Source organism: Streptomyces sp. NPDC050619, assembly GCF_040654815.1.
Lineage (GTDB): Bacteria > Actinomycetota > Actinomycetes > Streptomycetales > Streptomycetaceae > Streptomyces.
Genome location: NZ_JBFAIR010000009.1, coordinates 149,904 through 207,206, shown reverse-complemented (window position 1 = coordinate 207,206; position 57,303 = coordinate 149,904). Strand labels below are relative to the sequence as shown.

Genomic DNA, 57,303 nt, shown 5'->3' with positions numbered 1-57,303 from the left:
ACCTCTACGCGCCCCAGGTCCAGTGCGCGACACTCCCCTTCGACGACCGCCTCCTGCTGTCCTGCCCCGCCGACCCCGACCGCCGCCGGACCATGATGATCCGCTCCTCGCACGACGAAGGACGCACCTGGGAGAGCGTCGACCGCGGCACGGTCGTCACCAAGGACTGGTCCGGTTACTCCGACCTGGCACCGATCGACGCCGACACGGTGGGCCTGCTGTACGAGGGCGGCGCCGCCGACGCCCGCGACGAGATCCGCTTCGCCCGCTTCACCGAGGACTGGCTGCGAGCGCGCCGCGCCCCGGACCCGACCACCGTCGACCTCGCCCCGGGCGCCGGCGGCGCGGCCGTGCTGGGTGGCGCCCGGGCGACCGCCGGCGTGTTGGGCGGGGCGCTTCGGTTCGACGGCGCCGACGACGCCGTACGCCTGCCGTACCGCAAGCAACTCGCTCTGGGCACCAAGGAGTTCACGGCGTCCCTGCGATTCCGCTACACCGCCAGGAGCGGGGAGCAGCCGCTGCTGTGGATGGGCGGGGTCGGCAACAGCCAGCCGCAGGTCTGGTTGCGCGGCGAGCCGGCGGGCAACCGGATGCGCGGCCAGATCACCGTGCGGGAGGGCGCGAAGACCGTGCGCACCGCGTCCGTCACCACCACCGGCGCCTACAACGACGGCCGGTGGCACCGTCTGGCCCTGCGCCGCGGCGGCGGGCGACTGACACTGTTCATCGACGGCAGGGCGATCGGCACCGCGGACGTGCGGGGCTCGGTCAGCCGCAACTCGCCGTTCGGCGTGCACATCGGGCAGCGCATGGACAGCCGGGCCTTCTTCACCGGCGCGATCGACGATGTCCATGTCTGGGACCGGGCCCTCACCGACGCGGAACTCACCGCCGGGACGGCACCCCTGGGGAACACGGTTCTGTGGCTGCCCATGGACCAGGTGAGCGACAGCCGCTAACGTCGCGGAGCGTGCCCGAGGACATACGAGCACGACAGCGGATGGGAGTCGGGGCCGGCGTGGTGCTGGCCCTGGTTCTCGCGGCCGTGCTGCTCACCGCACTCCCGGAGGGTGACGACGGTCCGCAGGATGGCGGCGACTGTATACCGCATGCCGTCGACTCGTGGTCGGCGGACGACCGTCTCACCTCCGAGTTCGCCCGCTACGGCGACGACGCGACCCGCACCGATGACTGGACCGGCGGCGACGGCACCCACTCGGTGCGGCTGCCGGACGGTCGGGTGCTGTGGTTGTTCTCGGACACCTACCTCGGCCAGGTGCATGGCCCGCCGAACCCGGTCGGCGAGTCCTACGCCTGGCGGGACGGGACGGCGCCGCTCGTGCGCAACTCGGCCGTCGTGATGCGCGAGGGCCGCCTGGAGTCCACGCTCCCTTCCCCGCTCTTTCCCGACCCCGCCCCGGGCCAGTGGCGCTGGCCGGTCGCCGCCCGGGTCGAGCCCCGCTCCCCCGGCTCCTCCGAACAGGTGCTGCGGGTGCTGCTGTGGGTGCGGACCACGGGGGCGGCCCCCTGGGTCTACGGAGTGCCCACCGCCACCGAGGTCGCCACGCTCTCCCTGCCCGACCTGCGCGTCGAGTCGGTCGTACCGGTGATCGACCAGCAGCTGGTCCAGGATCCCTCCCGGCGCGTGCTGTTCGGCACGACGCTGGTCTCCCGGGGCGGCTGGACGTACGTCTTCGGCGGCGACGACGGCCAGGCCGCGTCCCGGCCCACCTCGTCGGCGTACGCGGCGCGGGTGCCGGAGGGCAGGCTCGGCGAGCCGGCCGCCTGGCAGTACTGGAACGGTTCGCGCTGGGCGGCCGGTGCCCGTCCGGCCGCGGTGCTCGGGGACGGGCGGCGCACCGGGGTGGGCAGCGCGTTCTCGGTGGTGCGCACGGGCGGGACGTACGTCCTGTTCACGATGGCCGCGGGGACGCGGGGGCTGACCACGGTGACCTCGTACTGGGCCTGCTCGCCCACCGGCCCCTGGCACGGCCCGATGAAGGACTTCGGCGCCGCGCTGCCGCGGGGCCAGGTCGCCGCCTACAACCCGCAGGTGCACACCGAACTGGGCGACGGCGGGCGGCTGGTGCTGAGTTACGACGTCAACTGGCTGGAGCCGACCGGCGCCGCCGCCCAGCTCAATCGGAACGTGTCCCTGTACCGACCGCGGTTCGTGACGCTGCGGCTGGCGCCGACAGGGTGACCTCCTGGTCCGAATCGCGGGGGTCGTGCGGATCGCGCGGGTCGTGCGAGCGGCGCTTGGCGATCACCGCGCACACCATCAGCTGCATCTGGTGGAAGAGCATCAGCGGCAGCACCGCCAGCGAGGCGTGCGCGCCGAACAGGACGCTCGCCATGGGCAGTCCGGCGGCGAGGGACTTCTTCGAGCCGGCGAACTGGATCGCGATCCGGTCCTCGCGGTCGAACCGCAGCGCCTTGCCGCCGTACCAGGTCACGGCGAGCATCACGGCGAGGATCACGGCCTCGACGAGCAGCAGGCCGCCCAGCCTGATGGGGCTCACCTGGCCCCAGATGCCCTGGACCATGCCCTCGCTGAACGCGGTGTAGACGACGAGGAGGATCGAGCCGCGGTCGACCAGGCCGAGCACCTTCTTGTGCCGGGCGACGAACCCGCCGATCCAGCGGCGCAGCAACTGCCCCGCGAGGAAGGGCACCAGCAGCTGGAGCACGATCTTCATGAGCGAGTCGGCCGAGAATCCCCCGCCACTGTTGCCGAGCAGGGCGGCGGCCAGCAGCGGGGTGATGACGATGCCGATCATGGAGGAGAAGGAGCCGGCGCAGATCGCGGCGGGCACGTTGCCGCGGGCCATCGAGGTGAAGGCGATCGACGACTGGATGGTCGACGGGACGAGGGTGAGGAAGAGCAGGCCCTGGTAGAGCGGGTGGGTCAGGAAGACCGGGACGAGTCCGCGGGCGGCCAGGCCCAGCAGCGGGAACAGGACGAACGTACAGGCCAGCACGGTGACGTGGAGCCGCCAGTGCTTGAGTCCGTCCACCGCCTCACGCGTGGACAGACGGGCGCCGTAGAGGAAGAAGAGGAAGGCGATCGCGCCCGTGGAGGCGCCGGAGGCCACGTCGGCCACACTCCCGCGGGCGGGGAGGAGCGCCGCGAGGCCCACCGTCCCGAGCAGCAGCAGGATGTACGGGTCGATCGGCATCCAGCTCGGCCATCGCAGGCGTTTCACGGTGCTCCACTTGCTTGTCACTGTCGGCTTGTCACTGTCGGCGATACGGGGGTCACGGGTCCCCCTCTCATCGTGCTCCCTCACGCGGCGATCGGGAATCCCGTATACCGCTCTCACTGTCATCGCGTTCCGCGATAGCCTGGGGGCGTGTACGACCCCTCCCAGCTGCGTACGTTCCTGGCGGTGGCGCAGACGCTGAGCTTCACCCAGGCCGCCCGGCGCCTCGGGCTGCGCCAGTCCACCGTCAGCCAGCACGTACGGCGCCTGGAGGACGCCACGGGGCGGCAGCTGTTCAGCCGGGACACGCACTCCGTGGAGCTGACGGAGGACGGCGAGGCGATGCTCGGCTTCGCGCGCCGGATCCTGGCGGTGCACGAGCAGGCGACAGCGTTCTTCACGGGGACGCGGGTGCGCGGCCGGCTGCGTTTCGGCGCGTCGGAGGACTTCGTGCTGACCCGGCTGCCCGAGATCCTGGAGGGCTTCCGCTACGACCATCCCGAGGTCGACCTGGAGCTGACGGTCGAGCTGTCCGGCACGCTGCACGAGCAGTTGGCGGCCGGGAAGCTGGACCTGGTGCTGGCGAAACGGCGCCCGGAGGATCCGCACGGCCGGCTGGTCTGGCGCGACGAACTGGCGTGGATCGGCGCGGAGCGGCTGCGGCTGGACGCGGACCGTCCGGTGCCGCTGATCGTGTACCCGCCGCCGGGGATCACCCGGGCGCTCGCCCTGGAGGCCCTGGAGCGGCAGGGGCGGCCGTGGCGCATCGCCTGCACCAGCGGCAGCCTCAACGGGCTGATCGCGGCGGCCCGCGCGGGCCTCGGGGTGATGTGCCACTCCCGGGGGCTGATCCCGCCCGGCCTGGTGCGCGTGCCCGAGCGGGCCGGGCTGCCGGAACTCGGCCGGGTCGACTTCGTGCTGGTCCACGGCCGCCGCCGCGGCGCGGCCCAGGGCGCGGCCGACGCGCTGGCGGCGGCGATCCTGGCGGGCGGGGATCGGTTGCACCGGCGCTAGGTGTGCTGACCGGACAGGTTGGTGACGCGGCCGGCTGGTGTTCGCGATCGGCGTGCGGTGTGAAGGCCCATCAGAAGCGCCCGGACGGTCAGCGCGACGGCTGCCGGTACGTGAGCTGTTTGACCCGGCGCAGGAACGGCGTCGCCTCCACGTGCTGGACGCCGGGCAGTTGCCCGAGCGGACCGCTCAGGTAGGCGTACAGACCCGCCGTGTCCTTGACGACGGCGGTCACGACGATGTTGGACGGCCCGGCCGTGGCGCTGGCGAAGGCGATCTCGTCGTGGGTGGCGAGGGCCTGGCCGACGGAGTGCAGGTCACCGGGGGCGGTGGTGATCCACAGGGCGGCGGCGTGCGCGTAGCCGAGCGTCTCCGAGTCGTACTCGACGTCGATGTACACGGCCCCGGAGGCGAGCAGGGCGGCGAGGCGGCGCTTGACGGCGGACTCGGAGCGGCCGGTGGCCCGCTGGAGTTCGGGCAGGCCGGCCCGCCCGTCGCGCTCGAGAACGGCGACCAGCGTCTCGTCCTCCGGGTCGATGCGGACCCGTCCCGGTCCGGGCTCCGGGTGCGGGCGCAGGGCGGCGGTCTGCTCGTGCGTGAGCGCCGCGAACTTCGTCAGCCAGCCCGTCGGCCCGCCGAAGTAGCGGTGGAGCAGCTGGTGGGCGCGGATCTCCATGACCGTGGGGGTGCGGGGCAGTTTGCCGAGCAGCAGTTCGTCGTGGTCCCCGGGGTTGCGCGGCCGGGTCATGCAGACGATCTCGGTGCCGCCGGAGGCGAGTGCGATCCATCCCGTGTCCGGCCGCTTGGCGAGCGCTTCCGAGATGGCCGGTGCGCTGTCGGGCGCGCAGCGCACCCGCAGCATCCACTGGTCCTGCCCGAGGCGATGGGCGTCCCGGACGGCGACGACCCTGAGCCCGCCGCGTGAGCACAGCCGGCGGAACCGGCGCGCGATGGTCTGGTCGGACGCGCCGAGGACCGCTCCGAGCCGGCTGAAGGAGGCGCGGCCGTTGACCTCCAGGGCCGACAACAGCTGAAGGTCGAGCTGGTCCAGTGTGTGGGATTCCCGCGTCAGCATGCCCGCTCCTGTCGAGTTCCGGCAGTAGGACGCCGGTCACCGTGGTGATCGACCGTGCGGCAGCCATCGTACGGAGGCACACGGATCCATCGAACGGGAGTTGAGGACATGCGCACATGGGGACCGCTGACGGCGGTGTGCCTGGGCACGTTCATGTTGTTGCTGGACGTGACGATCGCGATCGTCGCGCTGCCGGACATGGCGCGGGCGCTGGACGCCTCGCTGAGCGATCTCCAGTGGGTGATGGACGGGTACGCGCTGGCGCTGGCCGCGCTGCTGCTCGGAGTGGGGGCCGCGGCCGACGTCCTGGGGCGGCGGCGGGTGCATGTGGCGGGCGTGGTGCTGTTCGCGGTGGCGTCGCTGCTGTGCGGGCTCGCCTCCGGGCCCGGGATGCTGGTCGCCGCGCGCGGGCTCCAGGGCGTGGGCGCGGCGGCGATGTTCGCCACGACGCTGCCGCTGCTGGGCTCGGTCTACCAGGGGCGGCAGCGGTCGGTGGCGCTCGGCGTGTGGGGCGCGGTCAGCGGTGCGGCGGCCGCGGTGGGGCCGGTGGTCGGCGGACTGCTCACCGCCGGGCCGGGCTGGCGGTGGATCTTCTTCGTGAACCTGCCGGTCAGTGTGGTCTCGGTGTGGCTGACGCTGCGCGTGGTGCCGGAGTCGCGAGGGAAGCTCGGGCGCCGGGTCGACTGGGCGGGCACGGTGACGTTCGCGGCGTTCGCCGGTGCGGTGACGTACGGGGCCGTACGGGCCGGGTCGCACGGCTGGACGCAGACCGGCACGCTCGTCTGCTTCGCGCTGGCGGTCGTGGCGCTGGTCTGCTTCGTCGTGGTCGAGCGGAGCGTCGCCGACCCGCTGATCGACCCTCGGCTGTTCCTGAAGCCCGCGTTCTCCGGCGTCATGGCGGGTGCGCTCGCCTTCAACGCGGCGGCGTTCGGCGTCATGGCGTACACCTCGATCTGGCTTCAGACGCTGCTCGGGATGAGCCCGGTGCGGGGCGGCATGGTCTTCCTGTGGCTCTCGCTCGCCTCGTTCGCGGTGGCGGCGGCCGGGGGCCGGCTGCTGCACGGTGTGCCGCCGCGGATCACCATCGGGGGCGGGCTGCTGCTGATCGGTTCCGGGCAGTTCTGCATGGCCGTTCTGGACGCGGGATCGACCGCGAGCGCGCTGGTTCCGGGACTGATCCTGGTGGGTGCCGGTACGGGGCTGGTGGCGCCCGGCATCGCGGGCGCGGCGCTGGCGGCGGTGCCGCCGGAGCGGGCGGGCATGGCCGGGGGCGCGGTCAACACCTTCCGCCAGCTCGGCTACGCGCTCGGGATCGCGGTCTTCGGTACGGTGCTGACCTCCCATATGCAGGACTCGCTGCCGCACGACGCGGCCCACGCCCTGGCGGGCGGCGGCGCCGGTGCGCTGGGCGGCGTCTTCTCCGAGCACACCCTGCGATCCGCCTTCGCCTCCGGGCTCAACACGGCCGCGGTGACCGCCGGTCTGATCGCCATGATCGCCGGAGCGCTGGTGCTGACCCTGGTCAGGACACCGGGCGCGGCGCGGGAGGCGGTAACGGAACCGGCCACGGCGACGCTGACAAAGGAGAAGGCGGCAACCCGGGGATGACGGCGAACGGCCGGGCGTGTCGGGGGTAATCGGGTCGTACAGATTCGGTGGAGATTACGGCACCAAAACCTACTTCTCCGTAAGTAAACTGTCCGACCCTTCCCCATGTGGGCGCATTTCACGTCACCGAGCGGTGTGTGCCTGGGCACTGCTCGTGTTCGACCCCCCTCCCGCCCAGATCCTGGGTGGGGTAGCTTTCACCGCGCTGTGGGGAGCGTCACAAGAAGCGGGGAGCGGGGTTTGCGCGAGTTCACCAACCCTCCGTTGGCGTTGGCACCGCCGGTGGGCGGTCTGGCCGACGTCGTCTTCGAACATGCCCAGGCGGACCCGCTGTACATCGCGCTCGGCCGCAAGGACGAGGGCGGCCAGTGGCGGGACGTCACCTCCGCCGAGTTCCGCGACGAGGTCCTCGCGCTCGCCAAGGGCCTGCTCGCCCGGGGCGTCCGCTTCGGCGACCGGGTCGCGATCATCTCCCCCACCCGGTACGAGTGGACGCTGTTCGACTTCGCACTGTGGACGATCGGCGCCCAGGTGGTGCCGGTCTACCCCACCTCGTCCGCCGAGCAGTGCTTCTGGATGCTCTACGACGCCGAGGTCTCGGCCGCGATCGTGGAGCACGAGGACCACGCGATGACGATCGCCACCGTCATCGACCGGCTGCCGCAGCTGCGCCAGCTGTGGCAGCTGGACGCCGGCGCCGTACAGGAGTTGTACGACGCCGGGGCCCACCTCGACGACGAGGTGGTCCACCGGCACCGGCAGGCCGTCACCCCCGACTCGATCGCGACGATCATCTACACCTCGGGCACCACGGGCCGCCCCAAGGGCTGTGTCATCACGCACGGCAACTTCATGCACGAGGCGGACACGGTCGTCGCGCGCTGGGAGCCGGTGTTCCACTCGAAGAAGGGCGACGAGGTGGCGACGCTGCTGTTCCTGCCGCTCGCGCACGTCTTCGGACGGATGGTCCAGGTCGCCGCGATCCGCGGCAGGGTCAAGTTCGGCCACCAGCCGCAGCTGAACGCCGCCGCCCTGCTCCCCGATCTGGCCGCCTTCCGGCCCACGTTCTTCCTCGGGGTGCCGTACATCTTCGAGAAGGTGTTCAACGCCTCCCGCCGCAAGGCGGAGAAGGAGGGCAAGGCCGGACCCTTCGAGAAGGCCGTCGACGTCGCCGTGAGGTACGCGGACGCCATGGAGGCGAAGGCCTGGGGCAGCGGGCCCGGCCCGTCGACGGGTCTGCGGATGCAACACCAGCTCTTCGACAAGCTCGTCTACTCCAAGATTCGGGCCGCGATGGGTGGCCGCATCAAGCAAGCGATGACGGGCGGCTCGGCGATGGACCGGCGCCTCGGGCTGTTCTACGCGGGCGCGGGCGTGCACATCTACGAGGGCTACGGCCTCACCGAGACCACGGCGGCCGCGACCGCCAACCCGCCCGAGCGCACGCGCTACGGCACCGTCGGGCAGCCCATCCCCGGCATGACCGTGCACATCGCGGACGACGGCGAGATCTGGCTGCGCGGCGAGAACGTCTTCCAGGGCTATCTCAACAACCCCAAGGCCACCGACCAGACCCTGCACGACGGCTGGCTGGCCACCGGCGACCTGGGTTCGCTGGACGAGGACGGCTACCTCACCATCACCGGCCGCAAGAAGGAGATCCTGGTCACCTCCGGCGGCAAGAGCGTCTCCCCCGGGGTGCTGGAGGAGCGGGTGCGGGACCATCCGCTGGTCGCCCAGTGCATCGTCGTCGGCAACGACCGCCCGTACATCGCCGCCCTGGTCACCCTCGACCACGAGGCCGTCGAGCACTGGCTGACGATGCGCTCCAAGCCACAGCTGTCGCCGGCCGAGCTGGTACGCGACGCGGACCTGGAGACGGAGGTGCGGCGCGCGGTGGTCGCCGCCAACACCCTTGTCTCGCAGGCCGAGTCGATCCGCACCTTCCGCATCCTGGCCCAGCCGTTCACCGAGGAGCACGGCCTGCTGACCCCGTCGCTGAAGCTGAAGCGCAAGGCGATCGAGAACGCGTATGCCAATGAGGTCGAGGCGCTGTACCGGGCCTAGGCCACCGGCTTCACGCGGCGGGGGATGATCCTCACCCGAGCTGGTAGCCGCGGAGCTTGGTGAGCAGGAGGTAGGTGTCCCGCAGAGAGCCGGAGGTGTCGCCGAGGGAGCGGTAGATGCCCCACTTCGGGCGCACACGGTCGGCGAGGAAGGTGTCGACGCCGGTCTTCGACGCGTCGATGACGGTCGAACCGCCGCTCTTGAGGATCCAGCGGACCGAACCCGCCGAGCCGTTGCCGACCTTGATCTGGAAGTCCACGTCGGTCCACTTGTCGTGCAGGGGATCCAGATCGGTGCGGCCGACGAGGATGTCGTCGATGGCGAGCTTCAGCTCGATGGTCTGCTTGCCGTTCACCCGGCGCAGGGACTGCACGACGATCGGCGAGGTGCCGCTGCCCGGCTGCTTCATCTGCATGATGTGCGTGAAGGTGGTGGTCGCCTTCAGCGAGCTCGGGATGTACATGGAGTACGTGACCCGCCAGGTCTGGCCCTCGGTCCACTTCAAGTAGCTGCTGCCGCCGGTGCGCAGGCCGGTGACCTCCTGCCGCTGGCGGTCGGTCGACGTGTCACGGTCGACCGTATGCATGTTGAAGCGCCAGTTGTCGCCGGTGGCGTAGATGTGGGGCTGCCCCGCGGAGTGCGAGTCCGCGCGGTCCTCCTCGATCGTCTCGAAGGCGCCGAGGCCGTCACCGCTCGCGGACGGTGCCCACTTCTGCTGCCAGGAGGCGGCGTGCGCCGTGGTCGCGGCCGGCAGACCGACCGCGGCTCCCGCCGCGCCGCCGAGGGCGGCACCCAGCAGTGCTCTTCTGGATGTGCTCATGACACTAATCACCTCGCAGTTGTTCGTTCATGATCAGGAAGGCACCCAGGCCGTGGAAGTCGTTGGTCGCCCGGGGAGTTGATGGCCGCGGCTGCCGTTTCGAAAGGAACTCTTTCATCCGATGTCTGACGAACAGGAGCCTCCGCCTCGCAGAAGGCACGCGGCAGCAGAGTCGCCTCACGAGGCAGCGACGTCAATGGTCCGGACCGAATAGGTCGGATGCATTTCCGGCCAATCCACGGGATTCCACGGGATTCCACGGTCAGGAATGCATCAGGGTCCGTGATCGTTGACGACAGGAGGTATCAGAGGTAACACCTGACGACAACCGTAAGGATCAAGAGCTCGTGAGCAGCAAGGTCCCCCCGATCATCCTCAACAACGGCGTCGAGATGCCCCAGCTGGGCTTCGGCGTCTGGCAAGTGCCGGACGACGAGGCGGAGCAGGCGGTCGCCACCGCGTTGGAGGCCGGGTACCGCAGCATCGACACAGCGGCGATCTACGGCAATGAAGCAGGCACCGGCAAGGCGATCGCCGCCTCCGGCGTCCCCCGCGAGGACATCTTCCTCACCACCAAGCTCTGGAACAGCGACCAGGGATACGACTCCACGCTGCGCGCCTTCGACACGTCGCTGGAGACGCTGGGCGTGGACTACCTCGATCTGTACCTGATCCACTGGCCGTTGCCGTCCGCGGACAAGTACGTCGACACGTACAAGGCGTTCGAGAAGCTCCACGCGGACGGCCGTATCCGCGCCATCGGCGTCTCCAACTTCCTTCCGGAGCACCTGCGGCGCCTGATCGGTGAGACCTCCGTGATCCCGGCGGTCAACCAGATCGAGCTCCACCCGCACCTTCAGCAGCGCGCGGTCCGCGAGTTCCACGCGGAGCAGGGCATCGCCACCGAGGCCTGGTCGCCGCTCGGTTCGGGCAAGGGCCTGCTGGAGGTCCCGGCGATCGTGGCCATCGCACAGAAGCACGGCCGCACCCCGGCCCAGATCGTGCTGCGCTGGCACCTCCAGCTCGGCAACGTCGTCATCCCCAAGTCCGTGACTGCGTCCCGGATCAGGGAGAACATCGAGGTGTTCGACTTCAGCCTGGACGACGAGGACCTGGCGGCGATCAGCGCGCTGAACGAGGACCGTCGCCTGGGTCCGGACCCGGCGGTGTTCGACCTGGCCTGACGTCCTGGCGTACGAGGGCTCGGCAATGCGCCCCGGACACCGCCGCGAGGCGGGGTCCGGGGCGCGCTGCCGCTTTCAGTTGGGCTGCCCGATCGGCCGTATGACGACGGTGTTGACGTCGATGCCCGCGGGCTGCCCGACGGCCCACACGATCGAGTCGGCGATCTGGTCGGCGGTGAGCAGGTGACCGGGCGGCAGGCTGCCGTAGGAGTCCCAGAACGGGGTCTCCACCCGGCCGGGCGCGATCAGCGTCACGCCCACCCCGAACTCGGTCACCTGACGCCGGGTGTTCTCGGCGAGCCCGGTCACCGCCCACTTGGTCGCCCCGTAGATGTTGCCCGGCGTGGGCACGAATCCGGCGACACTGCCGACCAGCACGATCCGCCCGCGGGTCTCCTTCAGGGCGTCGATCGAGGCACGGATGAGCAGCGCGGGACCGAGCACGTTGGTCAGCACCATCTCGGTCCACCCGGCGGGATCGCCCTCGGCGACCGAATCGTGGGTGGCGAAACCGGCGTTGGCGACGACTGTGTCCAGTCGACCGAATTCCTTGAGGGTACGGTCGACCGCCGACCGTACATGGTCGTACTCGGCCGCGTTGCCAACGATCGTCAACAGGCCGTCGGGGTGGCCGAGTTCCTCGGCGAAGCCGCGCAGTCTTTCCTCGCCGCGGCCGGTGACGGCCACCCGCTGGCCGGCGTCGAGCAGCCGCCGGGCGACCGCGGCGCCGATGCCGCTGCCTGCGCCGGTGACGAGCGCGACCGGTGAGTCGGTCATGAGTACCCCCTGTTGTTCTGCGGTGGACGCCCGGAGTCCATCAGTTGGAGCACTCTCGAAGTCAAGGGCGAGAACAACAGGAGGAGGTGGCTTCAGTAGGCGTGCACCGCGGTGTACACCGTATGCGCCTCCAGGAGGAAGACATCCGGCCGGTGGTGCACGCTTGCCCGGTCGTCCGGGTCCAGGAGCCGGTCCAAGGTGTCACGGTCGGTGGCGTCGAGCTGTTCGCCGAAGGCTTCGCGGCGGCGGGAGAGGGAGGCGACGACGTAGGCGCGGGCCCGGTCCGTGGTCGGTGCGGGCAGGTCGAGCAGGAAACTGCGGGTGCCGGTGTGCCGCAGGCCGGCCGCGGCCATCAGCGCCGGCCAGTCCTCGGCCTCGGCGACGGAGCCGGGCAGGTCCGCGCGCATCGTGGCGAACCACTCCTCCTCCAGCGCGTCGAGCCGCGCCTGGAGCCCGGGCCGTCCGATGCCGATGTCGCGGGGCAGGAACCGGGCGGGCAGTCCGCCCTCCATCAGCGCGAGCGTGCCGCCGGGCGCGAGCCGGGCGGCGAAGGCGGCGAGAGCGGCACGCTGGTCGCCGAGGTGGTGCAAGCTCCGGCTGGCCCACAGCAGGTCGGCCGGGTACTCCAAGTCACCGAGGACGTCGGGCAGTTCACCGGCGAGTGTGCCGAAGCGGTCGGCGACGCCGAGCCGGGCGGCGCGGGCGCGGGCCCGTTCCAGCAGCGGCTCGGTGCCGTCGACGGCGACGACCCGGGCGCCGGGAAAGGCATCGGCGAGCAGACACGAGACGACCCCGGGTCCGCTGCCCGCGTCGACGATCAGCCCGGGCTCGGTCTGCTTGTGCCCGAGCCAGGCGAGGGCCCGTTCGTACAGGGGCGTGAACAGCTCCGCATGGCTCTCCAGCAGCGGGGCCATCTCGTTCCAGTCGATGTCGGTGTGGTGGTGGTGATGCGCCATGGGGGTCAGCCTCTCGTCCGGGTGCGGCCAGCGTGCTCCGACGCACCGTACGAGGGCCACCGGTGTTGCCGTGACGGCAAAAACGTCGGCGGAATCAGCATCGGGAATGAGATGCCGCGCGTCGCCGAGGTGGAGTTCGCGATCCGCCGGGGTCTGGCCCGCGAAGGCTGACCCCGGCGGATCATTTCAGGGTGTTACAGCGCCGGGTAGGCGTTCTTCATGAGCTCCTGGAACTGCGCCGAGAACCAGTGCCCCGACAGCGGGGAGTTCGGCAGGGCGCCGGACATGTTGTTGCCGTTGCGCGGGTTGCCCGTGTAGGTCGGGTCGCACATCCGGTCGAAGCCCTTGCCCTCGTCGTTCTCGATGAACTCGCTCGAACCGTCGGACTCGCCCGGAGGCTTCATCCACACGTACGCGTCGATCCCGGCGGCCGGGCTGGCCTGCGGGCGCTCGCCGAGGCCGGCGCCGGACTGGTTGCACCAGTTGCCGATGTGGATACGGCGGTCGTAGCGGCCGCCGTCGACGTAGGTGTCCACGCTGGTCGTGGCTCCCGGTCCGGTGGGCCGGGCGGCGCCGCCCCAGCCGTTGCGGGAGGTGTCGATCAGCATGCCGATGTCGGAGTTGAAGCCGCTGGTGACCAGCTGGTTGCGGAAGGCCTGGGCGAACGACAGCTCATCGACGTACCGGTTCCAGTCCACCCACTTCGACTCGCGGACCGACTTGCCGCCCGCGTTGTCGTTGATGGTGAAGTTGTTCTCCTTCAGGGCGCTGTAGTTGGCCGTGTTGGTGATGAAGCCGTGGACGTCGTTCACCGTGGCGCCCTCGGTGGTCGCCGCCTCCTTGAAGAGGGCGGCCGACGGGGCGAAGTTGTCGTCCCAGCCGATCCAGCCGTGGTGCCCGGCGTCGATGTAGTTGTAGACGTTCGCCGCGTCGCCCAGCTTGTTCAGGGCGTAACCGACGCCCTTCTGGTAGTTGCCGTTCGCCTTCATCACGTCGCACTCCGGCGTGGCCGTCGGGCGGCTGCCGGTGTTGGTGACGAGGTTGGGCAGCGAGTCGATCTCGATGGTGTTGACGATCCGCAGCGCGGCGTACTTCGGGTCGGCGAGGATCGCCGCGATCGGGTCGATGTACTGCGTCTTGTACTTGTCGATCTCCGTCGGGCCGAGTTCGCCGTTGGAGGCCAGGGCGGCGCAGTCGCGTCCGGGCAGGTTGTAGATGACCAGCTGGACGACGAGTTCGCCGGAGCCCTTCTGCGTCAGCGCCTCGTCGAGGTGGTCGCGCAGGCCCATGCCGCCGTTCACGCCGTTGATGGCGGCGATCCGGTCCAGCCAGACACCGGTCGGCTGGTTGGAGATACGGCTGCCGCCCGGCTCGGCGGCGGCCTTCGCGGACCACTCCGGGTTCACGTACACCTTGGCGCCGCTGTAGGGGTTGTCGACCTTGGGGCCGGTCGGACCCGGCGGATCCGTGGGACCGCCGCCGCCATCGACGTTGCAGGTCACGCCGTCGAGGGTGAAGGTGGCCGGGATCGCGTTGGTGCCGCTGTAGGTGCCCTGGAAGCCGAAGCTGGTCGAACCGCCGGTGGCCAGCGTCCCGTTGTAGCTCTCGTTGGCCGCGGTGACGGCGGCACCGCTCTGGCTGATCTTGGCGTTCCAGCCGCTGGTGACCTTCTGGTTCCCTGCGTACGACCACTTCAGCGACCAATTCGACTTGGCCGCACTGTTGTTGGTGACCGTGACGGCGGCGGTGAAGCCGGTGTCCCACTGGTTCTGCACCTTGTAGTCGACGGTGCAGGGGACGGCGGCGGCGCCGACGTCCCCGGGGACGACGGCGAATGCCGTCCCGGAGGCCCCGGCGACCAGCGCCAGGGCCGCGAGCATCGCGGTTCTCGTACGACTCATGAGTGCGGGTTCCTTCTCCGTTGCGGGTGACTCGGTTGCGGATGAGGCTCGGTTGCGGATGAGGCTCGGTTGCGGATGAGGCTCGGTTGCGGATGTAGCTCGGTTCGGGTGTGACTCGGTTGCGGGAATGGCTCGGTTGCGGGAGTGGTCAGCCGTTCAGGGCGCGCAGATGGTCGCGCAGCCCGATGCCGAAGGGCGTGGGCGTGCCGTCGTAACTGGAGATCAGGGCGGGACCGGTGTTGCAGTTCCAGGTGTTCCAGGTCCAGCCCAGGTACGACAGGCCGCGGTCGTCGAACCACTTCATGACCTGGTCGATGAAGCCGTGCGAGCAGGTGTTCTCGCCGATCTCCCCGGCCACGAGCGGTACTTGAGCGGCCACCGGGGCGAGCGTCGAGTTGAAGCAGCTCTCGGTCGAGCAGGAGTTGAAGTTGTACACGTGCCAGGCGGCGGCGAGATTGCCCGCCGGGTCGGTGGGCTTGTACGTCAGCCACTGGCTCAGGTCGTTCGAGTACGCGATACCACCGGCCAGGATCAGGTTCTTGGCGCCGGTATCGCGTACGGCGTCGACGAGATCCTGCATACCGGCGACCTCATACCCGATGCCGGGGCAGGTGCCGCCGTCCCGCCAGCACTGCCAGGCCTGGGTGACGGTGGAGGTCGCGCGGTCCGGATAGGGCTCGTTGAACAGGTCGAAGACGACGGTCGGGTCGTCCTTGAAGGTGTTCGCCACCGAGGCCCAGAAGGACGGGCTGTACCGCATGTCGGGCATCGGCTTCTGGCAGCTGGCGTACACGTCCGCACAGCCGGCGGAGTTGCCGGTGTACTGGCCGTGGGACCAGTGCAGTTCGAGCATCGGCGTCATGCCGTTCGCCTTCACCTTCGCCACCAGGTCCTTGACGGCGTTGATGTAGTGGGCGCCGGCGTACTGCGGTTCGATGTTGGACAGGCCCAGCCGGCACTCCTCGTTGAGCGGTATGCGGACGGTGTTGGCGTTCCAGCCGGCGATCGCGTTGACGGAGGCGTCGTCGACCGGGCCGTCGAAGATGCCACGGCCCTGAACACACATGAACTCGCCGCCGGACCGGTTCACCCCGAGCAGGCGGCGGGTGCCGCCCTCCGCGTCCACGAGCTTGTTGCCAGATACGCGCAGGGCGGGTGCGGTGAGTTCAGCGGCGTCCGGCGGATCCGTCGGATCCGGGGTGGGCGACGGTTCGCCCTCGACATGGACCCGACAAGGGCGACCGTGCCGGCGACGGCTGAGAGTACTGAACGCGGGGGGTGGCGCATGAGCGACTCCTTGCAGGTCGGGCACGTCTTGACAGACGCGTCGACTGATGGAACCGCTCCCACTGGTGTCAACGAAGCTAGCGCCAAGTGACGGTAAAGAACAGGGGAGTCACTGACTTTCCTTCAACATCATGTGTCGAATCTTTTCGACTCTTCAAGCACCTTGACCCCTTCGACCCCCATCCCCACTATGGGAGCGCTCCCACTGGTTCAAGCCTTGACTTCTCCGAGCCGCAAGGAGGAACCAGCACATGCCTCCAAGAACAAGACGCCGGTCCGCTCGGCGTCTGTGGACCGCTGTCGTGGCGGCCCTCGCCCTTCCGTTCACGATGCTGAGTACGGCATCAACTCCCGCACACGCGGCGCCACTTCAGTGCAGCGTCGACTACAAGACGAACGACTGGGGCGCCGGCTTCACCGCGGACCTGACCATCACCAACCGCGGCACGGACCCCATCGCCGGCTGGACCGCGACGTACGGCTACGCCGGCAACCAGAAGCTCAGCGGCACCGGCTGGAACGGCACCTGGTCCCAGTCCGGCCAGGCGATCACGGTGAAGAACGCGTCGTACAACGCCACGATCGCTCCCGGCGCCGCCGTCTCCACGGGCGCGCAGTTCACCTACAGCGGCACCAACGCCGCCCCGGCCAACTTCACGGTCAACGGCACCAGTTGTACGGGGGCACACCAGCCGCCGATCACCGTGCTGACCAGCCCCGCCGCGGGCGCGGTCTACACACAGGGTGACCCGGTCCCGCTGGCGGCGACCGCCGCGGCGGCCGACAGCGCGACGATCAGCAAGGTGGAGTTCTACGACGACACCACGCTGCTGGGTACGGACACGACCGCTCCCTTCTCTCTTTCGGTCTCAGGTTTGACCGTGGGCAGTCATTCACTCCTCGCGAAGGCGTACGACAGCCTGGGCGCGGCGGCGGAGTCAACGCCGGTCGGCATCACGGTCGCCTCGGGTCCCGCCGTGGTGGCCTCGACCAACCAGCTGGCCGTCCAGCAGGGCAAGACGGGCACGTACGACGTGAAGCTGTCGACCCAGCCGTCCGCCAACGTGACCGTGACGACCGCCCGCACCGGCGGGAACACGGGCCTGACGGTGACCGGCGGGGCCTCGCTCACCTTCACCCCGTCGAACTGGAACACCGCCCAGAAGGTGACCGTCACGGCGGGCTCCTCCGGTACGGGGGCGGCGACCTTCGAGTCGACGGCCGCAGGGCACGGAAAGGCCGCGGTCACGGTCACCCAGATCGCGGCGACGAAGGCGTACGACGCCCGGTTCCTGGACCTGTACGGCAAGATCACCAACCCGGCCAACGGCTACTTCTCGCCCGAGGGCATCCCCTACCACTCGGTCGAGACGCTGATCGTCGAGGCGCCGGACCACGGCCACGAGACCACCTCGGAGGCGTACAGCTACCTCCTGTGGCTCCAGGCCATGTACGGCAAGGTCACCGGCGACTGGACCAAGTTCAACGGCGCCTGGGAGATCATGGAGAAGTACATGATCCCGACCCACGCCGACCAGCCGACGAACTCCTTCTACAACGCCTCGAAGCCGGCGACGTACGCACCCGAGCTGGACACTCCCCAGGAGTACCCGGCGAAACTGGATGCCAATGTCTCGGTCGGATCGGATCCGATCGCCGGTGAACTGAAGACCGCATACGGTACGGACGATGTCTACGGTATGCACTGGTTGCAGGACGTCGACAACGTCTACGGGTACGGCAACGCGCCGGGCAAGTGCGAGGCGGGTCCGGCGGACACCGGACCGTCGTACATCAACACCTTCCAGCGCGGTGCGCAGGAGTCGGTGTGGGAGACGGTGCCGCAGCCGACCTGCGACGCCTTCAAGTACGGCGGCCCGAACGGCTACCTGGACCTGTTCACGGGTGACGCCTCCTATGCCAAGCAGTGGAAGTTCACCAACGCCCCGGACGCCGACGCACGCGCCGTGCAGGCCGCGTACTGGGCCGACAAGTGGGCCGAGGAGCAGGGCAAGGGCGGTGACGTCTCGGCGACCGTGGGCAAGGCCGCGAAGATGGGCGACTACCTGCGCTACTCGATGCACGACAAGTACTTCAAGAAGGTCGGCAACTGTGTCGGGCCCAGCACCTGCCCGGCCGGCACCGGCAAGGACGCCTCGATGTACCTGATGTCCTGGTACTACGCGTGGGGCGGTGCCACCGACACCTCGGCGGGCTGGTCCTGGCGCATCGGCTCCAGTCACGCGCACGGCGGCTACCAGAACCCCCTGGCCGCGTACGCGCTGAGCAGTTACGCCGACCTCAAGCCCAAGTCGGCGACGGGCCAGGCGGACTGGGCCAAGTCGCTGGACCGGCAGCTGGAGTTCTACCGCTGGCTCCAGTCCGACGAGGGTGCCATCGCGGGTGGCGCGACCAACAGCTGGGCGGGCCGGTACGCGACGCCGCCGGCCGGGAAGTCCACCTTCTACGGCATGTACTACGACCAGCAGCCCGTCTACCACGACCCGCCGTCCAACCAGTGGTTCGGCTTCCAGGCGTGGTCGATGGAGCGGGTGGCCGAGTACTACCAGCAGTCGGGTGACGCGGAGGCCAAGGCGGTCCTCGACAAGTGGGTGGACTGGGCGCTGTCCAAGACCACGATCAACCCGGACGGCACCTACCTGATCCCGTCCACACTCCAGTGGTCGGGCCAGCCGGACACCTGGAACGCGTCAAGTCCCGGTGCCAACAGCGGACTTCACGTCACCGTCGCCGACTACACCAACGACGTCGGGGTGGCCGCCGCGTACGCCAAGACCCTGACGTACTACGCGGACCGCTCCGGTGACACCCAGGCCGCGTCGACGGCGAAGGCGCTCCTCGACGGCATGTGGAACAACTACCAGGACAGCCTGGGCATCGCCGTCCCGGAGACCCGCGCCGACTACAACCGCTTCGACGACGGTGTCCACGTCCCGAGCGGCTGGACCGGCACCATGCCGAACGGCGACGCGATCAACGCCTCGTCGACCTTCGACTCCATCCGCTCCTTCTACGAGGACGACCCGGCCTGGTCGAAGATCGAGGCCTATCTGGCGGGCGGAGCCGCGCCCTCCTTCACGTACCACCGGTTCTGGGCCCAGGCGGACATCGCCTTGGCCATGGGCTCGTACTCGGAGCTTCTCGAATAGTCCCCGCGAAGCGCTCCGCGGGAAGGCCGTGTTCGACTGCGGGTCCGTTGTGGCTGGTCGCGCAGTTCCCCGCGCCCCTGAGGGCTCTGTGGTCACCGTTCTTCTCCGGAACCGCTTGAAAGCTCCGTGTACGCGGTCTCGTCACCTGACGACGAGGCCACCTGGCCGGGCGGCCCCCACCCGCACTGGGGGCCGCCCGGTTCTCGCGCGCTTCCCTGAACGGCCCTCCTGAAAGGAAGGTCCCCCACCGTGCGAAGAACCCGCATCCTCACGGCCGTGCTGGCACTGGCGGCCGGCCTGCTCGCGGGCACCCCGCCCGCACTCGCCGCCGATCCGGTGAAGCCGGTGCTCGCCGCCGACACGTACACCTGGAAGAACGCCCGGATCGACGGCGGCGGTTTCGTCCCCGGCATCGTCTTCAACCGCAGCGAGAAGAACCTGGCCTACGCCCGCACCGACATCGGCGGCGCCTACCGCTGGCAGGAGTCGACGAAGACCTGGACGCCGCTGCTGGACTCGGTCGGCTGGGACGACTGGGGGCACACGGGCGTGGTCAGCCTGGCCTCCGACTCCGTCGACCCGAACAAGGTGTACGCGGCCGTCGGCACCTACACGAACAGCTGGGATCCAGGGAACGGGGCCGTGCTCAGGTCCTCGAACCGGGGCGCCAGCTGGCAGAAGGCGGCGCTCCCCTTCAAGCTGGGCGGCAACATGCCCGGCCGGGGCATGGGCGAGCGGCTCGTGGTCGACCCGAACAAGAACAGCGTGCTGTATCTCGGCGCGCCCAGCGGCAAGGGCCTGTGGCGGTCGACGGACTCCGGCGCCAGCTGGTCGCAGGTGGGCAACTTCCCCAACGTCGGCAACTACGCGCAGGATCCGAGCGACACGAGCGGCTACGCCAGCGACAACCAGGGCATCGTCTGGGTCACCTTCGACGAGTCGACGGGCACGTCCGGGAACGCGACGAAGACGATCTACGTCGGGGTCGCCGACAAGGACAACGCGGTGTACCGGTCGACGGACGCGGGCGCGACCTGGACCCGGCTCGCCGGGCAGCCGACGGGATACCTCGCCCACAAGGGCGTACTGGATACAGAAAACGGCTATCTGTATCTCGCATACAGCGACAAGGGCGGCCCGTACGACGGCGGCAAGGGCCAGCTGTGGCGGTACGCGACCGCGACCGGCACCTGGACGAACATCAGCCCGGTCGCCGAGGCCGACACCTATTACGGCTTCAGCGGGCTGACGGTGGACCGGCAGAAGCCCGGCACCCTCATGGCCACCGCATACAGTTCCTGGTGGCCGGACACCCAGATCTTCCGTTCCACGGACAGCGGCGCGACCTGGACGAAGGCCTGGGACACCCCCTCGTATCCCACCCGCTCGAACCGGTACACGATGGACGTCTCGTCCTCGCCGTGGCTGTCCTGGGGCGCGAACCCGTCACCGCCCGAACAGGCCCCGAAACTGGGCTGGATGACGGAGTCGATGGAGATCGACCCGTTCGACTCGAACAGGATGATGTACGGGACGGGCGCGACGATCTACGGCACCGAGAACCTCACCAACTGGGACAGCGGCAGCCAGTTCACCGTCAAGCCGATGGTGCAGGGCCTGGAGGAGACGGCGGTCAACGACCTCGCCTCTCCCCCGTCCGGAGCCCCGCTGCTCAGCGCCCTCGGTGACATCGGCGGCTTCCGGCACACGGACCTGACCAAGGTCCCGTCGATGATGTACACCTCGCCGAACTTCACCACGACCACCAGCCTGGACTTCGCCGAGACCAGCCCGAACACGGTCGTCCGGGTCGGCAATCTCGACTCGGGTCCGCACATCGCGTTCTCGACGGACAACGGCGCCAACTGGTTCGCGGGGACGGACCCTTCGGGAGTGAGCGGCGGAGGCACCGTCGCCGCCGCCGCCGACGGCAGCCGCTTCGTGTGGAGTCCGGCCGGCGCCGCCGTGCAGTACGCGACCGGCTTCGGCACCTCCTGGGCCGCCTCCAGCGGCATCCCGGCGGACGCGATCGTCGAGTCCGACCGGGTCGACCCGAAGACCTTCTACGGCTTCAAGTCCGGGAAGTTCTACGTGAGTACGGACGGCGGCGCGACCTTCACGGCCTCCGCTGCCACCGGTCTGCCGAGCGGCGACAGCGTCCGCTTCAAGGCGCTGCCCGGCACGAAGGGCGATGTGTGGCTGGCGGGCGGTGCGAGCGACGGCGCGTACGGCCTGTGGCACTCGACGGACGGCGGCGCCACCTTCGCCAAGCTCCCGGGCGTCGAGCAGGCCGACACGATCGGCTTCGGCAAGGCGGCGCCGGGAGCGTCGTACCAGACGCTGTACACCAGCGCGAAGATCGGCGGCGTGCGCGGCATCTTCCGCTCGACCGACAAGGGCGCGACCTGGACCCGCATCAACGACGATGCCCACCAGTGGGGTTGGACGGGTGCGGCGATCAGCGGTGACCCGCGGGTGTACGGCCGAGTGTACGTGTCGACCAACGGCCGCGGGGTCGTCTACGGCGACAGCTCCGACGTCACGGGTCCGGGCCCGGGTCCCGATCCGAGCGGCGCCTGCGCGGTGACGTACAAGGTCACCAACCAGTGGTCGGGCGGCTTCCAGGCCGACGTGCAGCTCGCCAACACCGGCTCGAGTGCCTGGAGCGGCTGGTCACTCGGCTGGACCTTCGGCGAGGGCCAGAAGGTCACGCAGGCGTGGAACGCCGAGACCGCGCAGTCCGGTACGGCGGTGACGGCGAAGAACGTCGGCTGGAACGGCACCGTGGCGGCGGGCTCGTCGGTGGGCTTCGGGTTCACGGGCAGTTGGTCGGGGACGAACACGAAACCCGCGGCCTTCAAGCTGGGTGACAAGACCTGCACGGTGAACTGACGGTCAGGAGGACCGAGATGCGGTGGGTGCGTGCTCCCCGAGGGGGCACGCACCCACCGTCGTTCAGGGGGTGTAGACCGTCGGCCTGGGCGCCGTCGCCATCCCGTTGCCGATGAAGAAGCTCGGGTGCGGCGGCTGATTGTATGCAGTATTCTGCCAGGCCAGCGCCGTGCGGTACATCGTGTCGTGCAGCAGAGTCGTGATCTTGGTGCTGGTCTCGACCGGTGTCGAGTAGACGCGCAGAGCCGTGTTGTTCGACGTCGGCCAGACGACCTCCTCGCGCCAGTCGCCGAGGATGTCACCGGACAGGGACGGCGTGGCCTTGGTGCCGTTGTTGGAGTGGACGCCGGATCCGGTCAGCAGGCGGGTGTCGCCGGAGGTGCCGTACTTGTCGATGCGGGTGCCGTCGAGAAGCTCGCGGACGGGGTCGCCGTCCCACCAGCTGAGGAAGTTGATGCTGGAGGGCTCCCGGCCGAGGGAGGCGCCGGTCGCCGAGCGCAGGGTGGTGTCGGAGGCGGACCAGGCCTCGGCACCCGCGCTGCCGGCGTAGACGTCGGCGGCGACTCCGCGGCCGTTGTCGGCGCCGGAGGCCGTCTGCCAGAGGAGGGAGCCGGTGCGTGCGTCGGCCATCCAGGAGCTGGGCTGGCTGGTGCTCTCGGAGACCTTGAAGTACTCCAGGCCCGCCCGGGAGGGGTTGAGGTCGCCGACGTGGCCGGCGTCGCCGTGGCCCGTCTTGGTCGTCCACAGCCCGTAGCCGTTGTCGTCCACGGTCATGGCGCCGTACACGATCTCGTCCTTGCCGTCGGCGTCGACGTCGGCGATCGACAGGCTGTGGTTGCCCTGGCCGTCGAAGCCCTTGCCGCTGTTGGTGGAGGAGTTGGTGTCGAAGGTCCAGCGGCGGGTGAAGGCGCCGTTTCGCCAGTCCCAGGCGGCGATGACCGAGCGGGTGTAGTAGCCGCGGGCCATGATCAGGGAGGGGCGGGAGCCGTCCAGGTAGGCCGTTCCCGCGAGGAAGCGGTCGACGCGGTTGCCGTAGTTGTCGCCCCAGGAGGACACGTTGCCGCGGGCCGGGACGTAGTCGACGCTCTGCATCGCCTTGCCGGTCTGGCCGTTGAACATGGTCAGGAACTCGGGGCCGGACAGCACGTACCCGCCGGAGTTGCGGTGGTCGGCCGAGGAGCTGCCGATCACCGCGCCGGTGCCGTCCCTCGTGCCGTCGGCGGTCTTCATGGCGACCTCGGCCTTGCCGTCTCCGTCGTAGTCGTACGCCTGGAACTGTGTGTAGTGGGCGCCGGAGCGGATGTTGCGGCCCAGGTCGATGCGCCACAGGCGGGTGCCGTCGAGCTTGATGCCGTCGACGATCGTGTTGCCGGTGTAGCCGGACTGGGAGTTGTCCTTGGCGTTGGTCGGGTTCCACTTGAGGACGAAGTCGAGGGCGCCGTCGCCGTCGAGGTCGGCGACGGAGGCGTCGTTGGCCTCGTAGGTGTAGGCGACGCCGTCGGGGGTGGTGCCGCCGGCCGGCGGAGTGATCGGGACGTCCTTGTAGCCGGTGCGCAGTTGCACGGCGTGGACGGAGTCGGCCTGCTCCACGCCGCCGACGATCGCGCGGACCGTGTAGTCGGCCTGGGAGGGGGCGCCGGAGTGGAAGTAGTTCGTGGAGCCGGTGATCGGGGTGGAGTTGACCTTGGTGCCGGCCCGGTAGACGTTGAAGGAGACGTCGTTCGCGTCGGTGCCGAGCCAGCGCCAGCTGACCAGGTTGCCGCTGTCGGTGTGCACGCTGACCACACCGCGGTCGAGCTTCTCGACCTGGCGGGCGGTGGCGGCCTCGGCGGAGTCGGTGCCGATCGTGGCGGTGAGCCCGGCGCCGACGAGGGTCGCGGCGGCGACCGCCGACGACAGGAGCACTCGGCGTCTGCGGTGCTTGCGGGGGTGCGGGTCGGGGTGCGGGTGCGGGTGCTGCACGGGGCTGACCTCCTGAGAGGGCGGAAGGATTCCGTTCCCCCTCAGTCGCCGCCGCACGGCCCCGAGTTGCCGTATTTTTCGGCCAATTCGTGGACCGTCCGGGCGATCTTCTCGCGCAGCTCGGGTGGCTCGAGGACCTCGATGTCGGCACCCAGGCGCAGGAATTCGGCGTGGGCGCGGTCGTCGGACTCGATGGGGACGGTGACCAGAGTCCAACCGTCCTCCTGCGTACCGCCGTTGAGCGTCACCGGCCCGGTGAGCCGCACGCCCGGGGCCAGCCGGACCACCGCCTCGCCCCGGTTCAGCCGGTCATGGAAGTCGCGCTGGTATGCCGTCCAGTAGGCGGCCAGGTCGAAGTCGTCGGGGCGAGTGAACTCCTCATCCATCGCGGTGAGTTGAAGGATCTGGTCGACGCGGAAGGTGCGGGGACCGGGGCCCGCGACGACGTACCAGCGGCCGGCCTTGAGGACGAGTCCGTACGGTTCCAGGCGGCGCTCCACGTCGGTGGGTTCGCGCCAGCGGCGGTATACGACATGCAGGACACGGTTGTTCCATACGGCGTCGGCGACCGCAGGCAGATACGGCGCCTCGTCGGCGTCCGCGTACCAGCCCGGGGCGTCCAGGTGGAAGCGGCCGCTGACGCGGTCGGCATGGGCGCGCAGTTCTGGCGGCAGGGCGGCGCGGACCTTCAGCTGGGCGGCGGCCAGGACGGAGCCGAGGCCGAGTTCGGCGGCGGGTCCGGGGGCGCCCGCGAGGAAGAGGGCCTCGGCCTCGCCGGCGGTGAGACCGGTCAGACGGGTGCGGTAGCCGTCGAGGAGGCGGTAGCCGCCGGCGTGCCCCGCGTCGCCGTACAGCGGGACACCGGCCGCGCTCAGCGCCTCGACATCGCGGTAGACCGTGCGGACCGACACCTCCAGTTCCTCGGCGAGCTGGGCGGCGGTCATCCGGTCCCGGGTCTGGAGCAACAGCAGGATGGACACCAGTCGGCTGGACTTCACTGACACAGGATGTCAGTGAAGCGGCTCTAGCGTCCCGTTCATGGTCTTCAAGAAGAAGTTCACGGAGAGACTGCTGACCGTGCCGCCGCCGATCGAGCTGGCGGGGCGGCGGATCAAGCGCTATCACGTCACGGCGGATCCGGCCGGCATCGCGCCCGAGGTGGCGAAGGCGGCGTACGAGATCCTGCCGGAGCTGCTGCCGGAGCCGGACGGCACGCCGCCGGCGACGTTCGTCGTGCTGCACCGCGGCGGTGACGACAGCGCCTATCTGAACGCGTACAGCTGGGTGTGGGACAACGTCCTGCACTTCCGCGGCGCCGCGGCGGGCCAGCCGGTCCTCGGCTGCCCCGACCACGACCCCACCCACTTCGTCCGGCCCGACCTGCCATGGATCGGCTGCGTCTGGGAACTTCCGCCGATCCTGCACGAACGGGACGCCTGGGTAAGGCACCTGCTCGCACCCGACGTCCCCGACCTCGACGCCTATATCACCGACACCCTCCCCGAGGGCACGACTGGAGACCGTTCATGAGCACGCCGCACGACTTCGGCTTCCTGCACGGCGAGTGGGACATCGTCAACCGCCGCCTCCTGGACTACCTGGACCCGGAGAGCGGCTGGGAGGAGTTCCCCGCCACCCACTGGTGCCGGAGCCTGCACGACGGGGCCGCGAACATCGACGAGATGGACTGCCCCACCAAGGGCTTCAAGGGCGTGACCCTGCGATTGTTCGACCGGGAGACGCGGGACTGGAACCTGTACTGGTCGCCGAGCCAGACCGGCACGCTGTTCCCGCCGGTGATCGGCCGCTTCGGCGCGGACAAGCGCGGCGAGTTCCACGGCGACGACACCTACCGCGGCAAGGACGTACGGGTCCGCTATCTGTGGTCGGTGCTGTCGCGGACGGCGGCCCACTGGGAGATGGCGTTCTCGGCGGACGGCGGGCAGACCTGGGTGCGGAACTGGACCATGGACTTCACGCGGCGGCCCGCTTCCTGAAGGCCCGTAGCTTGAACTCCGGGTCCGGACGCGGCCGGTCCTGGTCGGGCAGCGCCGCCAGCCGTACGGCGAACCGTTCGGCGAGCGGGTCGCCGGGCGGCAGCCGGGTGAACCAGCCGCGCCGCAGGTCGGCGATCGTGCCGCGCGGGCTGCGGCCCTGGCCGTGACCGGGAAAGCGGGCCTGCCCCGCCGGGACCAGTCCGTGCGCGGCGGCGTACGTGGTGACGGCCTCGGCGGCGTCCTGGGCCGGCCGGCGCGGTCGCGGGGCGAGCACCGCGTCGATGTCGCTGCCGACGTCGTGCGCGGCGGCCTTGTCGACGGTCGTGACGTACACGCCGCCGGGCCGCAGCACACGGGCGCACTCGGCGACGACGGCCTGTAGGTCGCCCGGCCCGTCGAGCAGGTGCAGCAGCCACACACTGCTGACGGCGTCGAACGCCTCGTCGGGAAACGGCAGCCGGCGGCTGTCCGCCAGCACGATCGCGCCTGGCAGGCGTACGGCGGCCATCCGGGCCATCCCGTACGTCAGGTCCGCGCCCGTCACCCGCAGGCCGGGGCGGGCCGCGGCGAGCCGCCGGGTCACGATCCCCGTGCCGCAGGCGAGGTCGAGGAGCCGGCGGGCGTCCGCGGGAACCAGGCCGAGGACGGCATCGGCGGCGGCCGCGGCTCTGGGCTCGCCGCCGCGGGAGGCGTCGTAGGCGCCGGCTTCCTTGTCGTAGTCGAGCACCCGCGTCACTGGGCCCCGTGGCCGACGGCGAGCGCCTCCACTTTTCGCGCCAGCTCGACGTCGAGTTCCGTCACCGCGCCGCCCACGCTGTGGGTGTTCACGGTCAGGGACACGGTGTTGTAGCCGAGGGTGAGGTCGGAGTGGTGGCCGAGCTCCTCCTGGACCTGGGCGATGTGGACGACCATCGCGGTCGCGGCGAGGTGCGTGCCGAGCCGGTAGGAACGGCTGAGGCGGTCGCCGTCGAGGGACCAGCCGGGCAGCTCGGCGAGCCGGTCCTCGATCTCCTTCTGCGGCAGCGGTTCGACGGGCATGGTCTCGCTCCTTCCTGGATACCGGGGTGCTGAGGGTTCCTCTTCAGGCTGCCACAGGTGTGCCGCCGCGGCCCTGGTCAGGAGGGTTCCCCTCGGTCAGTGACGGACACCTGTGGCCGCGAGGTCGTCGGCGAGCATCGCGATCCGGGCCCTGCCCTCGATCTGCCTGACCCATGCGTGGGGCAGGGTGCTGTCACCGCGCTGGGCGCCGCGGAGATTGCCGCAGATCGAGCCGGTGGAGTCGCTGTCGCCGGAGTGGTTGACGGACATCAGCAGGGCGTCCTCGGTGCGCATCTTCAGCAGCGCGCAGTAGACGCCGATGGCCAGCGCTTCCTCGGCCACCCAGCCCGCCCCGAGGGACTCGACCCGCTCCGCCCTCGCCACCGTCGAGTCCGCGGCCAGTTCGACCGCCCGGTGCAGGGCGGCCGAGGTCTCCTCGTGGCCGGGGAAGTGCTTCAGCAGCTGGAGGGCGCGCAGCACCGAGCCCTCCATGGAGTCCCCCTCGACCAGGTTCGCCACGATCGCGGCCAGCGCGCCCGCCGCGTAGTAGCCGGTGGGGTGGCCGTGGGTGATCTGGGCGGCGCGGGCGGCCATGGAGAAGGCCACGTGGTCGTTGGTGACGAGGCCGAAGGGGGCCGAGCGCATCACCGCGCCGCAGCCCTTGGAGTCGGGGTTGACCGGCCCCGGCTTGCCGTCGAGGGCGAGCCACGGGTCGGGGGCGTACATCTGGGCGACCCCGGACAGGCAGGCGTTGCCGGGGGCGCGGCGGGCGTACAGCCAGGGCTCGGTGATCAGGCCGCCCTCGGGACCTCCGTTCTCCGGGGGCGCGGCCTGCTCCGGGCCAGGCTTCCGCTGGGTCTCCAGCCACTGCTCGTACGCCCGGCGCATCAGCATGATCCACCCGTCGCTGATGCCCTTCTCCGGCGCCCGGTGCCGTTTGCCTTCCTGGTCCTGGATGAGAGCCTCGGCGGTGAACAGGGTCATCTGCGTGTCGTCGCTGATCAGGCCCACCGCACCGTTCTCGCCGGGCACGAGCCCGGTGACCCCCTGCTGCCCGTGGGCCGCGCGGATCCGGTCGAGGGAGGAGAACTCGACGGGGTAACCGAGGGCGTCACCGACCGCCCCGCCCAGCAGACAGCCGCGCACTCTGGCGCGGAACACCGCTGCGGTCTCCATCGTCCACGGCCCGTTCATGCGCCCACTCCTCGACTGCCGGCGACCGTTTCTCGACTACGGTCGTGTGTATGAGCATTGTCGCGTCCGGTTCCGGCTCGTCCGCCGCCGCCCCCGCCGACAAGGGCGTCGGTCCGCTGCTGCGGGCCTGGCGGGAGCAGCGGCGGGTCAGTCAGCTGGAGTTGGCGTTGCGTGCCGATTCCTCGGCCCGGCACATCAGCTTCGTCGAGACGGGGCGGTCCCGGCCGAGCGAGGAGATGGTGCTGCGGCTGGCCGAGCATCTGGACGTCCCCGTCCGGGAGCGCAACGCGCTGCTGCTGGCGGCGGGTTACGCCCCCCGCTACCCCGAAACCCCGCTGGCCGACCCGGCGTTGGACGCCCTGCGCGAGGGGGTGGAGCGGCTGATCCAGGGCTACGAGCCCTACCCGGCCCTCGTGGTGGACGCGATGTACAACGTCGTCGCGGCGAACCGGGGCATCCTCATGCTGCTCGACGGCGTTCCCGCCTCGCTGCTCGCCGCGCCGCTCAACGCGATGCGGCTGACACTCCACCCGGAGGGTCTGGCGCCGCGCATCCGCAATCTCCGTGCGTGGCGCGGGCATCTGCTCGACCAGATGGACCGGCAGATCGCGCTGCGCCGCTCCGAGCCGCTGCGGGCGCTGTACGAGGAGGTCGCGGCGTACCCGGTGCCGGAGGAGGAAGAGGGAGAGGGAGAGGGAGAGACCGACTACGGCCAACCGGCCGAGCCGGTACCGTACTTCGCGCTGCCGATGCTGATCGAGCACGAGGGCCGGACGCTGTCGTTCATCTCCTCCATCTCCACGTTCAACACGCCCATGGACGTGACCGTCGCCGAGCTGGCCATCGAGACGCTGCTCCCGGCCGACCCGGCGACGGTCAAGTACCTTCAGTCGCTGACGCCCTGACGTGCCCTCAGGGCGGCGTACTGCACCAGCGCGAATCCGGTCACGGTGAGCGCCTGGAGCACCGTCCAGACGGCACCCGCCGTGGTCGGCGACAGCCACAGGCCGAGCGCGGCGAAACTCAGCGCCGCCCAGGCGAGGTTGGCCTCGACCACGGCCCGGACCGGCAGTGCGGCCGGGCGGGCGCGGACGGCGAGCAGGCCGACGGCCGCCGCGTACACCGTGAGGAACGCCCCGAGTACGAGCAGCAGGCCGTCGTCGGCGCCGAGGAAACGGCCCAGCGGGCCGGCGGCGGCGAGGTAGGCGAGTCCGTTCGCGCCGGTCACCGCCGCGTCCAGGGCGAGGAAGCGACGCAGCATGGTGTGCGGGTCGCGGGTCCGGGCGAGTGCGGCGAGCTGGGTCGCGGACATGACGAATCACCCTCCGTCGAGGTCGGGTTGCGGTCTTGCGGTCTTGCGGTGGACTGGAGCCCGGATCCCGGGCCGGAGTGCGCCGGCCCGGAACCCGGTACCACCACGATCCCGCCCGCCGAAACCACTGTCGATTACCCCTGAGGTAATCCCCGGGGAACCGGCCCCAGGAGACTGATGAGACGGACAGCGGAACATGACAGACTGCACACGAGCTTCGACGCGTAGGGGAGGCGTGGCGTGAGTGAGCGGCGTCCCGCGCCCACCGTGGGTCAGGTGGTGCTCGGCAGGCGCTTGCAGGAACTGCGGGAGGCGGCCGGCCTCAAACGCGAGGAGGCCGCGCAGGTGCTGCGGGTGGCCCCCGCGACCGTTCGGCGGATGGAGACGGCCGACGTCGCGCTGAAGATCCCGTATGTCCAGGTGCTGCTGGAGACGTACGGCGTCCCGGACGACGAGACGGCCGCGTTCGTCGCGCTGGCCGAGGAGGCGAACCAGCCGGGCTGGTGGCAGCGGTTCCACGACGTGCTGCCGGAATGGTTCAGCCTGTACGTGAGCCTGGAGGGCGCCGCCCGGATCATCCGGTCCTACGAGCCGCACTTCGTGCCGGGGCTGCTACAGACCGAGGAGTACGCGCGCGCCGTCATGGAGGCCGGGACCATCGGGCAGACGGGGCCCGAGACGATCGAGCGGCATGTGTCCCTGCGCATGACCCGGCAGCGGCTGCTGGAGCGCCCGGACTCGCCCCACCTCTGGGTGATCATGGACGAGACGGTGCTGCGGCGGCCCGTGAGCATCCGCGGCGAGGTCATGCGCGACCAGTTGGACAAGCTCCTCCAGTTCGCCGAGCGCGACCGGGTCACACTCCAGGTCGCCGAGTTCGAGGAGGGCCCGCACCCGGGGACGTACGCGCCCTTCTCGCTCTTCCGCTTCGGCGAGCCGGAGCTGCCCGACATGGTCTTCACCGAGTACCTCACCGGCGCCCTCTACCTCGACTCCCGCAAGGAGGTCGCCGCGCACCTGGAGGTCCTGGACCACATGTCGGCGCGCGCCGCCTCGGCCGAGCGCACCAAGTTTCTCCTGCGGGAATGCCGCGAGGCGTACTGAACCGCACGACCGAGTTCGAGTTCGAGGAGAAGACTCCGCATGACCGGATCCGACGCCGAGCCCGTCCGCATCGACACCAGCCGGCCCCATCCGGCCCGGGTGCCCTGTCCCTGGTCGCGCTCACCCATTACCTGGGCGACGAGCCGGACGGTGACGACGTGTACGGCCTCCTCGAGCGGTATGTCGGCGAGCTCGCCCCCGGCAGCTACCTGATCCTGTCGCAGGTCACCCCCGTCCCTGCTCGGTCCCGGCGTGATCCCCGTCTCCGGTTGGCGGCCGGGGCCCGAGGACGTGGCGGCGCAGGCGGAGGGCATCGTGCCCGTGTACGCGGGGGTCGCCCGCACGTCCTGAACCCGTACGGGTGCCGCCGACAGGTGCGCTCCCCCGCCCCGCCCTAGGTTCGAAGGAGCCACGGGCAAGCAAGGGAGTGAGGAGGCCCGATGCCCTCGGACGCGGTGCTGTACCAGGCGGCGGCACTCTGCCTGACCTACCCGGACGACGACTTCCGGGCCCGGCTGCCCCTGCTGCGCGAAGCGGCCCCGCAGCTGCGGGAGTTCGCCGACCACGCGGCCCGCACGCCCGCGCACGAACTGGCGGCGCACTACGTCCAGGTCTTCGACCCCAGGGACCGCCACGGCCTCTACCTGAGCCGGTGGCAGAACGTGTCGCCGGCCCGCTTCAAGGACGTCTACCGCGCCCACGGCCTGACGTTCACCGGCGAGGAACTGCCCGACTTCCTGCCCTCGGTGCTGGAGTTCGCGGCCCGCACCGGCGACACGGGCCTGCTCACCGAGCACCGGGACGGCCTGGAGCGGCTCCGGGCCCGGCTCACCGACCGCGGTACGCCGTACGCGACCGTACTGGACGCCGTATGCGCCACACTGCCGACCGCATACACAGGGGAGAGCTAAGCAGCCTAAGCAGCCCCGCCCTTCTGGTCCTTCTCATCGTCGACGATCTCCGCGTCCACGACCCCTTCCTCCTCCTGCGGCGAGGTGGCCTGTTCGGCGCCTTCCGTCGGGGTCTGCTGGGCCTGGGCGTACATGGCCTGGCCCATCTTCTGGCTGACGGAGGCGAGTTTCTCCACGCCCGTGCGCAGCTCGCTCGTCTCGGCGTTCCGTTCCAGGAGCTGCTTGAGTTCGGTGACGGCCGACTGCACCTCGGTCCTGGTGTCCGCCGCGACGCGCTCCTCGTTCTCGCGCAGGAACTTCTCGGTCTGGTAGACGAGTTGCTCGGCCTGGTTCCTGGTCTCGGCCGACTCCCGGCGTTGGCGGTCCTCCTCGGCGTACTGCTCGGCCTCCCGCATCATGCGGTCGATGTCGTCCTTGGGGAGGGCCGATCCGCCGGTCACGGTCATCTTCTGTTCGCGGCCGGTCGCCAGGTCCTTCGCCGACACGTGCATGATGCCGTTGGCGTCGATGTCGAAGGCGACCTCGATCTGCGGGACGCCGCGCGGGGCGGGCGGCAGGCCGGTGAGGTCGAAGACGCCGAGCTTCTTGTTGTAGGCGGCGATCTCGCGTTCGCCCTGGTAGACCTGGATGCCGACCGAGGGCTGGTTGTCCGTCGCCGTCGTGAAGATCTCCGAACGCCGGGTCGGGATGGTCGTGTTGCGTTCGATGAGCTTCGTCATGATGCCGCCCTTGGTCTCGATGCCCAGGGACAGCGGGGTGACGTCCAGCAGCAGGACGTCCTTCACATCGCCACGGATGACGCCCGCCTGGAGCGCGGCGCCGAGGGCCACGACCTCGTCCGGGTTGACGCCCTTGTGCGGGTCCTTGCCGGTGAGCTCCTTGACCAGTCCGGTGACGGCGGGCATCCGGGTGGAGCCGCCGACGAGGATGACGTGGTTGACCGCCTCGAGCTTGATGCCGGCGTCCTTCACCGCCTGGTGGAAGGGGTTCTTGCAGCGGTCGAGCAGATCGGCGGTGAGCTCCTGGAACTGGGCGCGGGTCAGCTTCTCGTCGAGGTGGAGGGGGCCCTCGGCGGAGGCGGTGATGTAGGGAAGGTTGATCGTCGTCTCGGTCGAGCTGGACAGTTCGATCTTGGCCTTCTCCGCGCCCTCGCGCAGCCGTTGCAGGGCCATCTTGTCGTTGCCCAGATCGACGCCGTACTGGCCCTTGAACTTCTTCACCAGGTGTTCGACGACCCGCTGGTCCCAGTCGTCGCCGCCGAGATGGGTGTCGCCGTTGGTGGCCTTGACCTCGATGACGCCCTCGCCGATCTCCAGCAACGACACGTCGAAGGTGCCGCCGCCGAGGTCGAAGACGAGCACGGTCTGCTCCTCGCCCCGGTCGAGGCCGTAGGCGAGGGCGGCGGCCGTGGGCTCGTTGATGATCCGCAGCACCTTCAGGCCCGCGATCTCCCCGGCCTCCTTGGTGGCCTGCCGCTGGGAGTCGTCGAAGTAGGCGGGGACGGTGATCACGGCGTCCGTGACGTCCTCGCCGAGGTAGGACTCCGCGTCGCGCTTCAGCTTCTGGAGCACCCGCGCGGAGAGTTCCTGCGCCTGGTAGCGGGTGCCGTCGACGGAGCCCTCCGACGGGAATCGCCAGCTGCCGTCGCCCATGTGGCGCTTGACGGACCGGGCGGTCCGCTCCACGTTCGTCACGGCCTGGCGCTTGGCGACCTCGCCGACCAGCACCTCGCCGTTCTTCGCGAAGGCCACGACCGACGGTGTGGTCCTGGCCCCCTCCGCGTTGGCGACAACGGTGGGTTCACCGCCCTCCAGCACCGCCACCACCGAGTTGGTGGTCCCCAGATCGATTCCGACCGCACGTCCCATCGTTGTCCCCTTCCGCCGAGAGCCTTCCGCCAGGGAGCCTTCCCGCACTCCAGCACAAAACTTGAGTGAGCTCTTGTCAAGGGTCTTGTCATTCGGTGGCTCTGGTCCGCGGCTGCCTTGTCAGTGAGTGGCTCCTGTCAAGGCGACGGGTACCCCAACGAGCGCTCGTCGTGCCGCCCGCCGCGCAGGGCGAGGGCCCTGCGGGGAAAATCGGTGATCAGGACGTCCACGCGCGGGTCGGCGAGAAACGCCCGCATCGGCACCTCCTCGTTGACCGTCCACACCATGCTGAACAGACCGTGCCGGGCCGCCTCGCGCAGGACACCCGCGCGCGCCAGCCGGTGGTGCACGGCGACCCCGGTGGCACCGCAGGCCCGGACCCGCCGCATGGGCAGCAGCTCGCTCACCCTGGTCCCCGCGACGCGGACCGCCGAGCCGATCTCCCTCCGGTCACGCCCCAGGGACAGGGCCGTACGCACCCCGGGGAACATCCGCGTGATGGCGGCGACGGAACGATCCTCCAGGGTGGTGGCGACGAAGCCCTCCGCGCCGAGCAGGGCGATCGCCCGGTCGATCACCTCGCGCTCGTACCCCACTTCCTTCAGGTCCAGGTGCCCCACCAGCTTCCCGGCGATCAAGGACATGACGTCGTCCACGACCGGGACCGCGTATCCGGCCAGCTCGCTCAGCTCGGCGTGGGTGAGCCGGGACAGGAGCGGGCCGGTGTGCGCCACCCTCGGGTCGTGGTACACGACCAGGACGCCGTCGGCGGTGCGCCGGATGTCGAACTCGACGTACTCCGCGCCGGACAGGATCGCGTCCTCGTACGCCTCCCAGGTGGCCGAGCCGGCTCGTTCGGATCCTCCGCGGTGGGCGGAGACGGCGGGTCGTCGCGACATCGTCGGGTCATCCTCCGGACGGGGAGCGGGGCGCGGGCACCGGGGCGGGCCGGCCGTCGGGCGGGGACAGCGGCGGGGACAGGAAGGAGCCGGAGCGCCGGCTGACCCGTCTGAGCAGGACGTATCCGGTCACGGCGAGGGCGACGAAGGGGAGCCAGGCCAGCGCGTACGCCGGGCCGTAGGCCCCGAGGTCGAGGATGGAGCGGCCGGAATCGACGTTCGTGCCGTTGACCCCGAAGAACGCCAGCAGCAGGGTCGGCGGCAGCGCGATCAGTGTGGCCACGGCCACCAGGGCGGAGACAGTGCGGTCGCGGCGGTCGTCGCGTTCCGCGAGTTCGGCGTCCAGGGCGGCGGAGCGGGCGTTGATGACGGAGGTGAGGCGCTCGACCATGCGTGCCGAGTTCTCCAGGCTGTCGCGGATGCCGAGGGCGTCGCGCAGGGAGGACTGGAAGTTCTCCATGAGCATCTCGGGGATCAGCAGGCTGTCGACGTAGGCCTCGACCCCGAAGGCCAGGTCCAGCTGTAGTTCGTTCACACCGGCCGACAGACGGGAGATGAGCGAGCGGATCTCGTACGGCGAGTCCGCCAGGGCACGCTCATTGGCCCGCATCGTCTCGAAGGCGGCCAGCCGGGTGCGCTGGAGGACGGCGAGCGCGGAGATCATGCCGACGGCGACCAGGGTCAGCGCGTTCTCGACGTGCGGGGCCCAGCCCGCCTGGACGGAGACGCCCCGGCCGTGGGCGGCGAGCGTGACGCCGTGGTTCCTGAGATTGGGCGCAAGGCCCGCCTCGGAGTCGGGCGTGAGGGCGGGCGGCATCCGGCCGCGGTAGACGATCTCGTTCAGCAGGGCGGGCCTGCGGGACACGTCGGCGAGGTCGGCGCTCAGCAGGTCGCGCATCAACTGTCCGCCGGGGAAGACGAGTTGGTGGACGTTCTGGCCGAGGGCAAGAGGGGTGGGCAGGGCGAGCCGTTCGCCCAGGACGGCGAGCAGCGGTCTGCCGGCGAGCCGGATCCGCGCGCGGTCGAAGCAGGTGTCCGCGAGCCAGGAGGCGAGGGCGCCGGGCTCGGTCTCGCCCGCGAATCCGCAGTCCAGGACGAGGGTCACATCGCCGCGCGGGGTGGCGAGGACCAGGATCTCGGCCGAGGCGAGGGGCAGGCCCCGGTCGCCGTGCGGCAGTTCCAGCTCGTTGGGTGCCACGCGTTCGGCCAGGACGGGTACGGGGAGCACGGCCTCGCTGGACCTCAGATGCGGCTCGAAGCGGCCGTAGTCGAACCGGTCGACGAGGCCGCCCTGCCGGGTGCCCGTCGGCCGTATCCGGCCGTCCAGGCTGAACAGCAGGACCGCGCGGGTGAGTTCACGTGTCGCGGAGTCAAGTACCGTCGCACCGCTGGAGGTTCCCGGCACCATCGAAGTCCTTCCGACGCCGTCAGTCTTCTTACCCGGGCCGGCGTCCGCGAACCGGTGCGAGCCGGCCGTGCCGCGGGCCGCCTCCGCGAGGAGACGGCCCACGTACTGCGCTGTCCGGTGTGCCGGGTCAGGCGAGCTTCGCCGACAGCGTGATCGGTACGGCCTTCAGGGCCTGGCTGACCGGGCAGTTGGCCTTGGCGTCCTCGGCGGCGGCGACGAAGCCGTCCTCGTCGAGGCCCGGCACCGTGCCCTCCACCGTGAGGTGGATGCCGGTGATGCCCTCGCCCGGCTGGAAGGTGACGTCGGCCGAGGTGGTGAGCTTGGTGGGTGGGGTGCCGGCCCCGGCGAGGGCGTGCGAGAACGCCATGGCGAAGCAGCTGGAGTGGGCGGCCGCGATCAGCTCCTCGGGGCTGGTCTTGCCGTTCGCTTCCTGGGCGCGGGAAGCCCACGTCACCGGCTGCTGCGCGATGGCGCCGGAGGAGTCGAAGGCGACAACTCCGTTGCCCTCGAGCAGGTTGCCTTCCCAGACGGTGTGTGCGGAGCGCGTGGTGGCCACGGTCATTCCTTTCGTACGGTCCCGGTTTCCGGGTTCAGGACTCCATCCGATCACACTCCGGCTCGGCTCACCCGGAAGACCCCGGCCCACGCGGGTACCGGGTCAGACCGCGCTTCGGTCCTCGCCCGCCGCCAAGGGGACCTGAGGGCCGTCCGATTCGCGCAGCCAGCGGCGCAGGACCTGGTGGATGTGCTCGGCGCCGGCGAGTTCCGCCCCGTCCTCGGCGGGGTCGGAGAAGGCGCGCGGGGACAGCAGGAAGGGCTTCGCCTGGGCGCCGCCGAGGCCGCCGTGCGAGCCGATCTGCTCCTCGAAGGCGAGGACTTCGCCCTCGGCGGGGTCGAACCAGGAGTTGACCATGATGTCGGCGGCGTGCGGGAAGGAGTGCGTACGGCGCACGGCGTCAGCGGCTCCGAACCCGAAGTCGGCGAGCGGGCCGGGGTTCTCGTCGAGCTCCGCCAGGGGGACCTCCGTGCCGAACGGGCCGAGGACGACGCCGCCGTGCTCCTCGCTGCGGACCAGCAGGAAGCCGATGCCGGGGTGGTTGGCGAGGGTCGTCAGCAGGGCGGGGTGGCGGGCGTCGATCTCCTCCTTGCTCATCCGGTGCGGCACGTCCGGGAAGGAGACCAGGCCGAGGTTGCCGGAGGCCAGCACGATCGGCTCCGAGCGGCGGCTCGACGGGCGGCGCTGCTCGCCGCCCTCCTCGACGGGCCGGCGCAACGCCGCGCGCACGGCCGCGCGGGCTTCGGCTCCGCTGTGGGTGCGCTCGGCCTTGCGCGGCACGGGCAGCCCGCAGCCGGCCCGGACGAGGTCGCCGAGGGTGAGGCCGTAGCGGGTGCGGAAGGTCTCGCCGGGGCTCTGGCCGTGGTCGGAGAGCACCACGATCCGGTACGGGCGCGGGGCGTGCTCGGCGACGTTCTCGATCAGGGCGAGCGACCGGTCGAGGCGTTCGAGGACCTTGAGGGCGTCGCGGCTCATCGGCCCGGAGTGGTGCGCCACTTCGTCGTAGGCGACGAGGTCGGCGTAGACGGCGGTGCGGCCGGCGAGCATGTCGCCCATCACCGCGGCGACGACGACATCGCGTTCGACGACGGTCGCGAAGGCGCGCACGAAGGGGTAGAGGCCGCCGCGTCCCACCCGCGGGCGGACCTTGCGGACGCGGGTTTGGCCGGCCTGGACCATCTCGCGGCCGACCTCGGCGACGAAGGACAGGGCGGTGCGCACCGCGTTGGCCGGGTCGGAGAAGTAGGCGAAGTAGCCCGCCCGGGAGCGGTTCTCGCGGCTGCGGCGGCGGGCGGCGATGGACAGCACGAGGGCCTGTTCGTCGGCGCCGCCGGAGAAGAGGTTGCCGCGGCTGGCGCCGTCGGCGCCGAGCAGTCCGCCGTCGCCGGTGGCCTCGACGGCGCGGCGCTGGAGTTCGGCGGCGCTGGCCGGGCGGTTGCAGACCATGACCTCCCGGCGGTCCTTCTCGTACCAGCGGAAGGCCGGGATGTCGTGGTTGCTGCCGTGCAGGATGCCGAGCTGGCTGGCGCCGGTCTGGCTGGACCAGTCGGTGCGCCAGGAGGTGAGCCGGTGGCTGGGTCTGCGTCCGTCACCGCCGGCGAGCCAGCGGGCGACGGTGGGCATCAGGCCCTGTCCGACCGCGTCGAGCAGGACGTCGTGGCCGACGCCGTCGAGTTGCAGGAAGAGGGTGCCGGGGGTGGCGGGGCAGGCCGGGCCGGACCTGCGGCGGCGGTCGGCGAGGCGGTAGAGCCGGCGCCGGTAGGCGTCGTCGTCGCGCACGGCCAGGGCGGCGCCGGTGGCGGAGGCGACGGCGGACATCACGGCCGCGACCACGACCGCGGTCTCGGGGGCCACGTCGCCCCGATCGGACGGGTTCACCCGCAGCGCGATGAGCAGCAGCCCGCCGTTGAGGAAGAAGACCAGCAGGCCGAGGACGAGCGCCGGGACGAGCAGCAGCAGCCGTACGAGAAGGGGCCAGACGAGCGCCGACAGCAGACCGAAGGCGCCGGCGCCGAGCGCGGCGGTGACGGCGATACGGGTGGCGCTGTCGCCGTCGGCGGACTGGAGCCGGAAGTCCGGCAGGGCGCCGGCCAGCACCAACATCGTGAGAGTGGAGACGGCCCACACCGCGACGCTCCGCCCGACCTGACTGGCGACCCGCCGCCAACGCCCTCCACGCACGCCCCGCACACCTCACGTCCCGGCCCGGCCCGTCGTCGGTGCGGGCCCGCGGCCAAGCCTGTCATACGGGCCCGGCCGACCGGCTCGGGTCCGGTGGCTTCGCCAGGCCGGTCCAGTGGCTTCGCCAGGCCGGGCCGGCGAAGAGGCCTACCGTCCGTCGTAGCCGGCCGTCGGCATCGACAGGCGGCGGTGCACCCGCGCCTTCATCTGGGCGTCGTACGACGGCTCCGCGTGGCCGACCGTCTCCACGCCGACCCCCCGCCGTGCGCACTCGGCGGTGAACTCGTCGACCGACGACAGCGCGCTGCGCAGCACGCGCAGGCTCGGTGCGACGAACAGGTCGCGGCCCGGGCGCACGCCCTCCCACAGGACGCAGTGGTCGGGACGCAGTCCGCGCACCAGCAGTTCCCGGGTGACGACGTAGCCCCGCTCCGCGGCCCAGCGGGCGCACATCGCGTGCTGGCTACGGGAGTCGACCAGGAAGGGGTCGTCGTCGAGTTCCTCGAGGGGCGTCAGGCTGGCGATCGCCGTGACGCGCGGCGGCGAGGGCGTGCCGTGGACACCGCGAACCTCTCCCATGGAGTCCCCCCTCACCTCCGGTTTCGCCGCCGACCCTACTCCTGCCCGTAGGCTTCGGGGAGTCGCGCGAAGGAGGCAAAGAGGTGCCGGTGGAGATCACCTGGTGGGGTCACGCCACCTGCACGATCGAGGACTCGAACACCCGTGTCCTCACCGATCCTCTGTTCGCCCGCCGGCTGGCGCATCTGCGGCGCCGTCGGGGCGCGCTGCCGTCGCCCGACGCCCGGCGCACGGACGTGGCGCTGGTCTCCCATCTGCACGCCGACCATTTGCACGTTCCCTCGCTGGCGCGGCTCGCCCCGGGCACGCGCCTGCTCGTGCCCCGGGGCGCACCACGGTCGGTGCCGGGGCTGCGCCGGCTCGCGCATCTGCGGGTGAGCGAGGTGACGCCCGGGGACGAGATGGCCGTCGGCGAGCTGGTGGTACGGGTGGTGCCCGCCCGGCACGACGGCCGGCGGCTGCCGGTCGGTCCGCACCGCTCCCCCGCCCTCGGCTACGTCGTCGAGGGCGAGGCCCGCACCTATTTCGCCGGGGACACCGGCCTGTTCGACGAGATGGCCGAGGAGGTGGGGCAGGTCGACGTGGCGCTGCTGCCGGTGGGCGGCTGGGGGCCGTACCTCGGCGAGGGGCACCTCGACGCCGGCCGGGCCGCCCAGGCGCTGGCGCGGTTGGCGCCGCGCAGTGCGGTGCCGGTGCACTACGGCACGTACTGGCCGATCGGCATGGACGCCGTGCGCCCGCACGAATTCCACACGCCGGGCGAGGAGTTCGTACGCCTCGCCGCCGAGCACGCTCCGCAGGTGGCGGTGCACCGGCTCGGGCACGGGGAGAGCGTGCGGCTGGAGGTCGCCCGGTGACGGGGCTTGCCGCCGCCGCGACGACCGTGGCGCCCGAGTCCACCCAGCAGGCCATCGGCTATCCGACGCTGTTCCTGCTGGTGCTGATCGGGGCGCTGGTGCCGGTGGTGCCGACGGGAGCGCTGGTGAGTTCGGCGGCCGTGGTCGCCTTTCACCAGACGGCGCCGTTCTCGCTGGCGCTGGTGTTCGTGACCGCCTCGGCGGCCGCGTTCCTCGGTGATGCCGCGCTGTACTGGCTGGGGCGGCGCGGGATGCGGTCCAAGAACGGTTCGCGGTGGCTGGAGACCATACGGTCGCGCGCACCCGAGGACCGCCTCGGTCAGGCGCAGGAGAAGCTCGCCGAGCACGGTGTGGCGGTGCTGGTGCTGTCCCGGCTGGTGCCGGCCGGACGCATCCCGATCATGCTGGCCTGCCTCATGGCGAACTGGCCGATGCGCCGCTTCGCCCGCGGCAACCTGCCGGCCTGTCTGGCCTGGGCCGTGACCTACCAGCTGATCGGGATCCTCGGCGGGTCGCTGTTCAAGGAGCCCTGGGAGGGCGTGGTCGCGGCGGTCGCGCTCACCGTGGTGATCAGTGCGGCGCCGAGTCTGTGGCGGCGGGTGCGGAAGACCAGGACGGCCTAGTTCAGTGACCGCTTTTTTGGAACCTCCTAGTTCAGTACGCGTGAGCCTCCCACCGGCAGGTCCCACAGGTCGTCGCGGTCCAGGCCCGCCTTCTCCCAGGCGGCCCGGACCCGGGTGAGGGGTTCGAGGACGGGCTCGGCGGACAGGACGAAGGTGGCCCAGTGCATGGGCGCCATCCGGCGCGCGCCGAGGTCCTGCGCGGCCCGCACCGCCTCCTCCGGGTCGCAGTGGACGTCGCTCAGCCACCAGCGGGGGTCGTAGGCGCCGATGGGCAGCAGTGCGAGGTCGATGCCCGGGTAGCGCCGGCCGATGCGGGCGAACCAGTGGCCGTATCCCGTGTCGCCCGCGAAGTGGACCCGCTTGCCGTCGGGGGCGGTGAGCACCCAGCCGCCCCACAGGGTGCGGCAGGTGTCGGTGAGGGTGCGCTTGGACCAGTGGTGGGCGGGCACGAAGTCGAAGCGCACGCCGTCCAGTTCGGCCGCCTCCCACCAGTCCAGCTCGGTGACGCGGGTGAAGCGGCGGCGGTGGAACCAGCGGCCGAGGCCGGCCGGCACGAACACCGGGGTGTCGCGCGGGAGGCGACGCAGTGTGGGGGCGTCCAGGTGGTCGTAGTGGTTGTGGCTGATGACGACGGCGTCGATGCGCGGCAGGGCGCTCCAGGCGATGCCGACCGGGGTGATGCGGGCCGGGGTGCCGAGGATGCGGCGGGACCAGACCGGGTCGGCGAGGACGGTCAGCCCGCCGATCTGTACGACCCAACTGGCGTGGCCCGCCCAGGAGACGGCGACCGTGCGCGCGTCCACCTGGGGCAGCGGGCCCGGTTCGAAGGGCAGCCGGGGGATGTCGGCGAGGCCTTCCCGGCCGGGGCGGACGGCGCCCTCGCGGGCGAAGCGGGCCATGGCCTTCAGGTCGGGCAGCGGGGCGGTCAGACGGTCGTGGAAGGTGCGCGGCCACACCCGGCGCTCGCCGAGCGGTCTCGGGGCCGCGAGGGGTGTGGGGGGCGGTGTGCGGGGTGCGAAGGGTGACGTGGCCGCCGGCTCGTCGGTTTCCTGGGCGGGCGTGCTCTTGGTCGACTCGGACTGCTGCGTCATCGAGGAGGCTCCCTTCGCAGAGCTTCGTCGCGGAGATCGTCGAAGACCGTTTTCAAAAGGATCAACGCGCGTCGCACGTGTGGCAGTTCCAACGGAGAGGGCGATCCGAGACATTCCGCGCGCTCCTCGTCCGTGCCGCCCAGCAGCGGGCCGGTGGACAGCCGCACACGCAGTGCGCCGAGGTCGTCGCCGAACCGGTGGCCGCCCGGTGCGGGCATGCCGAGCCGGGTGGCGAGGAAGTCCTCCAGTTCCTGGGCGTCGCCCACTCCCCGCGGGGTGAGCGCGGAGCGCAGCGGGCCGAGGTCGACGTAGAGGTGGCGGCCGGCCTGCGGGGGCCGGGCCAGGGCGCCCGCGGTGACGACGGCGGTGTGCGCGGCGGCGGCCACGCGCGCGTGCAGGCGTACGGCGGCGGCGACGCGGGCGGTGACCGGCTCGGGCTCGCCGAGGGCGTGGACGGCCGCGGCGGCGACCGGTGCGGCGACGCGGGCGCCGAGCGCGGTGAGGACGTCGAGCACGCGCGCGTGGAGGTCGTCGCCGGTCTGCCCCGCGGGGAAGCGGGCGACCGCGGCCGGCCAGCCGGTCGGGAGCAGGGCGCCGGCCAGGTCGGTGACGACGGTGACCCGCTCGGGCAGCATCTCGGCGGGACTGAGCAGCACGGTGTCGTGCGGGGCGTGCAGGGTGTCGCGCCAGGTCTCGTCGCTGACCAGGTGCAGACCTTCGCCGGTGGCGGCCTCGATGGTCTCGTGCAGCAGTTCGGGCGGGGCCACGGTGGCGGTGGGGTCGTCGGCGACGGACAGCACGAGCAGCCGCGGGTCGCCGCCCTCGGCACGGACCCGGCGCACGGTCTCCAGCAGGGCGTACGCGTCCGGGACACCGCCGCAGTCGGCCGGTGTCGCCACATGGAAGACGGGTCTTCCCAACAGGCGGGCGTACGGCGCCCACCAGGCAGCGCAGGGCCGAGGCACCAGGACGTCGCCGCCGAGGGCGGCGGTCAGGGCGAGCAGCAGGGACGGTGCGCCCGGGGCGGCGACCACGCGGTCGGGCCCGGCGGACAGTCCGCGCCGGTCCCAGTAGCCGCACGCGGCCTCCCGCAACGCGGATCCGCCGCCGACCGGCTCGCTCTCCGGGCGTCCGGCGGCCGCGGCGAGCACGGCGGACAACTCGGGCAGCACAGGCAGCCCGTCCTCGGGAAGCGGCGGCCCGAAACGGACGGGGCCATGCCCTTCCAGGTCCGTCCGCGGCATGCCTACCTCCGGGGTGGGGCTTCTTCTTTTTCCGCTTTCCGCTTTCCGATCTCCGCCACTGACCGTGGCCTCGCAGGGTGCGGGTCGCGCGCGGACCGCACCCTCGGCCTCTGAGTACCCAGCAAGTCACCGGCCCATGGGGGGCGTGGGGGTTGCGCGAGTCACATGGCGTGGGCCGGGTCCGGTCACGTCCCGGAGTCGTTCCCGAGTCACGTCCGGGGCCAGGTCCGGGGCGCGTCCCCAGGTCAGGTCCCAGGGCCGATGCGGGTCAGCCCCAGGCCTCCGCCTCAGGTCCGGTCAGGGGCCAGGGCGGATCCTTCCTCAGCCGTCCGGCGCGGGCCGCTTCGGAGCAGCCAGTACCCCGCCGCGCCGAACGCGCCCGCGATCAGCAGGCCGCCGGTGACCAAGGCAGGCACGGAGTCGGTGAAGCTTCCGCCCTCGCCCGCCCGCACGCCGTGCTCCATCATCGCGCCGCCGCAGGAGTCGTCGTGCGGCTCGGCGCACGGGCTGCTGCTGGCGCAGGAGGCGCCCTGCGACTCGGTGCACGGTTTGCTGTCCCCGTGGGTGGAGTTGAACGTGGCGCTCCACTGCTTGCCCTTCCCGCCGGGCGCCGCCGGGCAGGTGCCGTCGACGGTCCACGCGGAGCCCTTGCCGGCCGCGTCCGCGCCACCCGCGAAGTTCTCGACGCCCTCGACGCCCACGCCGCCCTCGACGTCCGCGTCACCCTCCACGCCCACATCACCCTCCACGCCCACATCACCCTCCAACTCCACGCCCCCCTCCCCGGCAGCGACGCTCGCGGTGCCCCGGTATGCCAGGCCGGAGGCCTCGTCCTCGTTGCCCTCGACCAGTGTTAGCTCGGCGGTGCCCGTCTCGAAGGCCTGCGAGGTGGCTTCGATCGTGTCGGGCGGGGAGCCTCCGGTCGGGTCGCAGGTGACCGAGACGGTGACGCTGCCGCCCGGGGAGACGGTGCTCGGACTGACTTCGGCGGCCGGCTCCGCGAAGGCGGCCGGCCCGGCGAGGCCCAGGGCGGCACCGGCCAGGACGGCGACGGACAGGGCACGGGCGCTGCGGCGCATGGGGTGGACTCCTTCGGCCGACGGCGGGGTCTGGCGACAGAACCGGCAGAACCCCCTGGGACACGGCTCTCGTGCCCCGCAGCCATCACAGCCCGCCCACCGCCGGGTCGCGCGCGGCCGGACACCATTCGCGGGACGGGGACGGCCGAGCGGGTGACACGGCGGGTTTCGACGTGCCGCACGCCCCGGCTACCCCTCGGCTCGCTCCCCCTCGGCTCACTCCCCCCGGCTCACTCCCCCGGCCTCAGTTCAACAGCGAAGCCAGTTCCCTCTCCAGCCCCCGCCCCCGCCTGCCCACCACCGCCGCCGCGACCTCCGTCAGCTTGCGGTTCGTACCCTGCGAGATGCGCCGCAGTACGCCGAACGCGGCGTCGGCGTCGCAGCCCAGGACGTGCATGACGATGCCGCAGGCCTGGTCGACGACGGGGCGGGAGCGCAGGGCGGTGCCGAGCTGGTCGAGCTCGGTGAGCGCGGCCCGGTAGGAGCGGTCGCGGACGAAGCAGGTCGTGGCGAGGTCGCCGAGCGCGCGGGCGGGCCCGTGCGGGGCGTCCTGGAGGGCGCCGGGCCGGAAGCTGTAGAGGCTGAGGGCCACCGTCAGCGCGGAGCGGCGGAAGGGGATCGTCACGCTGGAGCGCACCCCGGAGTCGAGCGCCAGGGCGCGGTACTCCGGCCAGCGTTCCTCACGCAGCAGGTCCGCGCTGTCCACGGGCTCCCCGCGTTCGAGGGCGGCCGGGATGGGCCCGTCCCCGGAGCGGAGCTGCACGGCGACGAGCGCGGCGAGGTCGGGATGGGTGACGGCCGCGGGCGGTTCCCCGCCATCACCGCTCACCATGCCGCTGGCGCCGCAGCAGCCGTCGGTGCAGCGCACGGCCTGCTCGACCAGATCCGACAGCCGCCGTCCGGGCAGGGCGGACTCGGCAGACTCCGTTCCCCACAGGCCGGGGTGTTCGGTGTCCGGCATGCTGCCCTCCTCCTTTCCTGCGCCTTCCCGGTGACCCGGGCGGAAAACGGGCACCACGAGTTCTGTCCGCCCTGCCTCGGGCCACGAGGACGCGCGATACGTTCATCGCATGGCGCAGACGGACGAATTCGGTGAAGAGCTCGTGGACTTCGTACGCCGCGTCGCGGAACTCAAGTCGGCGCGGTCCGCGTCGGGCGGAGACCTGCCGACCGTGCTGGACGCGGCGATCTTCGAGCTCGATCACGTCGCCGACCAGCTGTGGCCGTGGTACGAGCGGCTCTCGGCGGGCGGAACCGCCCGCACCACCCCCGCCGACCGTGCCGACCGCCAGGAGCAGCAGCTGCTGCGCGCGGTGTTCCAGCGCTTCCCGCTGCCGGTGGCACTGGTGGACCGCGAGACGGTCGTACGCCGCCTGAACTTCGCGGCGACCGCCTTCACCGGCGTCCGCGCCGGATACGCGACCGGCCGTCCCCTGACGGGGCTCCTCGCGCACGCCGACCGGGCGGCGTTCCGTTCGCAGGCCGCGGCGGTGGCGCGCGGCGAGGGCGACCGGAGCCTGACGGTCCATCTCCAGCAGCGCCCGTCCGTTCCGGTGCACGCCACGCTCACCGCCGTACATCCGAGCGGTGAGCCGCGCACCACGGTCCTGGTGGTGTTACAGCCGGGCGGGCCGAAGCCTCCCGCCGAGCCGACCCTCGGGGAGGGCGCGAACGGTCCGCTGCCCGACCTCGCCGAGGCCACCCGGCACGCGGCCCTGATGGAGCTCCTGGACACGATGACCACGACCCTGCTGACCACGCCGCCCGGCGATCGCGGGGCGGTCCTGGAACGGGCGGCACGGGCGCTGCACGGCCGCTTCGCCGACTGGGTGATCGCCGACACGGGAGCCGCACACCTCGCCCGTACGACCGTCCTCGGCCCGTCGGGCAAGGAAGGGGCCACCGTGTCGGCCCAGGACCCGGCCACCTGCCCCCTCGTCGTCGAGGCGGCCCGGGGCGGCTCCACCGTGCTCCAGATCCGCCCGGAGGATCCCGAGGCCTTCGGCCATGACACGACCGGCGCCCCGGTCCTGGCCCAGGCGAACGTCACGTCGCTGCTGTGCGTACCGCTGCGAGTGGACGGCGCGGTACGAGGCGTGCTCACCTTGTTCCGCTGCGGCCCCCGCCTGGCCTTTTCCATGGCGGAGGCCCAGGCGATGGACATCATGTCCCGCCATGTGGCACTGGCCATGCGCCAAGACAGGTCCTAGACGGGTCCTAGACGGGTCCTAGACGGGGTCCTAGAAGGCGGCGTCCCGCAGAACCTGCTCCCGCACCCGGCCGCAGCACCGGCTGATCAGCCGGGACACGTGCATCTGCGAGATCCCCAGCTGCTCGGCGATCCGGCTCTGCGTCATGTCCCCGAAGAACCGCATGTACAGAATCGCCCGCTCACGTTCGGGCAGGGCGGCCAGCCGGGGCTTGACGGCCTCCCGGTCCACGACCGTGTCCAGTGCGGGATCGGACGAGCCGAGCGCGTCACTCAGCGAGTAGCCGTCCTCGCTGCCGGGCAGCTCCGCGTCCAGGGACAGCGCGGTGAAGCTCTCCAGGGCCTCCAGGCCCACCAGGACGTCTTCCTCGCTCATGTTCGCCCGCTCGGCGATCTCCGCGACCGTGGGCCTGCGGCCCGAGACGGTCTGGGACAGGTCCTGGCAGGCGAAGCGGACGCGATTGCGCAGGTCCTGGACCCGGCGCGGCACATGCAGGGTCCACATGTGGTCGCGGAAGTGCCGCTTGATCTCGCCGGTGATGGTCGGCACGGCGTAGCTCTCGAAGGCGTTGCCGCGCTCGGGGTCGTACCGGTCGACGGCCTTGACGAGGCCGAGGGCCGCCACCTGGCGCAGATCCTCGAAGGCCTCGCCGCGGCTTCGGAAGCGTCCCGCGAGCCGGTCGGCCATGGGCAGCCACGCCTCGACGATCTCCGCACGGAGCGTGTCGCGCTGATGCCCCGGGGGTAGCTCGGCGAGCTTGCGGAACGCCTCTGCCGTGTCGGGTGCGTCGTCGTGCGAGTGGTGCTTCGCGCTCACTTTGGTCGGCATGGTGCGTCGCAACTCCCTAGGAGGTGCTTTGGGATGGACGGTCACCGTGGGAGCGCGCCTGCGATTCGGACAGACGCGGCCGTGGCGGCGGATCGCCGCTCCCACGGACGTGCCTCCGGTCCGAAGCACTGAGAATGCGCCTGCCCGGCGCCCCCGGCCGCAAACACGGGGCAGGTTTTCCGGGGGCGTGCCGGGTGACTCGTAGAGCTGCTGCCTGTGTTTGTCGATTGTCTGTCGATGCCCGGGAGGTCCGTCCATGAGCACCAAGGTCTCCGACCACGTCCTTCAGCGGCTGCGCGAGTGGGGTGTGGAGCACGTCTTCGGTTATCCCGGCGACGGGATCAACGGACTGCTCGCCGCCTGGGGGCGGGCCGAGAACCAGCCGCGTTTCATCCAGTCCCGGCACGAGGAGATGTCCGCGTTCCAGGCGGTCGGCTACGCCAAGTTCAGCGGACGTGTCGGAGTGTGCGCGGCGACCTCGGGTCCCGGCGCGATCCACCTGCTCAACGGGCTGTACGACGCCAAGCTGGACCATGTGCCGGTGCTGGCGATCGTCGGCCAGACGAACCGCAGCGCGATGGGCGGCTCCTACCAGCAGGAGGTGGACCTGCACACGCTGTACAAGGACGTCGCCTCCGAGTTCGTGGAGACGGTGACGGTCCCCGAGCAGCTGCCGAACGTGCTGGACCGCGCGATCCGCACCGCGTACGCGCGCCGCTGTCCGACGGCGGTCATCATCCCCGGCGATGTGCAGGACCTCGACTACTCGCCGCCCACGCACGAGTTCAAGATGGTGCCCTCCAGCCTGGACCGCAGCGCCTGGACGGCGACTCCGTCGGAGGATTCCCTCCGGCGGGCGGCGGAGGTCCTCGACTCCGGTGACAAGGTGGCGATCCTGGTCGGCCAGGGCGCGGCCGGAGCGCGCGGCGAGGTGGAGCGGATCGCCGAACTGCTCGGCGCCGGCGTGGCCAAGGCGCTGCTCGGCAAGGACGTCCTGAGCGACGAACTGCCGTATGTCACCGGCGCGATCGGGTTGCTGGGCACGCGTCCGTCTTACGAGCTGATGCGGGACTGCGACACCCTGCTGACCGTCGGGTCGTCCTTCCCGTACACGCAGTTCATGCCGGACTTCGGCAAGGCGCGGGGCGTGCAGATCGACATCGATCCGCACATGGTGGGGATGCGCTATCCGTACGAGGTGAATCTCGTCGGCGACGCGAAGGCGACCCTTCAGCGGCTGATCCCGATGCTGGACGCGGACCGCGGCGGGCGCGAGTGGTACGACACGGTGTGCGCCAACGTGTCGCGCTGGCGCGGGGTGATGGAGCGGCGGGCGGGCCTGTCGGCCCACCCGATCAACCCGGAGTACGTCGCCCACACCCTGGATCCGCTGCTGCCGGACAACGCGATCATCACCTCCGACTCGGGCTCGGCGGCGAACTGGTACGCACGGCACCTGACCATGCGGCCCGGTATGCGCGGCTCGTTGTCCGGGACGCTGGCGACGATGGGCTGCGGTGTGCCGTACGCGATCGGCGCGAAGTTCGCGCACCCGCACCGGCCGGTGATCGCGCTGGTCGGGGACGGCGCGATGCAGATGAACGGGCTGGCGGAGCTGATCACGGCCGCGAAGTACCGCGACCTGTGGGAGGACCCGCGGCTGCTCGTCGCCGTCTGGAACAACCACGACCTCAACCAGGTGACCTGGGAGATGCGGGCCATGGAGGGTGCCCCGTCCTTCCTGCCCTCGCAGGAGATCCCGGACGTGCAGTACGCGGCGTTCGCCCGCACGCTCGGGCTGACCGCGGTGCGGGTGGAGAAGCCTGAGGACGTCGAGGCGGGCTGGCGCGCCGGTCTGGAGGCGGACGGCCCGGCGGTGATCGAGTTCCTCACCGACCCGGCCGTACCGCCGGTCCCGCCGCATGCCACCTGGGAGCAGATGGAGTCGACGGCCGCCTCGATCCTGAAGGGCGACGCGGACCGCGGGCCTGTGGTCAAGCAGGGGTTCAAGGCGAAGGTGCAGGAGTTCCTGCCGGGCCGGGAGAAGAAGTAGGCGAGTGTGTGTTGAACCGCAGTGAGTAGTTCAGTTGCGCACGAAACAGTTCAGCGGGTAGTTCAGTAGCGCACTGAACTGTTCAGTGCCGTCTGTCGATTCTGTCCCTTCACATCGAACCGTGGCTTGCCGCACGGATCTGTGCACCGAGCTTGCGGTGCGAGGGCCGGGGCAAGTTCGAATGAGGCGGTGTCCCACCTTGGGGCGGCTCTTGCCTCAGTTTGTCCCAATCAGCGGACATCGCCCCCGGTGGGGGCGCATAGACTCAACATCACGCCCCCACCTGCTTCCGCTGCGTGAGATGGTCGTGCCCATGCGAAAAGGTGCGGTGATCTCACTCCCCGCCTGTCAGTAGTGATCGCCATCGCGGGATATGACCAACCCGAAACTGACCACCGGCAGTATTTGGCGGCTCTACCCACGCTCGGGGGGCCGCATCCGAACATGCGTGTGGGTCGCTTGAGGTACTCGGACTTTGACGGGTGGAAGTAGAGGATCTGCCCGCGCACGGGGCTACATCTCGCATCAGTGTGTCTTGGCACGTGCCCAGGACGGTGATGCCGTGGGCGGTGGCGACTTTGGTGATCGCGCTGAGCACTTCGCGGCGGTGTTCTTGGCCCAAGGAGTCGCCTAGTTCTGGACCCCTTAGCATGGCGGGCTGCTTGGCGAGTGTCCGTTGACGGACTGCATCTGCGTTGCGATAGAACGCAGACGGTCGGCAAGTTCTGGCTGGTCGTACCGGGTGAAGATCTGGGTTCACGTGCGGCACCGTCCAGGGCTGGCCCCTGCCCATCGCGGCCGGTGCGGGTGGTCATCGCGACGCGGTGGGGACGCAGCGGGTCCATCAACTCCGCTTTGACGGTGACGTAGAGGGCGACGTTGCCCTCCTCGTCCGTGGTGAGCAACTCAAGGAAGACGGCCTGTTCTTCCGTTGTGAGGTCCTTGAACCCGCAGGTGATCTTGAAAGTGCCCGCGCGGCCGCCGGGTCCGACGTGGAAGTCGTCGCGTGTGATGCGGTAGAAGTCAGCCGCGGTCGTCAGCAGGCACAGGCGGATCGCGTCGATGATGGCCGTCTTGCCGCTGTCGTTCTCGCCGACGAGGACGTTCGCGGCGGGACCGAAGTCCAGGCGCAGGCTGGCGTCCTTGTCGCCTTCCTTCTGCGGCGCCGCGCCGAAGATCCGGAAGTTCTCCGCATACAGACAGGCAAGTACACCGACATCCCCCGAGCGATGAGGCCCGCGCCCTCGACGACACAGGCGGTTGTAACCGCCTCAAGTGCCTTAAACGAATCCCTCCCCATGGCTGGAAATGGACACGTCAGGTAGCCCAACTCCAGGCAGCAGTGCGCGACCGTCATTGCGGCACAGCGGCAGGGGGAGATGGACCCTCACGACTGATAGGTGCCACAGCAGGGCGCCTCCTACGCACAGGACGCGTCGACACCGCACGGAGTGAGCGCCTCTACGGGTTCGTGCGCACCTCCTGCGCGGGGCCCGATCAGCAAATCCGGCGGGCCAGGCAAGCATGATCCGAAGACCGTCCAGGCGCTCTCACGGCACGCCCGCTTCACCGAAACATGGGATACCCATGCGCGCCCACCGAGGGCGACAGAAGGCCTGCGCGTAACCGCGTTCGGCGATGCCTTCCGCTCAATGCAGCAGAGCAGGGGCCGAGTTGCAGCACGGTCACCAGTGTGCCGGAGAGAACCCGGATTACCACGTCGACGCCCTATGCGCGAGCTGATCCGCAAACGGCCCTGGCTGACGGTCTTCCGCTTCCCGACCTACACCCCGACCTCAATCCGGCCGAGGGTGGTCTGGGCGCACCTGAAGAAGAGCCTGCGCCCAGACCACCGGACCGATTACGCCGTAAGGCCGGCGCGCTCTCACATGCGCTGGCTTTCCGCTTTCGAGTGGTTCAGGGTCACAGCCATTCCTGGTTGGCCGGTCGCACTTTGTCCAGTGCCTCGCGGATCTTCTGGCCGATCGTGATGAGGCGTGATTCCGGGAGGCGGGTGGTGGGCCCGGCGACGGCGATCGCGGCGCGTGGGGTGACCGCGACCGCGACACACGAGATACCTGCCTGCTGGCTGTCCAGGTCGAGGGCGAAGCCGTGGTGCTTGGCGTCGGCGATCTCCTGCGCGTGGCGTTCCCACCGATCCGGGTCATCGGCGCGGACCAAGTGGGCGAGGTCTGCGTCGGCTGCGAGCAGGGCGTGGCCGAGCGCCTCGCCGATCAGTGGCTTTCGCTCGCCGGGCCTGACGGCGAGGTGCAGGGGCTGGTCCGATTGCACGGCGTCCACGCACAGGTAGTCGGTGCCGGTGGCGAACGCGAGGAAGGTGGACTCACCCGATGCCTGGCTCACGTTTTTGAGCACGGGCCGGATGCGGGCGCGCAGCGCGTGCTCCACCTCGGCGTCCAGGCGCAGCAGGCGGTTGAGCTTGCCGGTCAGCCGGTAGGCGGCGCCCTTCTTGTCCTGGGTGATGTAGCCGAGCCCTTCGAGGGAGGCGAGCAGATTGTGGGCGGTGCTGCGGTTCAGGCCGGCGCCGTCGGCGAGTTCGCTCAATCGCGCGCCTTCGGGGTGCGTCGCGATGCGTTCCAGCAAGTCGAAGGCCCGCTGTACGGACTGGAGAACGCGGCCTGATGATTCCCGAGATTCCATAATGTTGAACTCTAGCAGATTGAGACCCTAATTGTTTGACATCGTGAACTCACAGAGCCAAGGTGGTGATCGAGGGCGCGTCCGTAGTGGACGCCGCATCAGCGGCCGTACCGGCCGGCCCCCAGCCATCGCCCCCCGTAGGAAAGAGACACAGGTATGTCACGCGTCATCCTCATCACCGGCGCGAACCGCGGCATCGGCCGCGAGCTCGCCGCCCAGTTCGCCGCGGACGGCGACACCGTGCTGCTCAGCGCCCGCAACGGCGACGCCGCAGCGCAGGCATCCGCAGAGATCGGCGGCGACACCCACCCGGTCCAGCTCGACGCCTCGGACCCGGCGAGCATCAAGACCGCGGCGCAGAAGGTCGAGGCCGAGCACGGCCGTCTTGACGTGCTGGTCAACAACGTCGGTGGCATCTTCGACTACGCCCAGCAGGCATCCACCGCCGACCTCGGCGTGGTGCAGGAAGCGCTGGAGATCAACCTCTTCAGCACGTGGCGTGTCACCCAGGCCATGCTGCCGCTGCTGCGCAAGGCGCAGGGTGCCCGCATCGTCAACGTGTCCAGCGAGGCCGCGTCGCTGGCGCGCATGGGGGCGAGCACTCCTGCTTACGGCGCGTCCAAGGCGGCTCTGAACGCGCTGACCCGTTCGCTGGCCGCGGAGCTCGCCGAGGACGGGATCACCGTTCACGCCGCGAGCCCAGGCTGGACGGCGAGTGATCTCGGTGGTGAGGGCGGCCGTCCCCTCGCGGAGGGCGCGGCCAGCATCAAGCACGTCGTCAACCTGCCCGCCGAGGCGGGCACCGGCGCCTTTTACCAGGACGAGCAGATCCTGCCCTGGTAACACCCGATGCGCGGGGTCAGCACCGAGAATGGGGTCCTGGCCTTGCCGCCCTTTCAAGGGCGGGGCGCCGGCGGTCGGCGACCGGACAAGCCCCCGCCCGCACCCCGAAGGCGCGGAGACCATGACGGACAACTCACCCGCACATTCACACACGTCCAGCCAGAGCCCCGCGCGGGAGCTCTCCCGGCCACTGGTGCCGGTGTTGTGGCTCGTGCTCATGGCGTCGCCGGTGGCCGCCGCGAACAACGCGACGGTGCTCATCCTCGACGACATCGGCACCGCGCTGGACACGACCGCCGCGACCGCTTCCTGGCTCGCCACCGTGTTCGCGCTCGTCCTGGCGGTTGCGACACCGCTGCAAGCCGCGCTCATGAGGCATCGCGGCAGGCACACGGTGCTCTTCACGAGCGCCGCGCTCGTCGCCGCCGGCACGCTCTTCGTCCTGTTCTCGCCCTGGCTGCCCCTGGCCGTGGCCGGACGGGCCACCCAGGCCGCCGGCGGAGCCGGCCTGAACGTGCTCGCCATCGCCCTGGCCGGCAGCGCCCGCAGGATCGGCGCCATCAGCGCCGCGATGGGGCTGTTCGGTGCGGTCAGTCCGCTGATCGGCACCCAGCTCACCGACGTCCTGTCGTGGCGCGTCGCGCTCTCCATGCTGGCGATCACGCTGATCGCCGTACCCGCCGTCAGCCGCCGCGCCGCACCAGGCGCAGCCGGCACAGACCGTTTCGACGCGTGGGGCGCGCTGCTGGTCGCGGTGCTCTCCGGAAGCGTCGTGATGGTCGCCTCGAACCCGCTGCCGGCCCTGGCAGCGACGGCCATCTCGATCATCTGGCTCATCATCCATACGCGCCGCCGCCCCGACGGTTATGTGCCCGTGGCCACGATCCGATCGGCGAGGTTCCAGACCGCCACCTGCCTGACACTCGCTCTCTCCGCGGGGTACTTCACCCTGCTGTTCGTCATCCCCCAGCTGCTCATCACCCGCGCCCACTGAACCAAAGACGCCGCCGCCACCGGGCAGCTCGTCGCGATGGTCCTGGCCTCGCTCGCCACCCTCGCATTCACCTCCATCGCCGCCCGGTTCTCCCGCACGAACGTACGGATCGTCCTCGCCGCAGCCGGGACCGCCGCCGCACTCGCCGCGGTCCTCGCGAGTGCGCCGGTTCTCCTCCTGGCCGGGATCTTCCTGGCGCTGTTCACCGCCACCTCGGCCAACGCCACCCAGGTCATCGCGGCCACGGCCTCCGTGCCCGAACAGGACAAGCCGACAGCGATCGGGCTGTTCACCCTGCTCTACCTCCTCGGCGGCGCGATCGGCCCCGCGCTCGCCTCCGCACTGGTGCTCTGAACGCAAACGGCAGCCGGCGTCGCGCGACACGGGCCCGTCCGCCACGGCGCCGGCACACACACCCGATGCCACCCCGCAGGGGCGCATCCGCGCCCCACCTGACAGGTGGGGCCAGGACTCACCCGAACTCACACAACAGGAAGACGCCATGCGCACAATCCTCTGGAAGCGTTCGCCCGCCCGTGTCCTGAAGGGCGTACCCGTCACGTTCCTCGCAGCGGGACTGCTCGTCGCGGGTTCCCACACGGCAACCTCTGCTGTGGCCGCCACCCCCACCGCCCACCACGTGGCCTTGCAGGACAAGGTGATCACCCTGCCCGGCGCCACCTCCGCCGAGGGCATCGCGGCAGGCAAGGGCACGACCTTCTACGCCGGCGACCTCTACGCCGGAGACATCTACCGCGGTGACATCCGCACCGGCACCGCCGAACGCTTCATCGACGCCCCCGCCGGCCGGGCAGCAGTGGGCATGAAGGCCGACACACGCCACGGTCTGCTCTTCGTCGCCGGCGACAAGAGCGGCCAGGCCTACGTGTACAGCACCTCCACCGGTGCAGAGGTCGCCACCCTCCAACTCGCCGTCCCCGGCACCACCAGCCTCATCAACGACGTGGCGCTCACCGCGGTCGGCGCCTGGTTCACCGACTCCGCGCAGGCCAAGCTCCACTTCGTGCCCGTCAGCAAGCAGGGCACCCTGGGACAGGTCCGCACCCTCGACGTCACCGGCCCGGCCGCTGAGCTGAGCGGCGAGTACAACCTCAACGGGATCGAGACCACGCCCGACGGCAAGACGCTGATCGTCGGTCACTTCGCGAACCAACGGATCTACACGGTCGACCCGGACACCGGGGCCTCCGCAGTGATAAGGGGCGTCAAGGCACCCAACGCCGACGGTCTCGTGCTCCACGGCCGGGATCTGTGGGTGGTGGAGGGCTTCGACAACAAGATCTCCCGCTTCCGCCTCAGCGGCGACCTGCGCAGCGGCACCCTGGAGAAGGAGATCACCAGCCCGGCCTACGGCGTCCCGGCCACCGCGGCGCGCTTCGGCCCTCTGCTCGCCGCGGTGAACGCCCACTTCGACACCCGCCCCACGCCGCAGGACCCGCCCGCCTCACCCACCTACGAAGTGGTCGTCACCAAGTCCTGACCCCGACCACTGCACCCGAGGCCGCCGCCGCGCAGACGCCGTCCGCCCGAGGCGCCTGCACCAATTGGGCCGCCCTCGGACATGGCGGCGGCCTGGCCGAGGCGTCGGTGTGCTGCGGCTTCCTCGCTACGACACACACCCCGCGGGGTGGGGGGTCGAGCTTGTCCCCCCTATAAATGCGACCTGCCACGCCTGGCGCAGAAGCGGTTTCCTGAAATCGCGCCTCGGTCACGAGATCACCGACCGTCGCGCCCTTTCCTCCACCGATCGAGTTTGAGGTCGCCTCCATGGAACGTCGTAAAGCGCTCGGACTGATCGCCTCTACCGGCGCCGCCTCCGTCGCGGCTGTGCCCTCCTTCGGTGCGGAGACGAGCCGCGCCGCGGGCGCTACAGGACAGGGCAAGGCCACGGACAAGGGCGGCTACACCTTCGCACTGGACAAGAACGTCAAGCGGTCCTCCGTGCGGTTCAAGAACCGCTACGGCATCGAGGTCGCTGCGGACCTCTACGTGCCGAAGAACGCCAGGGGCAAGCTGCCCGCCCTGGTGGTCAGCGGCCCGATCGGCGCGGTCAAGGAACAGTCCTCGGGGCTCTACGCCAACGAGTTCGCCCGTCGCGGCTACGTCGCCCTTGCCTTCGACCCCTCCTTCTCCGGGGAGAGCGGCGGCACGGTGCGCGATGTGGCCTCGCCAGACATCTACACCGAGGACTACAGCGCCGCCGTCGACTTCCTCGGCCTGCAGAAGATCGTCGACCGCAAGCGGATCGGCGCGCAGGCCGTCTGCGGCTTGAGCGCTATGGCGCTCACCGCGGCGGCTGCAGACAGCCGTATCAAGGCGGTCGCCACGGCCTCGATGTACGACATGTCGCGCAGCATGTCCCGCGGCCACAAGGACTACTACACACGTGAGCAGCGCCAGAAGGTCGTGGACCACCTCAGCCGGCAGCGCTGGATCGACGCCGAGAACGGCACCTACGCGCGACTCTCACACGAGGTCCCCTTCGACGACAACGGCAACGTCGCCCCCACAAACCGCGTCCTTCCCGAGACCCTCCCGACAGACGCCGACCCGATTACGGCGATCTTCTTCGACTACTACCGCACCGAGCGCGGCTACCACCCGCGCTCGATCAACTCCACCACCGCATTCACCGGCACCACGCCGATGTCGTTCTTCGCTTTCCAGCTGGCGACGAACATCGACATGCTGGCACCCCGCAAGGCCCTCCTGGTGGCAGGCGCCGACGCGCACTCCCGTTACTACTCCGAGGACATCCAGGCCAAGGCACCCGACAACATCGACCTCGTAATCGTCCCAGGCGCGGACCACGTCGACCTGTACGACCGCAAAGACCTCATCCCCTTCGACAGGTTCGACGAGTTCTTCACCAAGAACCTCGCCTGACCGAAAGCGCCCCCGACAGGCCGGTACCACCACCGGCCTGTCAGATGAGCCCCCACGGCGGAAGCGGCCCCTCGGAAACGGATACAGGGCCCCTGCCCATCGACCGGCCCGGGTGGAAGCGGTCGCGGGATCCCTCTCGATGGTCCGGGCCTTCGCACCCCAGATCGTGGCGGGCGGCGGTGGCGCGATCCTGAACATCCTGTCCGGCCTGTCATGGGTCAGCTTCCCGGAGGCCGGCGCCTACTGCGCCGACAAGTCCGCACAGTGGGGGCTCTCCGGAAGCGTCGTGATGGTCGCCTCGAACCCGCTGCCGGCCCTGGCAGCGACGGCCAACTCAATCATCTGGCTCATCATCCATACGCGCCGCCGCCCCGACGGCTATGTGCCGATGACGACAATCCGGTCCGCGCGGTTCCAGACCGCCACCTGCCTGACACTCGCTCTCTCCGCGGGGTACTTCACCCTGCTGTTCGTCATCCCCCAGCTGCTCATCACCCGCGCCCACTGGACCAAAGACGCCGCCGCCACCGGGCAGCTCGTCGCGATGGTCCTGGCCTCGCTCACCACCCTCGCATTCACCTCCATCGCCGCCCGGTTCTCCCGCACGAACGTACGGATCGTCCTCGCCGCAGCCGGGACCGCCGCCGCACTCGCCGCGGTCCTCGCGAGTGCGCCGGTTCTCCTCCTGGCCGGGATCTTCCTGGCGCTGTTCGCCGCCACCTCAGCCAACGCCACCCAGGTCATCGCGGCCACGGCCTCCGTGCCCGAACAGGACAAGCCGACAGCGATCGGGCTGTTCACCCTGCTCTACCTCCTCGGCGGCGCGATCGGCCCCGCGCTCGCCTCCGCACTGGTGCTCTGAACGCAAACGGCAGCCGGCGTTGCGCGACACGGGAGCGCGGTGACTCGCGCGGTGTTACGAGCGGTTCCGATCACCTCGAAGCCCGACACGA

General features: G+C 70.7%; 48 protein-coding genes and 2 pseudogenes (1 of these 50 cut by a window edge). 24 read left to right on the top strand and 26 right to left on the bottom strand.

Annotation, left to right across the window (positions count from 1 at the left end; translation table 11 throughout):
- Both AB0I77_RS17485 and AB0I77_RS17480 read left to right on the top strand, forming a co-directional pair.
- Positions 1-959, top strand: partial view of a sialidase family protein gene (locus tag AB0I77_RS17485; RefSeq protein WP_363283523.1) — the 3' portion only. Its footprint begins 934 nt before the window's first position; only the last 959 of its 1,893 coding nucleotides appear in the window; its start codon lies off the left edge, out of view; the stop codon is at positions 957-959.
- A gap of 11 nt (positions 960-970) precedes the next feature.
- Complete coding sequence (locus tag AB0I77_RS17480) at positions 971-2,203, top strand: DUF4185 domain-containing protein (RefSeq protein WP_363283432.1); 1,233 nt, start codon at positions 971-973, stop codon at positions 2,201-2,203.
- Here AB0I77_RS17480 and AB0I77_RS17475 read toward each other — a convergent pair.
- On the bottom strand, positions 2,139-3,179 hold the full coding sequence (locus tag AB0I77_RS17475) for a bile acid:sodium symporter family protein (protein ID WP_363283522.1): 1,041 nt from the start codon (positions 3,177-3,179) through the stop codon (positions 2,139-2,141). The two genes, AB0I77_RS17480 and AB0I77_RS17475, sit on opposite strands and share 65 nt — an antisense overlap.
- Positions 3,180-3,353: 174 nt before the next feature.
- Here AB0I77_RS17475 and AB0I77_RS17470 point away from each other — a divergent pair, with 174 nt between their 5' ends.
- Complete coding sequence (locus AB0I77_RS17470; RefSeq protein ID WP_363283431.1) at positions 3,354-4,217, top strand: LysR substrate-binding domain-containing protein; 864 nt, start codon at positions 3,354-3,356, stop codon at positions 4,215-4,217.
- A gap of 88 nt (positions 4,218-4,305) precedes the next feature.
- On the opposite strand, the gene AB0I77_RS17465 is transcribed toward AB0I77_RS17470, so the two are convergent.
- Complete coding sequence (locus AB0I77_RS17465) at positions 4,306-5,289, bottom strand: Lrp/AsnC family transcriptional regulator (protein WP_363283430.1); 984 nt, start codon at positions 5,287-5,289, stop codon at positions 4,306-4,308.
- A gap of 108 nt (positions 5,290-5,397) precedes the next feature.
- Between AB0I77_RS17465 and AB0I77_RS17460 the strand changes: the two genes are divergently transcribed.
- Both AB0I77_RS17460 and AB0I77_RS17455 read left to right on the top strand, forming a co-directional pair.
- Positions 5,398-6,897: an MFS transporter gene (locus tag AB0I77_RS17460; RefSeq protein WP_363283429.1), complete on the top strand. Its 1,500-nt coding sequence runs from the start codon at positions 5,398-5,400 to the stop codon at positions 6,895-6,897.
- 240 nt (positions 6,898-7,137) lie between these two features.
- Positions 7,138-8,964, top strand: a complete 1,827-nt coding sequence (locus tag AB0I77_RS17455) for an AMP-binding protein (protein WP_363283428.1) — start codon at positions 7,138-7,140, stop codon at positions 8,962-8,964.
- Positions 8,965-8,995: 31 nt separating this feature from the next.
- On the opposite strand, the gene AB0I77_RS17450 is transcribed toward AB0I77_RS17455, so the two are convergent.
- The gene (locus tag AB0I77_RS17450) at positions 8,996-9,784 is read right to left on the bottom strand and encodes a heparin lyase I family protein (protein ID WP_363283427.1); all 789 of its coding nucleotides are present in this window, start codon (positions 9,782-9,784) and stop codon (positions 8,996-8,998) included.
- 347 nt (positions 9,785-10,131) lie between these two features.
- Here AB0I77_RS17450 and AB0I77_RS17445 point away from each other — a divergent pair, with 347 nt between their 5' ends.
- Complete coding sequence (locus AB0I77_RS17445) at positions 10,132-10,968, top strand: aldo/keto reductase (RefSeq protein WP_363283426.1); 837 nt, start codon at positions 10,132-10,134, stop codon at positions 10,966-10,968.
- 75 nt (positions 10,969-11,043) lie between these two features.
- Here the strand turns inward: AB0I77_RS17445 and AB0I77_RS17440 are convergent, their stop codons facing one another.
- The 4 genes and pseudogenes from AB0I77_RS17440 to AB0I77_RS17425 all read right to left on the bottom strand — a co-directional run.
- Complete coding sequence (locus tag AB0I77_RS17440; RefSeq protein ID WP_363283425.1) at positions 11,044-11,745, bottom strand: SDR family oxidoreductase; 702 nt, start codon at positions 11,743-11,745, stop codon at positions 11,044-11,046.
- Between the two features lie 92 nt (positions 11,746-11,837).
- On the bottom strand, positions 11,838-12,701 hold the full coding sequence (locus AB0I77_RS17435) for a methyltransferase (RefSeq protein ID WP_363283424.1): 864 nt from the start codon (positions 12,699-12,701) through the stop codon (positions 11,838-11,840).
- Between the two features lie 194 nt (positions 12,702-12,895).
- On the bottom strand, positions 12,896-14,602 hold the full coding sequence (locus tag AB0I77_RS17430) for a glycoside hydrolase family 6 protein (RefSeq protein WP_363283423.1): 1,707 nt from the start codon (positions 14,600-14,602) through the stop codon (positions 12,896-12,898).
- 148 nt (positions 14,603-14,750) lie between these two features.
- Positions 14,751-15,812: pseudogene (locus tag AB0I77_RS17425) on the bottom strand (cellulase family glycosylhydrolase); the annotation flags it as partial.
- A gap of 328 nt (positions 15,813-16,140) precedes the next feature.
- Here AB0I77_RS17425 and AB0I77_RS17420 point away from each other — a divergent pair.
- Both AB0I77_RS17420 and AB0I77_RS17415 read left to right on the top strand, forming a co-directional pair.
- The gene (locus AB0I77_RS17420) at positions 16,141-19,059 is read left to right on the top strand and encodes a glycoside hydrolase family 48 protein (protein ID WP_363283422.1); all 2,919 of its coding nucleotides are present in this window, start codon (positions 16,141-16,143) and stop codon (positions 19,057-19,059) included.
- A 249-nt stretch (positions 19,060-19,308) separates the two neighbouring features.
- On the top strand, positions 19,309-21,951 hold the full coding sequence (locus AB0I77_RS17415) for a cellulose binding domain-containing protein (protein WP_363283421.1): 2,643 nt from the start codon (positions 19,309-19,311) through the stop codon (positions 21,949-21,951).
- Positions 21,952-22,014: 63 nt separating this feature from the next.
- On the opposite strand, the gene AB0I77_RS17410 is transcribed toward AB0I77_RS17415, so the two are convergent.
- On the bottom strand, positions 22,015-23,913 hold the full coding sequence (locus AB0I77_RS17410; protein WP_363283420.1) for a rhamnogalacturonan lyase: 1,899 nt from the start codon (positions 23,911-23,913) through the stop codon (positions 22,015-22,017).
- A 41-nt stretch (positions 23,914-23,954) separates the two neighbouring features.
- The gene (locus AB0I77_RS17405) at positions 23,955-24,911 is read right to left on the bottom strand and encodes a YafY family protein (protein ID WP_363283419.1); all 957 of its coding nucleotides are present in this window, start codon (positions 24,909-24,911) and stop codon (positions 23,955-23,957) included.
- Between the two features lie 40 nt (positions 24,912-24,951).
- Here AB0I77_RS17405 and AB0I77_RS17400 point away from each other — a divergent pair, with 40 nt between their 5' ends.
- Positions 24,952-25,443 (top strand): hypothetical protein, encoded by a 492-nt coding sequence (locus AB0I77_RS17400; protein WP_363283418.1) that lies wholly within the window; start codon positions 24,952-24,954, stop codon positions 25,441-25,443.
- Positions 25,440-25,910 carry a hypothetical protein gene (locus AB0I77_RS17395; RefSeq protein WP_363283417.1) on the top strand — a complete coding sequence of 157 codons (471 nt, stop codon included), beginning with the start codon at positions 25,440-25,442 and terminating at the stop codon, positions 25,908-25,910. Before AB0I77_RS17400 ends, AB0I77_RS17395 begins: the two co-directional genes overlap by 4 nt.
- Here AB0I77_RS17395 and AB0I77_RS17390 read toward each other — a convergent pair.
- The 3 genes from AB0I77_RS17390 to AB0I77_RS17380 all read right to left on the bottom strand — a co-directional run bounded on the left by AB0I77_RS17390 (position 25,888) and on the right by AB0I77_RS17380 (position 28,142).
- Positions 25,888-26,637 carry a class I SAM-dependent methyltransferase gene (locus AB0I77_RS17390; RefSeq protein WP_363283521.1) on the bottom strand — a complete coding sequence of 250 codons (750 nt, stop codon included), beginning with the start codon at positions 26,635-26,637 and terminating at the stop codon, positions 25,888-25,890. The two genes, AB0I77_RS17395 and AB0I77_RS17390, sit on opposite strands and share 23 nt — an antisense overlap.
- Positions 26,638-26,642: 5 nt before the next feature.
- Positions 26,643-26,948, bottom strand: coding sequence for a 4a-hydroxytetrahydrobiopterin dehydratase (locus tag AB0I77_RS17385; protein ID WP_363283415.1), 306 nt, complete (start codon positions 26,946-26,948; stop codon positions 26,643-26,645).
- Between the two features lie 96 nt (positions 26,949-27,044).
- Complete coding sequence (locus tag AB0I77_RS17380) at positions 27,045-28,142, bottom strand: ADP-ribosylglycohydrolase family protein (RefSeq protein ID WP_363283414.1); 1,098 nt, start codon at positions 28,140-28,142, stop codon at positions 27,045-27,047.
- 50 nt (positions 28,143-28,192) lie between these two features.
- On the opposite strand from AB0I77_RS17380, the gene AB0I77_RS17375 reads away from it, so the two are divergent.
- On the top strand, positions 28,193-29,047 hold the full coding sequence (locus AB0I77_RS17375; protein WP_363283413.1) for a helix-turn-helix transcriptional regulator: 855 nt from the start codon (positions 28,193-28,195) through the stop codon (positions 29,045-29,047).
- On the opposite strand, the gene AB0I77_RS17370 is transcribed toward AB0I77_RS17375, so the two are convergent.
- On the bottom strand, positions 29,029-29,454 hold the full coding sequence (locus AB0I77_RS17370; protein ID WP_363283412.1) for a hypothetical protein: 426 nt from the start codon (positions 29,452-29,454) through the stop codon (positions 29,029-29,031). The two genes, AB0I77_RS17375 and AB0I77_RS17370, sit on opposite strands and share 19 nt — an antisense overlap.
- 240 nt (positions 29,455-29,694) lie before the next feature.
- Here AB0I77_RS17370 and AB0I77_RS17365 point away from each other — a divergent pair, with 240 nt between their 5' ends.
- The 3 genes and pseudogenes from AB0I77_RS17365 to AB0I77_RS17355 all read left to right on the top strand — a co-directional run bounded on the left by AB0I77_RS17365 (position 29,695) and on the right by AB0I77_RS17355 (position 31,469).
- Entirely contained in the window at positions 29,695-30,558 is an 864-nt protein-coding gene (locus tag AB0I77_RS17365) for a helix-turn-helix transcriptional regulator (RefSeq protein ID WP_363283411.1), read from the top strand.
- Between the two features lie 89 nt (positions 30,559-30,647).
- Positions 30,648-30,909: pseudogene (locus AB0I77_RS17360) on the top strand (SAM-dependent methyltransferase); the annotation flags it as partial.
- Between the two features lie 89 nt (positions 30,910-30,998).
- Positions 30,999-31,469 (top strand): molecular chaperone TorD family protein, encoded by a 471-nt coding sequence (locus AB0I77_RS17355; protein ID WP_363283409.1) that lies wholly within the window; start codon positions 30,999-31,001, stop codon positions 31,467-31,469.
- A 5-nt stretch (positions 31,470-31,474) separates the two neighbouring features.
- Here AB0I77_RS17355 and dnaK read toward each other — a convergent pair whose 3' ends face one another.
- The 6 genes from dnaK to AB0I77_RS17325 form a co-directional block, all read right to left on the bottom strand.
- Entirely contained in the window at positions 31,475-33,337 is a 1,863-nt protein-coding gene (dnaK, locus tag AB0I77_RS17350; RefSeq protein ID WP_363283408.1) for a molecular chaperone DnaK, read from the bottom strand.
- A gap of 137 nt (positions 33,338-33,474) precedes the next feature.
- Positions 33,475-34,236, bottom strand: coding sequence for a glycerophosphodiester phosphodiesterase family protein (locus AB0I77_RS17345; RefSeq protein WP_363283407.1), 762 nt, complete (start codon positions 34,234-34,236; stop codon positions 33,475-33,477).
- Between the two features lie 7 nt (positions 34,237-34,243).
- Positions 34,244-35,746, bottom strand: a complete 1,503-nt coding sequence (locus AB0I77_RS17340; protein ID WP_363283406.1) for a hypothetical protein — start codon at positions 35,744-35,746, stop codon at positions 34,244-34,246.
- Between the two features lie 25 nt (positions 35,747-35,771).
- A complete protein-coding gene (locus AB0I77_RS17335; protein WP_363283405.1) occupies positions 35,772-36,200 on the bottom strand; it encodes an OsmC family protein in 429 nt (142 codons plus the stop codon).
- Positions 36,201-36,302: 102 nt separating this feature from the next.
- Entirely contained in the window at positions 36,303-38,390 is a 2,088-nt protein-coding gene (locus AB0I77_RS17330; protein ID WP_363283404.1) for a phage holin family protein, read from the bottom strand.
- A 138-nt stretch (positions 38,391-38,528) separates the two neighbouring features.
- Positions 38,529-38,960, bottom strand: coding sequence for a hypothetical protein (locus AB0I77_RS17325; RefSeq protein WP_363283403.1), 432 nt, complete (start codon positions 38,958-38,960; stop codon positions 38,529-38,531).
- 83 nt (positions 38,961-39,043) lie between these two features.
- Here AB0I77_RS17325 and AB0I77_RS17320 point away from each other — a divergent pair, with 83 nt between their 5' ends.
- Together AB0I77_RS17320 and AB0I77_RS17315 are read left to right on the top strand one after the other, a co-directional pair.
- Positions 39,044-39,817: an MBL fold metallo-hydrolase gene (locus AB0I77_RS17320; RefSeq protein ID WP_363283402.1), complete on the top strand. Its 774-nt coding sequence runs from the start codon at positions 39,044-39,046 to the stop codon at positions 39,815-39,817.
- Positions 39,814-40,440 carry a VTT domain-containing protein gene (locus tag AB0I77_RS17315; RefSeq protein ID WP_363283401.1) on the top strand — a complete coding sequence of 209 codons (627 nt, stop codon included), beginning with the start codon at positions 39,814-39,816 and terminating at the stop codon, positions 40,438-40,440. The genes AB0I77_RS17320 and AB0I77_RS17315 overlap by 4 nt, the downstream gene beginning before the upstream one ends.
- Before the next feature lie 26 nt (positions 40,441-40,466).
- Here the strand turns inward: AB0I77_RS17315 and AB0I77_RS17310 are convergent, their stop codons facing one another.
- The 4 genes from AB0I77_RS17310 to AB0I77_RS17295 all read right to left on the bottom strand — a co-directional run bounded on the left by AB0I77_RS17310 (position 40,467) and on the right by AB0I77_RS17295 (position 44,815).
- Positions 40,467-41,531 carry an MBL fold metallo-hydrolase gene (locus AB0I77_RS17310; RefSeq protein ID WP_363283400.1) on the bottom strand — a complete coding sequence of 355 codons (1,065 nt, stop codon included), beginning with the start codon at positions 41,529-41,531 and terminating at the stop codon, positions 40,467-40,469.
- Positions 41,528-42,775 (bottom strand): aminotransferase class I/II-fold pyridoxal phosphate-dependent enzyme, encoded by a 1,248-nt coding sequence (locus AB0I77_RS17305; protein WP_363283399.1) that lies wholly within the window; start codon positions 42,773-42,775, stop codon positions 41,528-41,530. The genes AB0I77_RS17310 and AB0I77_RS17305 overlap by 4 nt, the downstream gene beginning before the upstream one ends.
- A gap of 287 nt (positions 42,776-43,062) precedes the next feature.
- Positions 43,063-43,854, bottom strand: coding sequence for a hypothetical protein (locus tag AB0I77_RS17300; protein WP_363283398.1), 792 nt, complete (start codon positions 43,852-43,854; stop codon positions 43,063-43,065).
- Between the two features lie 244 nt (positions 43,855-44,098).
- Positions 44,099-44,815 carry a GAF and ANTAR domain-containing protein gene (locus AB0I77_RS17295; RefSeq protein ID WP_363283397.1) on the bottom strand — a complete coding sequence of 239 codons (717 nt, stop codon included), beginning with the start codon at positions 44,813-44,815 and terminating at the stop codon, positions 44,099-44,101.
- A 109-nt stretch (positions 44,816-44,924) separates the two neighbouring features.
- On the opposite strand from AB0I77_RS17295, the gene AB0I77_RS17290 reads away from it, so the two are divergent.
- Entirely contained in the window at positions 44,925-46,064 is a 1,140-nt protein-coding gene (locus AB0I77_RS17290; RefSeq protein WP_363283395.1) for a GAF domain-containing protein, read from the top strand.
- A gap of 30 nt (positions 46,065-46,094) precedes the next feature.
- Here AB0I77_RS17290 and AB0I77_RS17285 read toward each other — a convergent pair whose 3' ends face one another.
- The gene (locus AB0I77_RS17285; RefSeq protein WP_363283394.1) at positions 46,095-46,892 is read right to left on the bottom strand and encodes an RNA polymerase sigma factor SigF; all 798 of its coding nucleotides are present in this window, start codon (positions 46,890-46,892) and stop codon (positions 46,095-46,097) included.
- A gap of 256 nt (positions 46,893-47,148) precedes the next feature.
- Between AB0I77_RS17285 and AB0I77_RS17280 the strand changes: the two genes are divergently transcribed.
- Positions 47,149-48,945, top strand: a complete 1,797-nt coding sequence (locus AB0I77_RS17280) for a thiamine pyrophosphate-requiring protein (RefSeq protein WP_363283393.1) — start codon at positions 47,149-47,151, stop codon at positions 48,943-48,945.
- A 230-nt stretch (positions 48,946-49,175) separates the two neighbouring features.
- Here AB0I77_RS17280 and AB0I77_RS17275 read toward each other — a convergent pair whose 3' ends face one another.
- On the bottom strand, positions 49,176-50,123 hold the full coding sequence (locus AB0I77_RS17275) for an AAA family ATPase (protein ID WP_363283520.1): 948 nt from the start codon (positions 50,121-50,123) through the stop codon (positions 49,176-49,178).
- A gap of 745 nt (positions 50,124-50,868) precedes the next feature.
- On the bottom strand, positions 50,869-51,606 hold the full coding sequence (locus AB0I77_RS17270; protein ID WP_363283392.1) for an IclR family transcriptional regulator: 738 nt from the start codon (positions 51,604-51,606) through the stop codon (positions 50,869-50,871).
- A gap of 156 nt (positions 51,607-51,762) precedes the next feature.
- Here AB0I77_RS17270 and AB0I77_RS17265 point away from each other — a divergent pair, with 156 nt between their 5' ends.
- The 6 genes from AB0I77_RS17265 (at position 51,763) to AB0I77_RS17240 (ending at position 57,212) form a co-directional block, all read left to right on the top strand.
- Entirely contained in the window at positions 51,763-52,449 is a 687-nt protein-coding gene (locus AB0I77_RS17265) for an SDR family NAD(P)-dependent oxidoreductase (RefSeq protein WP_363283391.1), read from the top strand.
- Positions 52,450-52,570: 121 nt separating this feature from the next.
- Positions 52,571-53,443, top strand: coding sequence for an MFS transporter (locus AB0I77_RS17260; RefSeq protein WP_363283390.1), 873 nt, complete (start codon positions 52,571-52,573; stop codon positions 53,441-53,443).
- A gap of 36 nt (positions 53,444-53,479) precedes the next feature.
- A complete protein-coding gene (locus tag AB0I77_RS17255) occupies positions 53,480-53,797 on the top strand; it encodes a hypothetical protein (protein ID WP_363283389.1) in 318 nt (105 codons plus the stop codon).
- A gap of 148 nt (positions 53,798-53,945) precedes the next feature.
- Entirely contained in the window at positions 53,946-54,944 is a 999-nt protein-coding gene (locus AB0I77_RS17250) for an SMP-30/gluconolactonase/LRE family protein (RefSeq protein ID WP_363283388.1), read from the top strand.
- 287 nt (positions 54,945-55,231) lie between these two features.
- Positions 55,232-56,350 carry an alpha/beta hydrolase gene (locus AB0I77_RS17245; protein WP_363283387.1) on the top strand — a complete coding sequence of 373 codons (1,119 nt, stop codon included), beginning with the start codon at positions 55,232-55,234 and terminating at the stop codon, positions 56,348-56,350.
- 139 nt (positions 56,351-56,489) lie between these two features.
- Entirely contained in the window at positions 56,490-57,212 is a 723-nt protein-coding gene (locus tag AB0I77_RS17240; protein ID WP_363283386.1) for an MFS transporter, read from the top strand.
- Positions 57,213-57,303 lie beyond the last annotated feature (91 nt).

Bases quoted from the DNA above. Each gene is read 5' to 3' on its own strand.
- AB0I77_RS17475 (WP_363283522.1), bottom strand. From the start codon at position 3,179: ATGCCGATCGACCCGTACATCCTGCTGCTGCTCGGGACGGTGGGCCTC.
- AB0I77_RS17465 (WP_363283430.1), bottom strand. From the start codon at position 5,289: ATGCTGACGCGGGAATCCCACACACTGGACCAGCTCGACCTTCAGCTG.
- AB0I77_RS17460 (WP_363283429.1), top strand. From the start codon at position 5,398: ATGCGCACATGGGGACCGCTGACGGCGGTGTGCCTGGGCACGTTCATG.
- AB0I77_RS17450 (WP_363283427.1), bottom strand. From the start codon at position 9,784: ATGAGCACATCCAGAAGAGCACTGCTGGGTGCCGCCCTCGGCGGCGCG.
- AB0I77_RS17440 (WP_363283425.1), bottom strand. From the start codon at position 11,745: ATGACCGACTCACCGGTCGCGCTCGTCACCGGCGCAGGCAGCGGCATC.
- AB0I77_RS17435 (WP_363283424.1), bottom strand. From the start codon at position 12,701: ATGGCGCATCACCACCACCACACCGACATCGACTGGAACGAGATGGCC.
- AB0I77_RS17430 (WP_363283423.1), bottom strand. From the start codon at position 14,602: ATGAGTCGTACGAGAACCGCGATGCTCGCGGCCCTGGCGCTGGTCGCC.
- AB0I77_RS17420 (WP_363283422.1), top strand. From the start codon at position 16,141: ATGCCTCCAAGAACAAGACGCCGGTCCGCTCGGCGTCTGTGGACCGCT.
- AB0I77_RS17400 (WP_363283418.1), top strand. From the start codon at position 24,952: ATGGTCTTCAAGAAGAAGTTCACGGAGAGACTGCTGACCGTGCCGCCG.
- AB0I77_RS17395 (WP_363283417.1), top strand. From the start codon at position 25,440: ATGAGCACGCCGCACGACTTCGGCTTCCTGCACGGCGAGTGGGACATC.
- AB0I77_RS17385 (WP_363283415.1), bottom strand. From the start codon at position 26,948: ATGCCCGTCGAACCGCTGCCGCAGAAGGAGATCGAGGACCGGCTCGCC.
- AB0I77_RS17380 (WP_363283414.1), bottom strand. From the start codon at position 28,142: ATGAACGGGCCGTGGACGATGGAGACCGCAGCGGTGTTCCGCGCCAGA.
- AB0I77_RS17375 (WP_363283413.1), top strand. From the start codon at position 28,193: ATGAGCATTGTCGCGTCCGGTTCCGGCTCGTCCGCCGCCGCCCCCGCC.
- AB0I77_RS17370 (WP_363283412.1), bottom strand. From the start codon at position 29,454: ATGTCCGCGACCCAGCTCGCCGCACTCGCCCGGACCCGCGACCCGCAC.
- AB0I77_RS17355 (WP_363283409.1), top strand. From the start codon at position 30,999: ATGCCCTCGGACGCGGTGCTGTACCAGGCGGCGGCACTCTGCCTGACC.
- dnaK (WP_363283408.1), bottom strand. From the start codon at position 33,337: ATGGGACGTGCGGTCGGAATCGATCTGGGGACCACCAACTCGGTGGTG.
- AB0I77_RS17345 (WP_363283407.1), bottom strand. From the start codon at position 34,236: ATGTCGCGACGACCCGCCGTCTCCGCCCACCGCGGAGGATCCGAACGA.
- AB0I77_RS17325 (WP_363283403.1), bottom strand. From the start codon at position 38,960: ATGGGAGAGGTTCGCGGTGTCCACGGCACGCCCTCGCCGCCGCGCGTC.
- AB0I77_RS17310 (WP_363283400.1), bottom strand. From the start codon at position 41,531: ATGACGCAGCAGTCCGAGTCGACCAAGAGCACGCCCGCCCAGGAAACC.
- AB0I77_RS17305 (WP_363283399.1), bottom strand. From the start codon at position 42,775: ATGCCGCGGACGGACCTGGAAGGGCATGGCCCCGTCCGTTTCGGGCCG.
- AB0I77_RS17300 (WP_363283398.1), bottom strand. From the start codon at position 43,854: ATGCGCCGCAGCGCCCGTGCCCTGTCCGTCGCCGTCCTGGCCGGTGCC.
- AB0I77_RS17295 (WP_363283397.1), bottom strand. From the start codon at position 44,815: ATGCCGGACACCGAACACCCCGGCCTGTGGGGAACGGAGTCTGCCGAG.
- AB0I77_RS17290 (WP_363283395.1), top strand. From the start codon at position 44,925: ATGGCGCAGACGGACGAATTCGGTGAAGAGCTCGTGGACTTCGTACGC.
- AB0I77_RS17285 (WP_363283394.1), bottom strand. From the start codon at position 46,892: ATGCCGACCAAAGTGAGCGCGAAGCACCACTCGCACGACGACGCACCC.
- AB0I77_RS17280 (WP_363283393.1), top strand. From the start codon at position 47,149: ATGAGCACCAAGGTCTCCGACCACGTCCTTCAGCGGCTGCGCGAGTGG.
- AB0I77_RS17270 (WP_363283392.1), bottom strand. From the start codon at position 51,606: ATGGAATCTCGGGAATCATCAGGCCGCGTTCTCCAGTCCGTACAGCGG.
- AB0I77_RS17265 (WP_363283391.1), top strand. From the start codon at position 51,763: ATGTCACGCGTCATCCTCATCACCGGCGCGAACCGCGGCATCGGCCGC.
- AB0I77_RS17260 (WP_363283390.1), top strand. From the start codon at position 52,571: ATGACGGACAACTCACCCGCACATTCACACACGTCCAGCCAGAGCCCC.
- AB0I77_RS17255 (WP_363283389.1), top strand. From the start codon at position 53,480: ATGGTCCTGGCCTCGCTCGCCACCCTCGCATTCACCTCCATCGCCGCC.
- AB0I77_RS17250 (WP_363283388.1), top strand. From the start codon at position 53,946: ATGCGCACAATCCTCTGGAAGCGTTCGCCCGCCCGTGTCCTGAAGGGC.
- AB0I77_RS17245 (WP_363283387.1), top strand. From the start codon at position 55,232: ATGGAACGTCGTAAAGCGCTCGGACTGATCGCCTCTACCGGCGCCGCC.
- AB0I77_RS17240 (WP_363283386.1), top strand. From the start codon at position 56,490: ATGGTCCGGGCCTTCGCACCCCAGATCGTGGCGGGCGGCGGTGGCGCG.